The sequence below is a fragment of the Lancefieldella parvula genome (assembly GCF_963547875.1).
Lineage (GTDB): Bacteria > Actinomycetota > Coriobacteriia > Coriobacteriales > Atopobiaceae > Lancefieldella > Lancefieldella parvula_D.
Genome location: NZ_CAUUSI010000006.1, coordinates 1 through 57671, shown reverse-complemented (window position 1 = coordinate 57671; position 57671 = coordinate 1). Strand labels below are relative to the sequence as shown.

44 protein-coding genes and 4 tRNA genes (1 of these 48 running past the window's edge) are annotated in these 57671 nt (G+C 52.8%); 11 read left to right on the top strand and 37 right to left on the bottom strand.

What is annotated here, in order from left to right:
• The 4 genes from RWJ96_RS03760 to RWJ96_RS03745 form a co-directional block, all read right to left on the bottom strand.
• A protein-coding gene (locus RWJ96_RS03760; protein ID WP_314019021.1) for a PTS ascorbate transporter subunit IIC crosses the window boundary here: on the bottom strand, positions 1–1345 show its 5' portion. It extends 125 nt beyond the left edge of the window; only the first 1345 of its 1470 coding nucleotides appear in the window; the start codon lies at positions 1343–1345; its stop codon lies beyond the left edge, outside the window.
• Positions 1346–1942: 597 nt separating this feature from the next.
• A tRNA-Pro gene (locus RWJ96_RS03755) sits at positions 1943–2019 on the bottom strand.
• Positions 2020–2079: 60 nt separating this feature from the next.
• Positions 2080–3018: a 4-diphosphocytidyl-2C-methyl-D-erythritol kinase gene (locus RWJ96_RS03750; RefSeq protein WP_314019019.1), complete on the bottom strand. Its 939-nt coding sequence runs from the start codon at positions 3016–3018 to the stop codon at positions 2080–2082.
• Positions 3019–3057: 39 nt separating this feature from the next.
• The gene (locus tag RWJ96_RS03745; RefSeq protein ID WP_035435578.1) at positions 3058–3348 is read right to left on the bottom strand and encodes a Veg family protein; all 291 of its coding nucleotides are present in this window, start codon (positions 3346–3348) and stop codon (positions 3058–3060) included.
• A 336-nt stretch (positions 3349–3684) separates the two neighbouring features.
• On the opposite strand from RWJ96_RS03745, the gene RWJ96_RS03740 reads away from it, so the two are divergent.
• The gene (locus RWJ96_RS03740) at positions 3685–4422 is read left to right on the top strand and encodes a hypothetical protein (protein WP_314019018.1); all 738 of its coding nucleotides are present in this window, start codon (positions 3685–3687) and stop codon (positions 4420–4422) included.
• A gap of 164 nt (positions 4423–4586) precedes the next feature.
• On the opposite strand, the gene nagB is transcribed toward RWJ96_RS03740, so the two are convergent.
• The 8 genes from nagB to pepT form a co-directional block, all read right to left on the bottom strand.
• Positions 4587–5321 carry a glucosamine-6-phosphate deaminase gene (gene nagB / locus RWJ96_RS03735; protein WP_314019017.1) on the bottom strand — a complete coding sequence of 245 codons (735 nt, stop codon included), beginning with the start codon at positions 5319–5321 and terminating at the stop codon, positions 4587–4589.
• Positions 5322–5629: 308 nt separating this feature from the next.
• Positions 5630–6280, bottom strand: a complete 651-nt coding sequence (gene rdgB, locus RWJ96_RS03730; RefSeq protein ID WP_314019016.1) for an RdgB/HAM1 family non-canonical purine NTP pyrophosphatase — start codon at positions 6278–6280, stop codon at positions 5630–5632.
• Between the two features lie 2 nt (positions 6281–6282).
• On the bottom strand, positions 6283–7068 hold the full coding sequence (rph, locus tag RWJ96_RS03725; protein WP_314019015.1) for a ribonuclease PH: 786 nt from the start codon (positions 7066–7068) through the stop codon (positions 6283–6285).
• Positions 7069–7118: 50 nt separating this feature from the next.
• A tRNA-Val gene (locus RWJ96_RS03720) sits at positions 7119–7194 on the bottom strand.
• Between the two features lie 88 nt (positions 7195–7282).
• Positions 7283–8080 carry an HAD family hydrolase gene (locus RWJ96_RS03715; protein ID WP_314019014.1) on the bottom strand — a complete coding sequence of 266 codons (798 nt, stop codon included), beginning with the start codon at positions 8078–8080 and terminating at the stop codon, positions 7283–7285.
• Position 8081: 1 nt separating this feature from the next.
• Positions 8082–8939, bottom strand: a complete 858-nt coding sequence (locus RWJ96_RS03710; protein ID WP_314019013.1) for an HAD family hydrolase — start codon at positions 8937–8939, stop codon at positions 8082–8084.
• 122 nt (positions 8940–9061) lie between these two features.
• Positions 9062–9604, bottom strand: coding sequence for a hypothetical protein (locus RWJ96_RS03705; protein WP_314019011.1), 543 nt, complete (start codon positions 9602–9604; stop codon positions 9062–9064).
• 276 nt (positions 9605–9880) lie between these two features.
• The gene (gene pepT, locus RWJ96_RS03700) at positions 9881–11143 is read right to left on the bottom strand and encodes a peptidase T (protein WP_314019062.1); all 1263 of its coding nucleotides are present in this window, start codon (positions 11141–11143) and stop codon (positions 9881–9883) included.
• Positions 11144–11350: 207 nt separating this feature from the next.
• Here pepT and RWJ96_RS03695 point away from each other — a divergent pair, with 207 nt between their 5' ends.
• Positions 11351–12997, top strand: coding sequence for a glycoside hydrolase family 32 protein (locus RWJ96_RS03695; RefSeq protein ID WP_314019010.1), 1647 nt, complete (start codon positions 11351–11353; stop codon positions 12995–12997).
• A 526-nt stretch (positions 12998–13523) separates the two neighbouring features.
• On the opposite strand, the gene RWJ96_RS03690 is transcribed toward RWJ96_RS03695, so the two are convergent.
• From RWJ96_RS03690 to RWJ96_RS03645, 10 genes are all read right to left on the bottom strand, one after another.
• On the bottom strand, positions 13524–18278 hold the full coding sequence (locus RWJ96_RS03690; RefSeq protein WP_314019009.1) for an acyl-CoA dehydratase activase-related protein: 4755 nt from the start codon (positions 18276–18278) through the stop codon (positions 13524–13526).
• Positions 18271–18978, bottom strand: a complete 708-nt coding sequence (locus RWJ96_RS03685; protein ID WP_314019007.1) for a TetR-like C-terminal domain-containing protein — start codon at positions 18976–18978, stop codon at positions 18271–18273. The genes RWJ96_RS03690 and RWJ96_RS03685 overlap by 8 nt, the downstream gene beginning before the upstream one ends.
• Positions 18979–19709: 731 nt before the next feature.
• Entirely contained in the window at positions 19710–21035 is a 1326-nt protein-coding gene (locus RWJ96_RS03680) for a pyrimidine-nucleoside phosphorylase (protein ID WP_314019006.1), read from the bottom strand.
• Positions 21036–21217: 182 nt separating this feature from the next.
• Positions 21218–21766, bottom strand: a complete 549-nt coding sequence (locus tag RWJ96_RS03675; protein ID WP_314019005.1) for a cytidine deaminase — start codon at positions 21764–21766, stop codon at positions 21218–21220.
• Positions 21766–22689: an ABC transporter permease gene (locus tag RWJ96_RS03670; protein WP_035432466.1), complete on the bottom strand. Its 924-nt coding sequence runs from the start codon at positions 22687–22689 to the stop codon at positions 21766–21768. The genes RWJ96_RS03675 and RWJ96_RS03670 overlap by 1 nt, the downstream gene beginning before the upstream one ends.
• Positions 22679–23881 (bottom strand): ABC transporter permease, encoded by a 1203-nt coding sequence (locus tag RWJ96_RS03665; protein WP_314019004.1) that lies wholly within the window; start codon positions 23879–23881, stop codon positions 22679–22681. The genes RWJ96_RS03670 and RWJ96_RS03665 overlap by 11 nt, the downstream gene beginning before the upstream one ends.
• Positions 23878–25407 (bottom strand): ABC transporter ATP-binding protein, encoded by a 1530-nt coding sequence (locus tag RWJ96_RS03660; RefSeq protein ID WP_314019003.1) that lies wholly within the window; start codon positions 25405–25407, stop codon positions 23878–23880. The genes RWJ96_RS03665 and RWJ96_RS03660 overlap by 4 nt, the downstream gene beginning before the upstream one ends.
• A 147-nt stretch (positions 25408–25554) precedes the next feature.
• Positions 25555–26631: a BMP family ABC transporter substrate-binding protein gene (locus tag RWJ96_RS03655; protein WP_314019002.1), complete on the bottom strand. Its 1077-nt coding sequence runs from the start codon at positions 26629–26631 to the stop codon at positions 25555–25557.
• A 163-nt stretch (positions 26632–26794) separates the two neighbouring features.
• Positions 26795–27505 (bottom strand): purine-nucleoside phosphorylase, encoded by a 711-nt coding sequence (gene deoD, locus RWJ96_RS03650; protein WP_314019001.1) that lies wholly within the window; start codon positions 27503–27505, stop codon positions 26795–26797.
• Positions 27505–28695 carry a phosphopentomutase gene (locus tag RWJ96_RS03645; protein WP_313995020.1) on the bottom strand — a complete coding sequence of 397 codons (1191 nt, stop codon included), beginning with the start codon at positions 28693–28695 and terminating at the stop codon, positions 27505–27507. The genes deoD and RWJ96_RS03645 overlap by 1 nt, the downstream gene beginning before the upstream one ends.
• A 407-nt stretch (positions 28696–29102) precedes the next feature.
• Between RWJ96_RS03645 and RWJ96_RS03640 the strand changes: the two genes are divergently transcribed.
• The 5 genes from RWJ96_RS03640 (at position 29103) to RWJ96_RS03620 (ending at position 35175) form a co-directional block, all read left to right on the top strand.
• On the top strand, positions 29103–30185 hold the full coding sequence (locus RWJ96_RS03640) for a PfkB family carbohydrate kinase (protein ID WP_314019000.1): 1083 nt from the start codon (positions 29103–29105) through the stop codon (positions 30183–30185).
• Between the two features lie 68 nt (positions 30186–30253).
• A complete protein-coding gene (locus RWJ96_RS03635; RefSeq protein ID WP_035428532.1) occupies positions 30254–31180 on the top strand; it encodes a pseudouridine-5'-phosphate glycosidase in 927 nt (308 codons plus the stop codon).
• Positions 31181–31888: 708 nt separating this feature from the next.
• Positions 31889–32620 (top strand): Crp/Fnr family transcriptional regulator, encoded by a 732-nt coding sequence (locus tag RWJ96_RS03630; RefSeq protein WP_035427769.1) that lies wholly within the window; start codon positions 31889–31891, stop codon positions 32618–32620.
• A 148-nt stretch (positions 32621–32768) separates the two neighbouring features.
• Complete coding sequence (locus RWJ96_RS03625) at positions 32769–34271, top strand: YjjI family glycine radical enzyme (protein WP_314018999.1); 1503 nt, start codon at positions 32769–32771, stop codon at positions 34269–34271.
• 19 nt (positions 34272–34290) lie between these two features.
• Complete coding sequence (locus tag RWJ96_RS03620; protein ID WP_314018998.1) at positions 34291–35175, top strand: YjjW family glycine radical enzyme activase; 885 nt, start codon at positions 34291–34293, stop codon at positions 35173–35175.
• Positions 35176–35411: 236 nt separating this feature from the next.
• Here RWJ96_RS03620 and deoC read toward each other — a convergent pair whose 3' ends face one another.
• The 3 genes from deoC to RWJ96_RS03605 form a co-directional block, all read right to left on the bottom strand.
• The gene (gene deoC, locus RWJ96_RS03615; protein WP_314018997.1) at positions 35412–36053 is read right to left on the bottom strand and encodes a deoxyribose-phosphate aldolase; all 642 of its coding nucleotides are present in this window, start codon (positions 36051–36053) and stop codon (positions 35412–35414) included.
• A gap of 145 nt (positions 36054–36198) precedes the next feature.
• Positions 36199–37227, bottom strand: coding sequence for a hypothetical protein (locus tag RWJ96_RS03610; protein ID WP_314018996.1), 1029 nt, complete (start codon positions 37225–37227; stop codon positions 36199–36201).
• A gap of 536 nt (positions 37228–37763) precedes the next feature.
• On the bottom strand, positions 37764–38978 hold the full coding sequence (locus RWJ96_RS03605; RefSeq protein WP_314018995.1) for an iron-containing alcohol dehydrogenase: 1215 nt from the start codon (positions 38976–38978) through the stop codon (positions 37764–37766).
• 307 nt (positions 38979–39285) lie between these two features.
• Here RWJ96_RS03605 and RWJ96_RS03600 point away from each other — a divergent pair, with 307 nt between their 5' ends.
• The 3 genes from RWJ96_RS03600 (at position 39286) to RWJ96_RS03590 (ending at position 41641) form a co-directional block, all read left to right on the top strand.
• Positions 39286–40473, top strand: a complete 1188-nt coding sequence (locus tag RWJ96_RS03600) for a hypothetical protein (protein WP_314018994.1) — start codon at positions 39286–39288, stop codon at positions 40471–40473.
• A complete protein-coding gene (locus tag RWJ96_RS03595; RefSeq protein WP_314018993.1) occupies positions 40470–41498 on the top strand; it encodes a hypothetical protein in 1029 nt (342 codons plus the stop codon). Before RWJ96_RS03600 ends, RWJ96_RS03595 begins: the two co-directional genes overlap by 4 nt.
• Positions 41499–41566: 68 nt before the next feature.
• Positions 41567–41641, top strand: a tRNA-Glu gene (locus RWJ96_RS03590).
• A 57-nt stretch (positions 41642–41698) separates the two neighbouring features.
• On the opposite strand, the gene RWJ96_RS03585 is transcribed toward RWJ96_RS03590, so the two are convergent.
• From RWJ96_RS03585 to mfd, 8 genes are all read right to left on the bottom strand, one after another.
• Positions 41699–42778: a transketolase C-terminal domain-containing protein gene (locus RWJ96_RS03585; RefSeq protein ID WP_314018991.1), complete on the bottom strand. Its 1080-nt coding sequence runs from the start codon at positions 42776–42778 to the stop codon at positions 41699–41701.
• The gene (locus RWJ96_RS03580) at positions 42772–44511 is read right to left on the bottom strand and encodes a UTRA domain-containing protein (protein WP_314018989.1); all 1740 of its coding nucleotides are present in this window, start codon (positions 44509–44511) and stop codon (positions 42772–42774) included. The genes RWJ96_RS03585 and RWJ96_RS03580 overlap by 7 nt, the downstream gene beginning before the upstream one ends.
• Positions 44512–44992: 481 nt before the next feature.
• A tRNA-Leu gene (locus RWJ96_RS03575) sits at positions 44993–45077 on the bottom strand.
• Between the two features lie 29 nt (positions 45078–45106).
• A complete protein-coding gene (locus RWJ96_RS03570) occupies positions 45107–46177 on the bottom strand; it encodes a phosphatase (RefSeq protein ID WP_314018988.1) in 1071 nt (356 codons plus the stop codon).
• The gene (locus RWJ96_RS03565) at positions 46177–47127 is read right to left on the bottom strand and encodes a hypothetical protein (RefSeq protein WP_314018986.1); all 951 of its coding nucleotides are present in this window, start codon (positions 47125–47127) and stop codon (positions 46177–46179) included. The genes RWJ96_RS03570 and RWJ96_RS03565 overlap by 1 nt, the downstream gene beginning before the upstream one ends.
• Positions 47128–47321: 194 nt before the next feature.
• Entirely contained in the window at positions 47322–48227 is a 906-nt protein-coding gene (gene mazG, locus RWJ96_RS03560) for a nucleoside triphosphate pyrophosphohydrolase (protein WP_314018984.1), read from the bottom strand.
• 5 nt (positions 48228–48232) lie between these two features.
• On the bottom strand, positions 48233–49315 hold the full coding sequence (locus RWJ96_RS03555; RefSeq protein WP_314018983.1) for a Gfo/Idh/MocA family oxidoreductase: 1083 nt from the start codon (positions 49313–49315) through the stop codon (positions 48233–48235).
• A 2-nt stretch (positions 49316–49317) separates the two neighbouring features.
• Positions 49318–52761, bottom strand: a complete 3444-nt coding sequence (mfd, locus tag RWJ96_RS03550; RefSeq protein WP_314018981.1) for a transcription-repair coupling factor — start codon at positions 52759–52761, stop codon at positions 49318–49320.
• A 288-nt stretch (positions 52762–53049) separates the two neighbouring features.
• Between mfd and nth the strand changes: the two genes are divergently transcribed.
• Positions 53050–53721 (top strand): endonuclease III, encoded by a 672-nt coding sequence (gene nth, locus RWJ96_RS03545; protein ID WP_314018979.1) that lies wholly within the window; start codon positions 53050–53052, stop codon positions 53719–53721.
• A 777-nt stretch (positions 53722–54498) separates the two neighbouring features.
• On the opposite strand, the gene rbr is transcribed toward nth, so the two are convergent.
• The 4 genes from rbr to RWJ96_RS03525 form a co-directional block, all read right to left on the bottom strand.
• Complete coding sequence (gene rbr / locus RWJ96_RS03540; protein WP_314018978.1) at positions 54499–55044, bottom strand: rubrerythrin; 546 nt, start codon at positions 55042–55044, stop codon at positions 54499–54501.
• Between the two features lie 177 nt (positions 55045–55221).
• Positions 55222–56175 carry an adenine glycosylase gene (locus RWJ96_RS03535; protein WP_314019061.1) on the bottom strand — a complete coding sequence of 318 codons (954 nt, stop codon included), beginning with the start codon at positions 56173–56175 and terminating at the stop codon, positions 55222–55224.
• Positions 56176–56194: 19 nt separating this feature from the next.
• Positions 56195–56791, bottom strand: coding sequence for an Rrf2 family transcriptional regulator (locus RWJ96_RS03530; protein WP_314018977.1), 597 nt, complete (start codon positions 56789–56791; stop codon positions 56195–56197).
• Between the two features lie 136 nt (positions 56792–56927).
• Positions 56928–57671: HAD family hydrolase (locus tag RWJ96_RS03525; RefSeq protein ID WP_314018976.1), on the bottom strand; the 744-nt coding region annotated here is incomplete at its 5' end.

Sequence of the window (57671 nt, the reverse complement as noted above, 5' to 3'; positions counted from 1 at the left end):
AGATCAGAGCCATGATGGAGAAGTCGGCGTCAGAGAAGGTAGCGGAGGTGAAGCCCATGAGAGTGAAGACTGGCATGCATAGTGCAGGCAGGAAGGTAATGAGCAGGCCATGGACAAAGGAGCCAGCAATGCAGCCCTTGATGCCGCCCTCTGCGTTACCAAAGACACCTGCAGTTGCGCCGCAGAAGAAGTGAGGAACAACGCCTGGGAGGATCAGTGCAATAGCAGCGACCTGTGCGTTAATGACACCCAGGATAAGCAGGCCCAGGATGCCGCCAACGAAGGAGCTCAGGAAGCCGATAATAACGGCGTTTGGAGCATAGGTGAATGCGATTGGGCAGTCGATTGCTGGCTTTGCGCCAGGGACAAGCTTCTGAGCAATACCCTTGAATGCAGGAACAATCTCGCCAATGATCAGACGGACACCGGACAGAATGATGTAAACACCACCAGCGAAGGAGAGACCGCGAGTAAATGCCCAGACAATCCAGTTAGTGGTGGTCTCGGTACCAATGTTCAGCAGGTCGCCGAGGTGCTGAAGGCCCGCATACTGTGGGTTAGAAGCAAACTCTGCAGCGGTAGTTCCTGCAGGTACCAGGGTTAGAAGGCCACGGCTGACGGCAACGCCGGTGATAACCAAGAACATGATGATCATGGTCAGACCAATGGAAACGGTGTTGTCGCGCAGGAAGATGAGACGCTTGGAGAACTTGATATTCTCGGTGCTATTCTCGCGATCGGAAGCAAAGAGCTTACCGACCATACCGGCAAGCCAGTAACCAGCGCCGCCGAAGTGGCCAAGTGCAACGGAATCGCTGCCGGTAACCTTGCGCATGGTTGGCTGGCAGTATGCAGGAGACAGAACCATGATCAGAGCAAGCAGGCATGCGCCGGAGATGTAGAGCATCCAACCGGAAAGGCCGCCGACGTGCAGGATGATAGCGAGCATAGCTGCCATGTAGAGAGTGTGGTGGCCGGTGAGGAAGATGTAGTTAAAGCGAGAAAAACGTGCGAGGACAATGTTCAGGACCATGCCGATGCACATGATGATTGCGGTTGCCTGACCAAACTCGCCAAGTGCGAGAGAAACGACGGCCTCGTTGTTTGGGACGACACCCTGCATGTCAAAGGCGAAGTTGAAGATCTCGCCAAAAGCCAGGAGGGAACCGGTCTGCAAGAAACCTGCACCTGCAGAAAGAACGAGGAAGCCGACGATGGTCTTGAGGGTGCCCTTGATGAGGTCCTCAATTGGCTTTCCCTGAAGTGCCAAACCCAGCAGGGCAACAAGGCCAACTAGGATGGCTGGTGTTGATAACACGTTTACAAAAAACTCAACAACAGGCATACAAAACCCCTTTCAACAAAACGCGTGTGTGTGCAAGCGCGTAAGAACGACGGTGCGCGCGTTGCCTTAAACGTAGTGCTCTTTGTCTGATTGTAGCCTAATTGTGTTTATTTTGTGTCGATTTATTTATGTTTTTGTAGGCCTAAACGTTCACAATGTTCATTTGATAGAAAAATGAAGCTCAAAACAGTGAGGAAGTGTACTCATAGAGCTGTCATATAGATTTTTAAGGAACGGTTGATACAAGGTCCAGGCGATTATGTGTCCGCCTAACCAAAAACGTATAAACAATCTCGAATATGCAAGGAAACTAATCAAGAAATTGATATGACGGAAAGTGGTGTCTGATTTGGGTAAAAAACCCGTTTAGTTGGAGATAAATTTTCTAGTTCGGCGTTTTGGCACTTGCATTTTCCCAGTTGAGCTTTTTCATAAAAGTTTCAATCAAAATTGACCGAGAGTTTATGCTGGTAGATGATCTGCATAGAATACATGCGTTTTTGTATATTCCAACTAAACGCATTTTTTACCACTTTGACTGTCAAAACGCTTATTTAGTGGCAAAAACGGTGGAAATTCACGGATTATTAGGAAAAATGGTCGGGTTGACTGGATTTGAACCAGCGACCTCTCGGTCCCGAACCGAGCGCTCTACCAAGCTGAGCCACAACCCGTTATGTTTTGCCTTGTCCGACGGGATAAATCCATCAAACATTTGCCGCTCTATGTTACCACTACAACTTGCAGGTGGTGGAGAAGCCTCGCCAACCTTTTGCTTGAGCTGCGGCTGCGATTGCGTCGGCAGCATCGCGTGATTCGCAAAGCGCAAAAGAGCTGCTACCTGAGCCGGAAACCTGAGCACCAAGAACGCCAGGCTGTGCCTTTAGCCACTCCTCTACCTCGGCTACCTGTGGTTTTAGCGATTTTGCTGCTGGCGCAAGATTGTTGAAGAGGAGGCTTGCTACCTGCTGAATGAATTGCTTACTTGCAGCGGCATTGTCAGGGGCGGGTTCCATGCCTGCAGCACCCTGACCAGCGTTACGCAAAAGTGCGGACAAATTCTCGTAGGACTCCGGAGCAATTGGTGACTCATCAAACTGGTCGTATGCCTCTTTGGTAACAACACCTGTTTCTGCTGGTAAAACAATAGCAAGCGGAGCGTCAACAGTAGACGTATAAGTTTCTACCAGCGTATCTCCTGCACCCAGCATAAGTGATGGTCGTGGGTCTAGAAAAAACGCAACGTCTGCGCCCACAGCCTTGGCTACCTCAACTACCAGTGGATCCAGCGGGTCAACACCCCAGCGCTGAGCCAACAGATAGAGCGTCGCGGCGGCGTCGGCTGACGATCCACCCAGACCGGCCTTCTCGGGAATGTGAACCTGTACGTCAATGGAAACATCTGGGGAAACTCCCAGCTTATTGGCGAGAAGAACCGCGGCCTTCCAGGTTGTTGTGCGCTCAGGCAACACGCAGAGCTGCGGCTCATGCGTAACCGTAAGCTCCGGCGCGTCATCGACAACAACTGTGTCGTACAGCGCAACGGGAACCATGAGTGAATCTACTTTATGGTATCCTCGCTGGTCTTTCTGAGTGTGAATGCCCAGGTGAAGGTTGACCTTGCAAGGAATCTGAATGATTTGGCGTCCAAAATTGGACAACGAGGCAGCCATGAGTGTGAGCCTAGTCGAAGTAATGCGGGCGCTTCTGAACTACTCTTCAAACTCGAAGTCAAACAAACGCTCACCGGTCTCAAAATCAAAAAGCTCAACAGTACCGGTCAGAACGTCAACGTACTGGTAGGACTGACGGGCAGTGCGACCGCGGCGCTCGCCAACCTCAACGATGAAAAGAGATGGATGGGCCATAACCAGGGTACCTGTGCGCTCAACAATACGAGAACGGCCCATGTTGGCCTTGACCTTGAGTTTTTGGCCCTGAAGTGAGCTGAGCTTCTCGTGAATCTCGTCTACACGATTAACTGGTGGAATCTCGTTTTCCATCAATCCTCCAAGTCAATCAGTACGTTTGCGATGCGACACGTTGATGTGTCGGAGATTTGTACCGGTCGACAAACAATAGTCAGAATTTCCGAAACTCCACTATACGAGGTAGAAAATAAAATCTCAAGGTTTTACGACAAATGTCACGGGAACAACATCAGTCGATCGGTCAGGTTTGCGTCAAGATCGCGAGAAGATCGTGTCAGGTTCGTGTTAGATTTGCGTCAGGTTGGCATCGGACTTGCAACGACAGCGCGTCAGAACCCCAACAAATTTATGACAAATAGGGGTCCTCTGATAAAATTAGTAACTAACTTCAAAACACAAGGAGGCCCAATGACTGAGACTCTGGGATATGCCATCAGTAAGACCTGGTATATCGTGCTTATTTTTGTTGCTCTTGCTATCGGAATCGCATTCCTTTCCAAAAAGAAATCATCTAAAGCTCTTGTTGCTTTATCAGCGCTTTGCCTGGTATTTAGCGTAGGGTCGTTCGCATTTGGTGGATTGACTGTTTCTGAAGCACAGTCCAAAGGCGCTTCATCTGAACAGCTCAATTCCATGAACCTTATCGAGCTTGTCCAGGCTAACCAAGCCGCACCAGCTCAGACCTCTGTTAATGACGTCAACGAGCTCTACAACAAGATGGTTTATGTCTATCAGTACGGCTCGCCTATTTCGCAGTCGCTCGCGAGCGACAATCCTTTTGTTCATCATGATCTACCTTGGGTAGCAGCGACTCTTCCTGAACTGAAGAAGCTGCTCGACAAAAACGAAGTAGTCTACGTGTCAACAAACAGTCAGATTTTCAAACAGTTGCACATTAACCCTGGTGAAAACGCCGTCGAGCCTTTTATATTCTTTGTTACTTCGGTTAATCCAGCCGGTAGAGTTTTCCCACTTACAACTGGCGATATGTCTCGTACTGGCAAAAAAGATGGCGATAAAATCACGGTTGGTGACAATCTTGAGTTTACGCTTCGCACGGTTCATACCGATCAGGGAGACTATGTGCTTGGCCTTAACTACCAGGTCCTTTTGGCTATCAGCAGTTACTTCAAGGATTATAAGTAATTTTTGGTATTCCAATAAAGGAGTACAACTGACCATGTGTCGCTGAACGCGCAAAATAAGCCGCAACAAAAAACTCCCATTCTCGTGAATGGGAGTTTTGTTTTCTCGACAAATGCTTTTAAAGCTATTAAGAAGCCTTTTGGATGCTTTGGACCAACCAAGTTTTACTTAGCTGGGCAGAGCGAGAGGGCGGCCTCATCAGCAATAACGGTGCAGTTGGTGTGAAGCTGCAGGATAGAGGCTGGGCACTGAGGCGAAACGTTGCCGTAGCACATGTCGTAAACGGCCTTGGCCTTGTCCTCGCCGCTAGCCACAATCAGAATGCTGCGCGCGAACATAATGGTCTGCGTACCCATGGTGTAAGCCTGGCGAGGGACGTCCTCCATGCGCTCAAACAGGCGACTATTTGCCTGAATGGTGCTCTCGGTAAGGTCAACGCAGTGCGTACCCTTGGAGAAGTGGTCGTCAGGCTCGTTGAAGCCAATGTGGCCGTTGTGGCCAATACCAAGAAGCTGCAGGTCAGGATAGCCAGCCTTAGCAACAAGCTTATCGTACTCGGTGCAAGCTGCCTCGACGTCGGGATTGGAGCCGTCAGGCACGTGGGTGTTCTCAAGATCAATATTTACCAGGTCAAAGAGGTTTTTGCGCATGAAATAGTGATAGCTCTGAGGATCTTCGTGAGAAAGGCCGCGATACTCGTCAAGGTTGTACGTAGAAACCTGTGAGAAGTCCAGATCTCCCCTCTTGCACCAGTCAGCAAGCTGGGCATACGTGCCAATTGGCGTTGAACCAGTTGCCAGGCCAAGGACGCAATTTGGCTTCAAAATGATTTGTGCAGAGATGACGTTTGCAGCTTTCCTGCTCATGTCCTCGTAATCGCGAGTGCGAACAATCCTCATGTCTACCTCCAAGACAGAAGTCACAGTTACATTTAGTTTAACATTTGAAGCAAAGAAAAAAGTAACCGGTCGGCGAGAAGAACAAATATCTCGCTGACCGGTTTTGACCTGTTATATGGCGTGTTTCTGTCGCTAATCTGTCGCGATTCTGACACAAACCTGACGCGGCGGCAGTTTTCTGTCTGGAATCTGTCAGGAATCTGTCGCGATTCTGACGTGAAGCTGACATAGTGGCGGTTTTCTGTCCGGAAGCTGACGCAAACCTGACATGACCCTGGCGCAAATCTGACGCGAAACCTACGCCGTGCCTATCCCTGAATCTGCTTGGAAAGATTCTGCAGAGCGTGGAAACGATGCGATATAGCGTTCTTCTCGTTAGGCTCAAGCTCTGCCATGGTTTTACCTGGAGCATCCTCTGGCCAGAAGAGTGGATCGTAACCAAAACCGTTGTGACCCTTTGGCTCGTGGCCAATAACGCCCTCGCAGTCGCCCTCTCCTACCAGCACAGATCCGTCTCTGTAGACCAGAGCAACGGTGGAGTGGAAGCGAGCAGTGCGGTCCTCATCAGCAACGTCAGCAAGCTCAGCCAAAAGCTTCTGATTGTTTGCAGCATCATTGCCATGCTCGCCAGCATAACGAGCAGAATAGATTCCAGGAGCTCCGTCCAGAGCGTCAACGCAAATGCCGGAGTCGTCTGCAATAGCCGCTACGCAATCTACCTCGTCAAGCGCAGCCATTGCCTTAATCAGAGCATTGTCACGGAACGTCTGGCCGTTCTCTTCTGGATCAGGGAAATCGCCCAGCTGACCAAGCGCTACAAAGCTTATACCAGGCATTACCTTAGAGAGGATAGCCTCAATCTCAACAAGTTTGTGAGCGTTGCCCGTTGCAACTACCACGGTTGTATTTGGATCAAAGGTCACAGCGTTAGAATCCTGATTTTCACTGTTTTGACTCATGGTTACTCCCTAAATCCAGTCACTTGATTCTGCAGGTCAACAAGGTGAGCAATGCCAGCCTGACCAAGGTCGAGCAGCTGATTGAGTTGCTCGCGATCAAATGGGCCACCCTCGCCTGTTCCTTGTACTTCAATTATCTGTCCAATTTCTGTTCCCACAAGGTTCATATCAATGTCCGCATGAGAATCCTCGGGATAGTCAAGGTCCAGCAGCGGCTGACCGTTTACGTAACCCATAGAAATCGCAGCTACCTGACCTGTAAGAGGAAGTCTGGGCAAGAGGTCCTTCTCGACAAGTGAATAGAGTGCGTCGTGAAGCGCCACCCAAGCGCCCGTAATGCTGGCAGTTCTAGTGCCGCCGTCTGCCTGAAGGACGTCGCAGTCCAGCGTGATGGTGTACTCGCCCAGGCGGTTGAGGTCAACAACGGAGCGCAACGAGCGGCCGATTAGGCGCTCAATCTCCATGGAGCGACCCTTGCGGTTGGCGCGCTCTCGCTTGGTGCGGCGGTTAGTCGACGCAGGTAGCATGGCATATTCGGCCGTGACCCAACCCGCGCGAGAACTGCGTCGCCAGGCGGGAACGCCCTCTTCGACGGTAGCGGTGCACAGGACACGCGTGTCGCCAAACGTGACCAGGCACGATCCGTCGGCGTTCTTCATAACGTTGCGCTCAAGGGTGACGGGGCGCATCTGGTCCCACGCGCGGTCAAACGAGCGCGCGGCCTGCGCGGCAGCGTCGGCCTGCACGGGTTTCTCGCCAGAAAACGCGCTTTCTACCTGGTTATTCATTGCACTCCTAAGAAAAAACGCGACACCCGAGGGCGCCGCGTGAGGTTCCATGGTGGGCGATGAGAGATTTGAACTCCCGGCCTTGTGCGTGTAAAGCACCTGCGCTAGCCGCTGCGCCAATCGCCCGTGACTGTAGAAGTTTATCACAGCTTCCACAATTCTTCGGCGGCAATTATGAATTCTGCACCTTCATTGCACGACCTTTGCACAAACCTTACGCCAGCTCTTCCAGAATTCGACGCATTTCTTTCTGAACGCCCTGCTCGGTGTTAGGCGCAACGACCTTGGTGGCAATTGTCTTGAGCGCGTAGCGAGCGTTGTCCATAACGTACGCGGTGCCCGCATAACGCAGCATGGCGTAGTCGTTCATAGAGTCGCCAAAAACGGCAATCTGGTCGCGAGAAATGCCATAGTACCTGCGAATCTGCTCAAGTCCTGTGGCCTTGTTCACACCACGAGGCACCACGTCAATCCACGTCTCGCCGGAAGGCATGAACGAAAGCCTGTCACCCATCTCACGCTCAAGAATCATAGCCATGTCCATGGATCGAGCCCTTGAATCGCAACAAATAGCAGCCTTGATGATGCTGACGTCAGGTGAAGGCGGGTCAAACACGCGCTCGGCGTTTGGCAGGTCTTTGTCAAGCTCGCGCACAAACGCACTCTGATCGTCCAACAGATACGTATGCGTGCGGTCATAAACAACCAGGTGAATGCAGTCAAACTCGGACGTCAACTCAAACAGCTTACGAATAGAAGCTGACGAGAAAACCTCGCGGTCGATAACCTCGTTCTCTACATAGACCTGCGTGCCCAGGGAAGCCACGTAGTCAATCTTGTCCGCAACCGGCTCAAACAACCAGCGCAATGTATCGTAACGACGACCGGAACTTGCCACGAAGTGAACGCCGTGCTTGTACAGCTCTTCGATAAGCTCAAATGTCTCTGGCGGAACCTCGGAGTTCTGGTCCAGTAGCGTACCGTCCATGTCCGATGCAATGAGTCTAATCATGCTAGTTCTCCATCATAAAACGGGGAGTCTCCCCTGCTTTTGTTGCGCGTACCAGCTCAAGCAAGGCATGCGCAACGCCGTCATCTGCAGATGCACCTACGTGGTGCCTTGCTACCTGCTTGACCTCTGGAATTGCGTTTGCCACCGCCACCGAATGCGGAACTTTACTTAAAATCTCAACGTCATTCTCGCCATCTCCAAAAACAAGCACCTCTTCTGGAGAAATGCCTGTTCTTTCCAGGAGTGTCTCAAAACCAGTCAGCTTGGACACACCCTTGGGAAGCACGTCAAACCACTGAGGGACAACCGACATGGTGTACACGTCTGGACAAGCTGCGGCCACCTTTTGGCGACAGCGCTCCATGTCCTCCTCCGTGCCTGGGCACGCAATTGTTGCGGCGACAAAATCGACGTCGTCCGGGACTTGATCAACAATGCCCGAGACAAACACCAGTTTGCGCTCGTAATCGGCGAGAATGTCTTTGTCCAGCGGGCCGACAACATATGCCGGGTTAAAGAGGTTGGTCTTCTCTGGATAGCAGACCAAGAACATGTTCTTCTCGTCAGCAAGAGCATCTGCGACACCCTGCAACGTTTTGTGGTCAAAGATGGAGAGCGAGATGGTCTTGCCTTTGTACAGCACGCGCTTGCCTGTAGACATGACGCCTGTTTGCATGCACGCCTCGTCGAGGCTGAAAAGACGCATCAGCTCAACGTAATCTCGGCCGGTACAAGGGCCAAAGGCGATATCTGTTTCTTCCAGGAGCGTGTGAATAGCCTTGCGTGTGAAGTCCGACACGTGTCTATTGCCAAAAGGTACCAGCGTATTGTCCATGTCAGATAAAACAAGCTTAATCACAAACGTCCCCCGTTGCTGTACGCTGCGCAGGTTGGTGTGGACGCATGGTACGTCGCAGCTTCAAGTTGACGTAAGCAATGTGACTTAAAGCTGACACAGCTCCAAGCTGCATCTTTGTACTTCTACATATTTGAACTGTGCGCCAAAACGTCAAAGCGATCAATCTTGAGCAACACTTGGTCTAGTCCAATCATACCCGAGAGACGCACCTTTGACGCATTCGAAGTCAAAATTAGAAGATCTCTAAACCCGGAGCCCCGACGGCCGCCAACCCACTCCATGCGCTTAATGTCCTGGTAGTTGATGGAAATTTCAGAACCTACAAAGGGCACTACAACCATCTCGTCATCAAAAAGCGAGACCTTATAACGACTCAAGATGTACCACGCCATAAACATGACAACCGAGAAGGACGCAAAAAACGCCATAACAATGTCCGGGTTTGGCGTGAACACGTTAACATAGCAGAGCCAGCCGAGAATAACTGCGATTGCGCTAACAAATGCCATGTCAATAATGAGCGAACGCGTGAGCGATGCGGGAGTCACGTAGGTATCGTGGTGGCTATGGCGGCGCTCGGAGATTCCAACGTTTCCCGAGTGCTCCAAAATCGCAGCTGTAACGGGTGCCGCAACGACAACAATTCCAAATAACACTGCGAGCATTGCGACCTCCCTTTCCCCACGAAAAAAAGAACGATGACCCCTCTTAATTATGCTACGCTCCCGTCCACCATTAGTTGACAAGGGTGAACGGGAGCGTAGACGGTAGAAATCTAGCTATGAGTGGCAAAGCTGCAGGTCAAGCGGGCGCGGGCGCGGGTGCGGCGTCGGCGTGCGAGCTGCGACGGTCGGCGCGGGTGCGGGCGCTAGCCGCGAGCGCGGCACGGCGGCGCGACTCGCGGACAGCGCGCGGCGCGAGCAGCGCGGTCAGCGCAGGTGCTAGCTGCGGGCAGCAAACTTGGCGACGAGCTTCTCCAGAAGGTCAACGGTAACTTCAAGGCTTGGCACGGGGACAAACTCACGCACGGAGTGGGCGTTATATCCACCGGTAGCAATGTTGGGGCATGGCAGTCCGCGGAAGGTGAGCTGGGCACCATCGGTACCGCCACGAGCGGCAACTGGCTTAGGCTCAATACCGACCTCACGATTTGCCTCAAGCGCATAATCAATCAGGAACTCGTAGCCGTCGAACTTCTCGGCCATATTGCGATACTCCTGGTGAATCTCAACGCGGACGGTATTCTCGCCATAGCGCTTGTTCAAGAACGCGGCGATATCCTGCAGGACCTGCTGGCGGTTGGCAAAAATCTGGGCGTCGTGGTCGCGGACGATGTAGCTGAGCTTAACCTCGGACGCGGAGCCCTCGATGACGATTGGGTGGTAGAAACCTTCGTAGCCCTCGGTGTGCTCAGGACGCTCGAAAGCGGGGACCATCTGCTGGAACTCGGATGCCACAGTGATTGCGTTGATCATGACGTCCTTGGCGCTGCCGGGGTGCACCATGACACCCTTGAAGTAGACGTCAGCGTGGGCGGCGTTGAAGCATTCGTAGTTGAACTCGCCGAGAGCCTCGCCGTCGACGGTGTAGCCGTACGCTGCGCCGAGTTTGTCCAGGTCAAGCAGGCTTGCTCCGTGACCGATTTCCTCGTCGGGAACAAACGCAATCTTGAGCGTAGGGTGCGCAAGCTCGGGGTTGTCGCCCAGACGCTTGAGTAGCGCGCAGATCTCGGCCACACCGGCCTTATCGTCAGCAGAAAGCAGCGTGGAGCCGTCGGAGCAGATGATGTCCATGCCCACAAAATCCTTGAGGTCAGGGACCTGCTCCTGGGTAGTTGCGATGGTCTTGCCGTTAACGACGCCGGCGACCAGATCACCGCCCTCGTAGTGGACGACGTGCGGCTTGATGCCCGAGGCGGGCGCGTCGATGACGGAGTCCAGGTGCGAGCAAAGCATCAGCGCGGGAGCCGACTCGGCGCCCTTGGATGCGGCGAAGGTGCCGGTGACGTAGGCGTGCTCGTCGACGGTGACGTCGGTGCAGCCCAGTACCTTGAGCTCTTCGCCCAGGTAGCGAGCCATCTCGTGCTGAGCGGGCGTTGAAGGGGTGACGGTGTCGTTGTCAGGGTTGGACTGGGAGTCGACCTGCACGTAGCGCATGAAGCGCTCGGCGACATCGGGGAGCTGGTTAGTTGCGTTTTCAGACATAGGCATCCTCTCTGGTTCGGGCAAGGTCGGCGCGGTGCGGGTGGTGCGAGCGCGGGTCGTGCGGTCACGCGGGTGCGGGTCGCAGCCGGCGGCCTTGGATGTTGTATGCATTTACTGTACCGCAACTCAAAACGAATTAAACCTACCTGCACGAACTTTGCGCGCGCATGCCATAATAATTGCAAGAAATGCGAAAGGCGGAGCGCTATGACAAACGACTCTTGGACGCCACAGTTTCATCTCTTCCCACCTCAGGGTTGGATGAATGACCCAAACGGACTTTGTCAGTTTAAGTCCGTCTACCACGCGTTTTACCAGTACACTCCCGAGTGGCCTGCCAACGAGCTGCGTTACTGGGGACATGCTGTGAGCAAGGATTTGCTCTCTTGGGAGACGCTACCTATTGCGATTTCTCCAGACGCAGCTTGCGATAAGGACGGTGTGTTTTCGGGTTCGGCCTGGATTGAGACACACGACGCAGCAGGCGGCTGTGGTCACGACAGTGTGGCGGCCGGCGACTGCGGTCACGGTGACGATGCGGCGGCCGACAACGATGCGGCGGACAACAATGATGCAGCGGCCCGCGAGGTCATGCGGCTCTTCTACACCGGAAACGTTATGGACGAAACGCACCCAGAAGCCGACGGCATTGACGTTGGTCGAGAGGCCTATGAGGTGATGGTGACCTCTGAAGATGGACTGAGTTTCTCGCCAAAACGCGTTGTTTTGAAGCCGGCCGACTACCCCGGTACCTGCACAAACCACGTGCGCGACCCGAAGGTTTGGGAGCAAGACGGGGCTCTGCGCATGCTGTTAGGCGCTCGCGAGAGGGACACTGCGGCTGGTAACGCAAAAACCGCAGATGAACGCTGTGATTCGGGAGCGGTGTTGATTTACGACTCCAGTGATTGTGGCGAGTCGTGGACGCTCCACTCGGTTGTACGCGGGGCTAACGCCCAGGGTCAGCGCGAGGCGTTTGGCTACATGTGGGAATGCCCTTTTTTGGTGCAGCTAAATGACCAGGAGTTTCTATCTGTGTGTCCGCAGGGGCTAAGAGAAGGCACTGGTACGGAGCCAAGCGCCGGTACGGAGCCAAGCGCCGATGCGTTCAAGAGGAAGCGCTTGAACGATTCCGATAACTTGCAAGAGAATACTTCAAGCGAGCCTCTTGACAAGTGGCAAAACATATGGCAGTCGGGCTATTTTCCACTTCCAGAGAGCCGGAAGCTTATCAATGTTGAAACTGTTTCTACCGATAACTTTGTGCTCTGGGATCACGGTTTTGACTTTTACGCACCTCAAACATTCGTCGACGATTCTGGCCGAACCATTTTGATTGGATGGATGGGCATCATTGATCCGACTTACCATAGTTATCCTGAAGGCATTGGATTCTGCCACAACCTTACTTTGCCCCGAGAGCTTTCGCTGTCTGATGACGGTGTCATCCTGCAACATCCAGTTAAAGAGCTTGATGCAAGGCGATGCGAATGTGCGGAATTTGGCGCCGATGATCTCGTTGAAATAGGTCAACTATCTGCGGATATTAAGATTTCGGGCATCTCCGGAGATGGAACGCTTACTCTCAACGACGCACTTGTGCTTTCTTACTCCAAGGGCATTTTTACCTTGCAATTCATTGACAAAGACACCGCTGCAGGTAGAACTCAACGCTCTATTGAGCTAAAGCAGCTCTCTGACCTGCGTGTTATTGTCGACGGCTCTACCGTGGAGATTTACCTGAATGATGGTCGCGTAGTTTTCTCGACGCGATGGTTCCCTGCGTCCGAGCGTCTAGCGTTGAACAGCACTTTTGTTGCTTCTGGCTCGCGAGCATACAGCCTAATCGCGTAGCTCGGTGGATTTGCTTGGCATAGTCTGGCGCCGACACCAAAAGAATACTGTTTGTAGGCACGGATTGACGCCGTTATGCACGAAATTGCATATTTCACACGTTTTATAAGCAAAATTTTCACAGGACTTGGAAAATTGCCGTTTTTGAGACTTCAGGCGGTAAAAAATGCGTTTAGTTGGGAATGAAGGAATTTAGTTCAACTTTTTATATTCGCGTTTGCCCAGGATAAGCGAAAAAGTTTTAACTATTTCTTTTACTAATTGAGTCAAAACACCTCATTTTCAAAATGAATACTCCAACTAAACGCATTTTTTACCTTTTTGGGCCCGAAATCGTCAAAAATGAGCCCCGAACCATGGTTTGGGGCTCATTAACGTGCAAATTACAACTTTGTAGCTGGTTGCGCACCAACTTCGCAGCCGATTACGCTGGTTGCGCGACCGGTCGGCGCTGGTTGCGCGGCCGGTCGGCGCGGGATGCGCGCTCGCAGCCACGTGTCTCGGCGCACAGACCGCGTCGACCGCACTACTTGACGCCGGCCTTCTTCTTGGCGCGCTCGATAGCAGCCATCTGCTCCTCGGAAAGCCTAATGGAACCGTAATCTTTTCCGTGGTCAGGCGCGGTGCGACCAAGATCGCCCAGGTTAGCACCGGTTGCTTCCAGTGCAGACACGCGGTGCGAAGAGCAAGAGTGGCCGCCCTCACGGACAACGGAATCCAGGCCAAACTTGTCGCGGCCGGTATACGGCATAGTTGCGTCGTTGGTGACGGGGTCGTCAGCGTTTTCTAGCTTGAACTCGCCATTTACGCCATTCTTGTAGTTCTCCTTAGCAACCGAAATCATCAGCTTGATACGGTTGAGCTGGTTAACCTCGGACGCACCTGGGTCGTAGTCGACGGCAACAATGTTGGACTCGGGGTGCATCTGGCGCAGGCGCTTGATGACTGCCTTACCAACGACGTGGTTTGGCAGGCAGGCAAACGGCTGAGCGCAGACGATATTTGGTGTGCCCGTCTCAATGAGGTCGCACATCTCGGCGGTGAGCAGCCAACCCTCGCCCATCGTGTTGCAGAGCGAGAGAATCTGACCAGCCTTCTCGGCCAGTTCATCGATGTTGGGATATGGCTCAAAGCGCTCGGACTTCTCCAGCATCTTGTTGATTGGCGCGCGCAGTCCCTGGACCATCTTGATGCCCGCGATGTGCGTCATGCGGCTCTTGAACGAAGTACCAAGCTCCTTGTGTGTGTTGATCGCGTTGGAGAGGCCAAACAGGAAGAAGTCGACCAGACCCGGAACGTTAGCCTCGCAGCCTTCGGACTCGATGACCTTGACCAGCTCATTGTTGGCCGTTGGGTGGAACTTAACCAGAATCTCGCCGACGACGCCGACGCGTGGCTTCTGGCGGTCATTGACCACGGGCAGGCTGTCAAACAGCTCGATGGTACGCTGGCACTGCTTGTAGAATTCCTTGCGAGAAATTCCGTTGATCTTGGAGCGTGTATCGGCCATGAGCTGGTCATACAGCTCATTTGCGGAACCCTTGACTGCCTCGTAGGGACGAACACGATACAGCAGCTGCATAATCAGGTCGCCGTATAGCAGCGCGTAAACTGCCTTGATGAGCAAATCGGGCTTGAACAGCTTGAATCCTGGGTTGTCCTCGTCAAGGCCGGAAGCGGCGGAGACGGAAATGACCGGAATCTCTGGATGACCTGCGTCTTTGAGCGCCTTACGAATCAGTGCAATATAGTTGGTTGCACGGCAGCCACCGCCGGTCTGCGAAATCAGAACTGCGGTCTTGGTCAGATCGTACTTGCCGGAAAGCACTGCCTCCATAATCTGACCCGTGACCAGGATGGATGGGTAGCAGATGTCGTTGTTGACGTAGCGAAGGCCCATGTCAACGGCACCCTGGTCAACCGAAGGCAGCAGCACAACGTTGTAGCCCGCACCCTTCAGCAGCTCCTCTACCAGCTCAAAGTGGATCGGCGCCATCTGCGGAGCCAGGATGGTATAGCCCGCTTCCTGCATCTCCTTGGTGTAGCGAACCTTCTCGTAAGCTGCGGATTCTGCCTCGCGGTACACGGGCGCACGGCGAGAAGAACTAGCGCTCCTGGCCTTTTCCAGAGAGCCGTCGGCCATGCGAACGCCCTGAGGAACAGCCTCGGTAACAAGACCAGCAGCTGCAAGTCGCTCCAGCTCTGCCTGCTGCTCGTTTAAAGCAGCCATCAGCGAGCGGATACGAATACGCGCAGCGCCCAAGTTGGAGACCTGGTCGACCTTGAGCATGGTGTAGATCTTGCCCGAAGCCTCAAGAATCTCCTGGACCTGGTCGGTAGTCAGTGCGTCAAGGCCACAACCAAACGAGAAGAGCTGGATGAGGTCCAGGTCGTTTCGGGACGCAACAAAGCGAGCCGCACGGTACAGACGCGAGTGATACATCCACTGGTCAACAATACGGATGGGGCGCTCAGGCATCATCTTATGGGCAATGGAATCCTCGGTGAGCACGGCAAAGCCAAAAGAAGAGACCAGCTCAGGGATGGCGTGATTAATCTCTGGGTCGTTGTGGTATGGGCGACCTGCAAGAACAATACCGTGAGCGTCGTGCTCTTCAATCCACGCAAGAGCCTCGTCACCTGCGCGGTGCATCTGGTCCTTGACGTTGATGTCTTCCTGCCAAGCAGCCTCAACAGCGGCGTCAATTTCGGCGCGCGTGATGTGCTCGCCGCGGAAGCGACCCTTGCCTACCTGGGCGTCCTTCTCGCGCTGTTCACTGATGAGCTCGTACAAACGACGCTTGAGCTCGTTTTTCTTGTCGTACGGAATGAACGGAGCCATGTACTGGATGGACGGATCAGAGAGTTCGTCCACGTTGAGGCCCAGCGCCTGAGGGTAGCTCATAACAATTGGGCAGTTGTAGTGGTTGGTTGCGGAGTCGTCCTCCTTGCGCTCCCAACGAATGCATGGCATCCAAATGAAGTCCGGGTCCTTGGCCAGCAAGTTCATGATGTGGCCGTGGGAAAGCTTCGCGGGATAGCAGGCGGACTCAGAAGGCATGGATTCGATACCTGCGTCGTACGTCTTTGCGGTGGTCTGGTCGGACAAAATGACCGAGAAGCCCAGCTTAGTGAAAAACGTGTGCCAGAACGGATAGTTCTCGTACATGTTCAGCGCGCGAGGAATACCCACGGTGCCGCGTGGAGCCTCGTCTACAGGAAGCGACTCGCGATCAAACAGCAGCTTGTTCTTGAACGCAAAAACGTTTGGTGCCTCGTTCTTCTTAGCGCCACGCTTCTTACCTGCGCCTTTCTCGCAACGGTTACCGGTGATAAACCTGTGGCCGCTGCCAAAATCGTTAATGGTAAGCATGCAGCTGTTAGGGCAGATGCGGCAGTGTGTGTTGGTAAGCTTGACCTGCAGATTATCGATGGACTCGCGGTCAAGCAGAGTGGATACGCCATCAATACCTGCGCGGTCGCGGGCGAGAAGAGCGGCGCCGTAGGCACCCATGACACCTGCAATATCAGGACGGATGACATCTCTGCCGGTGAGCAGCTCAAAAGCACGGAGCGTTGCGTCGGACATAAAGGTACCGCCCTGAACAATGCAGTGCTCGCCAATCTCGCTGAAGTCGCGGAGCTTAATGACCTTGAACAGGGCATTCTTGATGACGGAGTATGAAAGACCAGCAGCAACGTCGCCGATGGTTGCACCCTCCTTCTGCGCCTGCTTGACGCGGGAGTTCATGAAGACGGTACAGCGGGATCCCAGGTCAACAGGGAGTGTTGCCTTGGTTGCAGCGGTTGCAAACTCGCGGACGTCCATCTTCATGGAGTCGGCAAAAGATGCAATAAAGGAGCCGCAGCCTGCAGAGCAAGCTTCGTTCAGCATAATGTGCTCAATGACGCCGTCTTTGACCTGCAGACACTTCATGTCCTGGCCGCCAATATCAAGAATGAAATCAACGTCTGGGACAAATGCCTTAGCGCCACGCAGGTGAGCAACGGTCTCAATCTCGCCCGAGTCTGCACGCAGAGCCTCAATCAGGATGCCCTCACCATAACCGGTGGTTGTGACATGGCCAATAATGCAGTCGGAAGGCATCTCGTCGTAGATGGAGTCCATGATTTTGCGAGCGGTACCCAGGATATCGCCGTTGTTATTGTCGTACCAGGTGTAAAGAAGCTCGCCCTTCTCGCCAACAACAGCAGCCTTCATAGTGGTAGAACCTGCGTCGATGCCAATGAACACGCGGCCGTGGTAGTTGGCCAGCTGGCCTTTGGGGACTACCTCTTGATCGTGGCGGGCCTTGAAGTCGTCAAAGTCCTGTTGAGTAGCAAAGAGTGGGTCCAGACGAGCAACCTCGGAGCCCTGGATGTCCTTGAGGTTGTCCAGCGCCTCCATGACCTGCGTAAAGGTGATTGGTCGGTCGGACTCGCCCGCCAGAGCAGCGCCCGTTGCAACAAAGAGGTGAGCGTTCTTTGGCAAGACGATGTGCTCGTCGTCCAGGTTAAGCGTGATGTAGAAGCGACGGCGCAGTTCAGAGAGGTACTGCAGCGGGCCGCCGAGAAACGCGACGTGGCCGCGGATAGGGTGACCACAGGCCAAGCCAGAGACAGTCTGATTTGCAACGGCCTGGAAGATGGAAGCAGCGATGTCGGCAGGAGCGGCACCCTCGTTGAGCAGCGGCTGAACGTCGGACTTAGCAAAAACGCCGCAGCGAGATGCAATTGGGTAGATCTGCTTGACGTCTTTTGCCAGCTCGTTGAGGCCAGTTGCGTCGGTCTTGAGGAGAGATGCCATCTGGTCGATAAACGCACCGGTACCACCAGCGCAGGTACCGTTCATGCGCTGCTCAATGCCGTTATCAAAGTAGATGATCTTTGCATCCTCGCCGCCCAGCTCAATAGCAACGTCGGTCTGAGGGATCAGCGTCTCAACAGCGCGCTTGGAAGCGATGACCTCCTGGACAAACTCCAGGTCAAGCCATTGTGCCAGCAGCATTCCGCCGGAACCGGTGATTGCGGCGTACATGGATGTCTCGCCAATGTGCTTCTGAGCTTTAACAAACAGGGAACGAGCCGTTGCGCGAACGTCGGTGTGGTGGCGCTCGTAGTTTGCGTAGACCAGCGTGCCGTCCTCGTCGATGACGGACAGCTTTACAGTTGTGGAACCAACGTCAATGCCCAGCATAAGGTGGGCCTGAGACAGGTCAAGTGGGACGTTTGGTGCAAGCTCTGCACCGTTCTCTACCAGCTCAAACTTTGGACTAATCATTGTTTTCCTCTCCGAGAACAAGAGTTGCAAGCGCAAATCGTGGAACATCTAGCTTGATTGGCTTGCCGTACAGATCGCCAGGCGCAACAAACATCAAGCCGGTCATAAGGCCTGCCATCTGCTCGTCGCTCTCGCGCATGCCGCCGATTAACCAGCGGATAAGGACGCCGACCTCGGCAGAAATTGCGAAGGTCAGATAGTAGTCAAAGAAGGGACCAAGTGCGCGCGGATCAAGATCGTGCAGGGCGCGCTGGGCGATAACCTCGTGTACCAGGTGCTTTAGTTTGTCCTGAAACGCGGGATCGCCGCCGTTACCCAGCAAGGGGCGCAGGTAGAAGCCGTGCTTGCGAATGCTTCGAAGCATCTCCGTTGCGCCGGGGCATGGCTTGTAGGAGTCAATGGCCTTCTTGAGCTCGACAAGGTTCACGCGAGCGAGCTGCTCAACAGCAGGTCGGAGCTCTGCTAGCGCTTCCTTTTCGATGTGGAGCACCAGGTCAGGGATGTCTTTGTAGTGAGAATAAAAGGTTCGACGCGTGAGGCCAGCGCGCTCCGTTACGCCCGTGACGGTCACGGAAGTAAGGTCGCCGGTAGCGTCTATCTCTTCTGCCAGGGCTTTTCTGAGCGCCGCACGAGTTCTTGCGGTGCGTCGATCAAGCTTGCAAGCTGAAAAAACAGCAGGTACAGACAATGTTTGCGTCATACGTTTCTGAAGCCTCTCCTGGTTGCAGGTACGCGAGCGCGCATCGGGTGAGCTGAGGGTGCTAGCGCGACAGCACAACAACACCGTAGCACCCGACTTATTGCACATACTGAGTATTATTACACACCCTGTGTAATAACTGCAACCTCGAGAAGATCGATTTTCTCGCCAGACTTACTTTGACCGCTAGGGTTCTATTTGACCTGCTAGCGCGCCTGATTTCTGCAAAGAATCTGTAACTTTTGCCTAAATACTTCAAAGAGTCTGTGGATTTGCCTGATTTCATCAAAGAATCGGTGTCCAAAATACAGAATCTTTGCACTTTTCAGGCGGGGTTTAAAGCGTGTCCGAGCTCACCCCTCCAGGGAGCCTGATGTTATTGTCATGTCTGAACAATTTGCCGAAAAAGTGCACCATATCTGAGCTATTTGCCGGCTTTTTTCGCCATGTCTGAGTTAATTTACTCAGACATGATGAGCTTTTCAGGCTCGAAGACCGCAAACTGTCTGCAGCAGCGCCTGGCGAGAAACCCCGTGCACTCCCCGCCGGCGCTTCGCGCGTCCGACCTGCAAGTTTGTCCGCACACGACGCTGTGACCGTACAAAAAACCGGTGTCCACCTGCGTGAACACCGGTCTGACCTGCATGTTATGTGGAGCTTCCAGCTTGCACGCTCTCACCTGCATGTTATGTGGAGCTCGGAACCCCGCGCGCCGTGGCCGCTACCTGCGCTTACGCGAAGCGCTCGACGCCGTCCTTGGAGACGCGCGCGAAGAACAGCGGTTCCAGCTCGGGAGCGTTTTCGCCAAAGACCAGAGCCTCGCGGAAGATGCGCTCGCCCTCATCAAGACGGCTTTCGTCACCGGTCAGAAGCGTTGCAATCACATCGCCCTTCTCGACATAATCACCGGTCTTGCGCTCAAGGATAATACCAGCTGCTGGGTCGATTGGATCGCCCTTCTTCTCGCGGCCAGCGCCCAGAGCAACGGAGGAAATGCCCACCAGCTCAGCGTTCATGGACGTAATATATCCGCTGGTTTCGGCCACAATATCGCGACGGAATGGCGCGGCCTCAAACTTGGTGGTATCGAAGATGACCTCGTCGGTGCCGCCCTGGGCCTTGACCATCTGGGCCAGCTTAGCCAAGCCCTCGCCGTTTGCAATCTGCTGACGGGCCAACTCGCGGCAGTCCTCAACGCTTCCCTTACCTGCGAGGTTAAGCATGTTTGCAGCAAGTTCAACGCAGACATCGGTCAGATCATCAGGACCTTCACCCTTAAGCGTGGCCACTGCCTCAATGACCTCGAGGGAATTGCCCACGTTTTTGCCAAGAGGGCGATCCATGCCAGTAATCAGTGCTGCGGTGGTGCGGCCGACGTGCTCGCCAATGGAAACCATGGCATCTGCCAGCTCAATTGCGGAATCGACGTCCTTCATGAAGGCGCCGGAACCACACTTGACGTCCAACAAAATGCAGTCGGAACCGGAAGCAATCTTCTTGCTCATGATGCTCGACGCAATCAGAGGCACCGAGTCAACTGTTGCGGTAACGTCGCGCAGCGCATAGAGCTTTTTATCAGCTGGAACAAGATTGCCCGTCTGACCTGCAACGGCAACGCCAATCTCGGAGACCTGCTTGAAGAAGTCAGGCTCGGAAATCTCAATGGAAAGTCCTGGAATTGCCTCAAGTTTGTCCAGCGTACCGCCCGTGTGACCCAGGCCACGGCCGCTCATCTTGGCAACCTTTACGCCTAAAGACGCAACAAGAGGGGCCACTACCAGCGTGGTCTTATCGCCAACGCCACCAGTGGAGTGCTTGTCAATCTTAATACCAGGGATTGCCGAGAGGTCCATCATGTCGCCGGACTCGGCCATTGCCATGGTCAGGTGAGCCGTCTCGTGCGCAGTCATACCCTTGTAGAAAATGGCCATCGCCAGCGCTGAGGCCTGATAATCGGGAATATCCCCAGCTACATAGCCCGAGACAAAGTAATCAATCTCGGCGTCGGTAAGCTCGCCGCCGTCGCGCTTCTTTTCAATCACGTCGTACATGCGCATAGTTGAACCTCTTTCCGCTGTTCGCGTTCGTTGCCGTTCGCGGCGCCGTCAGGCGCGTTCGTTGCCGTTCGCGTTAACTCTCTAGTAAAAGAGCCGGTAGCGAGAAACTCTACCGGCTCGCAATTTCATGCAACCTACCAGGTTATCTGCACCCGCAAGCGCAGGCTGCTTGATACCGCAGCTTACTGGTTTCTCTTGCCGTGCTCGCTGCACCCGCAGCCACAACCGTGCTCGTGGCCACCGTCGGCACCCTTCACGGCGTCGTCACCCGATGCGCCAGCAGGACTGGACCCACCCAGATCCTCGGGACCAAATCCCATAGGCAAGATGTCCTGGAGCAGATACTCACGAGGAGCTGCATCTGCCTTGCCCAGCACAATACGGAACGTTGCAGGATCGCACCACTCGCGAATAACCTGCCTGCATACACCACAAGGAGTGCACCAAGCTGTTGGAGCCTCTCCCTCAGGACCACCAACAACCGCAATGGCCACAAAATCCCTGCGACCCTCAAACACTGCGCGGAAAAACGCCGTACGCTCGGCGCAGTTAGAAGGCGTGTACGCAGCGTTTTCTAGATTGGCACCGCCGTACACCGTGCCGTCGGAGCACAACAGTGCAGCTCCAACAGCATAGTGAGAGTACGGTACATAGGCATGGTTACGTGCCTCAATGGCAAGCTGAACAAGAGCCTCGTTAGAAACGTGGCAAGAACCCTCTACCCCGGCCATTATGCGCGACTTCCCTTGATGTATGGCACACCGTCTGCCTTAGGAGCAACGGACTTACCAACAAAGAGGACCAGCGTAATGATGGTGATGAAGTATGGAAGCATTGCAATAATCTGGCTTGGAATTGGAGTTGCTCCGCCGCCAAGCAGAATTGCCAGTGCCTGAGTAAAACCAAAGAGCAGGCAAGCTGCATAGGTGTTCAGAGGCTTCCACTTACCAAAGATAACCGCAGCCAGTGCAATAAAGCCCTGACCAGAAATAGCGGTCTGAGTGAACTGAGAAATAATTGCCAGCGTTACAGAAGCGCCGCCAAATCCTGCAAGAACACCAGAAACAATAACGCAGAGGTAGCGAGTCTTACGAACGCTAATGCCCAGCGTCTCGGATGCGTGTGGATGCTCGCCAACGGAGCGAATACGCAGGCCCCACTTGGTGCGGTAAAGCACAAACCAGACGAGAAGAGCGGTTAAAAGTGCAAGTACCACGGTAATGTCTACGTTCAAGCTGGAATAAGGTGTGTCGTTAAAGGCACCCTCACCAAAGAGCTTTGGGAGCTTGGTGACTGCTGGAGACATTGCAGCGCCATCAAACAAAAGACGGCAGGCAAACAGAGCAATGCCAGGTGCCAGCAGGTTAATTGCAACACCAGAAACTGTCTGGTCAGCGTTAAACGTAATAGATGCCATGGCGTGCAAAAGCGCAATAAGACCGCCTGCAATACCTGCACAAAGGAAGCCAATCCAAGGGTTTCCGGTGAGGTAGCTGCCTGCAACACCCGCAAAGGCGCCAACGCCCATCATGCCCTCAATACCAATGTTGACAACACCGGAGCGCTCGGAGACAACGCCGCCCAGAGCACCAAAAATAAGAGGTGTCGAGTACATGAGGGTAACGGAAACAAGAAGAATCAGGTTAGTGAGCATTGTTTGCCTCCTCCTGAGATGGGTTGGACGCATCACTCACTTGAGCAGCAAGCTTTGCCTCTTCTTCCTTAGCCTTCTGGGCACGCTTGTGATCAAGACGATCGGCAAGCATTGGAATAACGCCACCCAGAGCCATGAAGAACACGATGGTACCAATAACAATGTTGATAATCTCGGAAGGTGCACCAACCGTCTGCTGAACAGTCTGGCCACCATAAAGAAGACCAGCAAACAGGAAGGATGCAGGAATACATGCCACAGGGTTGCAGTTGGCGATAAACGCAACGGACAGACCGTTAAAGCCGTTGTTCTCAAATGCTGCCAGCGTTGCGATACTGTGAGGAGCAATACCGGTAATGGTCAGAGCACCTGCAAGTCCGCAGAGTGCACCAGAAATAGCCATGCAGAGCGTAAGGTTTTTCTTAACGTTGATGCCGGTAAACTGTGCAGCGTCGCGGTTAAAACCAACAGCGCGCATCTCATAACCAACCTTGGTGCGCATAAGCAGCCACCCAATAAAGATAGCTGCGATAATAGCAACAAAAATACCAATGTTTACATCGGTACGCATAATAGCGTCGCCAATAACAGGAATATTGCGAATTGCCTCAGCACCGTCCTCGGAATTCTTCATGCCATAGAACAGTGTGGTGTAGCCGGACTCGTTAATGGAGTACGAAGATGTTGAGTTTGGCTGGTGGAACTGTGGAAGAGAAACCACAAAGTTGCAGAGGTAGAGGCTGATCCAGTTAAACATAATGCTGGTAATAACCTCGTTGATGCCAAACTGAGCTTTAAGCCATCCAATGATGGCGCCAATACCTGCTCCGCCTGCGGTGCCTACCAAAACAACTACAGGAATCTGCAGCACAGGAGGAAGGTCAAGGCTGTAGCCAACAATAACAGCCAGGATAGTACCAACAATGTACTGACCCTCAGCACCAATGTTAAAGAGGCCAACGCGGAATGCAAAGGCAACGGCAATACCCGTAAAGAGCAGAGGTGTTGCCTTAATAATGACGTTAGAAATGTATTTTGGCTTACCTACCATGCCGCCAATAAGAGCCTCAAACGAGCTGATAGGGTCATAACCTGCAACAACCAAAATAATAGAAGCAACCAACAGGCCAACAAAAATAGCAACAATTGCTGACGTAATTGGCTTTCTCATTATCTTTGTAAGCGTACTCACTCGGCGTCACCTCCTGCCATCAGCAGGCCAGCCTGCTCTTCAGTGATAGTACCTTGGTCAAACTCGCCAACATTCTTGCCGGCGTAAATAATTGCCATCTTATCGGCAACGTCCATAATCTCGTCCAGCTCAAAGGAAATCAGCAAAATTGCTGCTCCACGGTCCCTCTCGCGAATAAGCGCTTTGTGGACAAACTCAATAGCACCAACGTCAAGACCGCGGGTTGGCTGGATGGCAATGAGGACATCTGGGTTGGAAGAAACCTCACGGGCAATAATAACCTTCTGCTGATTGCCGCCAGAAAGTCCCACTGCTTGATGATCTGCGCACTCTGCAGGACGAATATCAAACTCGTCAATCAGCTTCTGAGAGAATTCTTTGATCTTTGCCAAGTCAAGTGCAATGCCTTTACCAAAGGTCTCCTCGTTGTGGCGCTCAAGCACCATGTTCTCGGCAACCGTAAAAGGCAGAACCAAGCCCCAACGGTGACGGTCTGAAGGAATAGTTGCAACTGCGTGGTCAATGACCGTTTTAGGGGTTGTGCCCTGAATCTCTTCACCTTTAACGGTAATGGTGCCCGACTCAGGTTTGACCAGCGCGTTTATGGCATCGGCAAGTTCTTTCTGGCCGTTGCCGTCAATGCCTGCAAGACCAACAATCTCACCGGCACGAATATCCAAATTAAAGCCATTTACCTGCTCAATGCCGCGCTCGTCCTTGACGTGGAGGTCCTTAATAGAAAGAACAACCTCGCCAGGAGTTGCTGGCTTCTTTTCTACATGCAGGTTAACGTTTCTACCCACCATAAGTGTTGCAAGCTCGGTCTCGGATGTCTTGGAGACATCAACGGTGCTCATGTACTTACCGCGACGAATAATAGTGCACTCGTCAGCAGAAGACATAATCTCTTTAAGCTTGTGAGTAATAACAATAATGGTTTTACCTTTGCTTACCAGGTCATGCATGATCTGAATAAGCTTCTCAATTTCCTGCGGTGTAAGAACTGCCGTAGGCTCATCAAGAATCAGCGTATCAGCACCGCGATACAGGGCCTTTAAGATCTCAACGCGCTGCTGCATACCAACAGAAATGTCTTCGATCTTAGCGTCAGGATCTACGTCAAAGCCGTATTCCTCAACAATTTCAAGGACCTTCTCGCGAGCTCGCTTTGGATCAAGGACGCCACCGGCCTTGGTGACCTCGTTGCCCAAAACAATATTTTCTGTAACAGTAAAGTTCTCGACCAGCATAAAGTGCTGGTGAACCATACCAATACCGTGAGCGATAGCATCGTTTGGGCCAGAAATGGATACACGCTCTCCGTTGAGGTAAACCTCGCCCTCATCAGCAGAATACAGGCCATACAGTACGTTCATGAGCGTACTTTTACCTGCGCCGTTCTCTCCTAAAATGGCGTGGACAGTTTGCTTGCGCACGTTAAGGTCTACGGCGTCAAGAGCTTTAAACGATCCAAAAACTTTGGTAATGCCATGCATCTGAACAGCGTAATCCGAACTGACTTCCACGAGCCACCTCCTTTACACACTTGCTAGAGGTGAGGAGTGCCAAAGAGCACTCCTCACCAGCAAATCCAAACTCATCAGCCTTTGGGCCTGTCAGACGGCAAAACCATCTGGCGAGAAACCCCAGGGCTCAAAAAACTAAGTCAGAGCTTAGCTCAAAGACTTGACGTACTTGTCCAGGTCATCCTTGCTTGCAGGAGGAACAACGGAGCCAGCCTTGATCTTGTCGAGAAGGTCAGTAGCTGCCTTGTAGGTGTCCTCGCCCATGAGGTGGTGATCCTCAGCAATTCCGACAGCGTCCTCGGAAGCGCCCAGGGAAACAGTAGTGCCGCCCTTCTGGCCGTCCTTCAGGATCTTCTCGGAAATCTCAACGATAGCAACGTTGACGCGCTTAAGAGCGGAGGTCAGAACGTTCTCTGGAGCAAGATATGCCTGGTCACGGTCAACGCCGATAGCAAGCTTGTTTGCGTCCTTAGCTGCCTCAATAACGCCAGTTCCTACGCCGCCTGCAGCGTGGAAGACAACGTCGCAACCATCGGAGTACATGGAGTTAGCAATAGCCTTACCCTTTGCAGCATCGGAGAAGGACTCTGCATACTGTGCAGAAACCTCAACGTTGGTGCCCTTTTCCTTGTTTGCATAAGCAACGCCGCCGCGGTAACCATACTCAAACTGGTCGATAAGTGCGGAAGAAATGCCGCCAACAAAGCCAACCTTGCCAGTCTTTGTGGTGCGAGCAGCAATGTAGCCAACAACAAAGGAAGGCTCCTGAGCACGGAACATTACGCCAGTGAAGTTGGAAACCTCAGACTCGTTGCCGTTGTCGATAATGGCAAACTGGGTGTTTGGATTGTCCTTAGCAGCCTTAAGGGTTGCGTCTGCCATAGCAAAGCCAACGCCCCAAACAAGATCGGACTCTGCGTCAACAGCCTTATCAAGGTTGGTTGCGTAATCGGAATCCTGCTTGGACTCAAGGTAGCTGACATCCCAGCCGTTCTTGTCCTTAAGCTCGGTCATGCCCTCCCAAGCGGACTGGTTAAAGGACTGGTCGTTAACACCACCAGTATCGGTAACCATGGTGAGCTTCTTTTTCTTCTCACCTGATGCCTTCTGGCCGCCGTCGTCCTTCTTGGAGTTGTTGCAGCCTGCAAGACCTGCAAGTGCTGCAAATGCGCCAGCGCCGGTTGCGCCGGTCACAAAACTACGACGAGAAACGTTCTTGTTCATTCCGTGCTCTCCTTACCTCATGTGGCGGGAACGTCCAGCTTTTGTGCTGGATCTTTATGAGAAGTTGACCAAACTTCCCTAACTTAAGCGGAAAATCCGCATGGTTCCAAAACAAACAGCAATGGTAAGCTGCTGACCTGTGATGCTTTGTGCAACAAGCGCTTTAAGCAACAACAGAAAGAGCAACCTCCATCATCTGCGTGAAACTAGTCTGACGCTCTTCAGCAGTAAGTGCTTCTCCTGTAAGAGGCAAATCAGAGATAGTTAGCAGCGTAAGCGCATGCTTATGAGCGTACATGGCGTTGAGATACAGGGCTGCCGACTCCATCTCAACGGCAAGAACATCCATGTTTGCCCATTTGGTAAGCGAGTTGTCTACGGTATAGAACACGTCGCTTGCCAGAATATTACCAACGCGAACGGGATAACCCAGCTTTTCTGCACCAGCAACAGCCTTACTCAACAGGCCAAAGTCTGCGGTAGGTGCAATAGTTCCAGGCATTCCGTACTGTGATGGATAATTAGAATCAGTGCTGGAAGACATGCCAATAACAATGTCTCTAAGCTTTACCTCAGGAGCAAGGCCGCCAGCGCTACCAATGCGGAGAATGTTGTCAACTCCGTAGAAATTAAAGAGCTCGTAAGAATAAATGCCAATGGAAGGCATACCCATACCAGAACCCATAACGGAGACTGGCTGTCCCTTGTAGGTGCCGGTGTAGCCAAACATATTGCGAACGGTGTTGAACTGCTCAACGTTCTCCAGGTACGTGTCTGCAAGAAGCTTTGCGCGCAGAGGATCGCCTGGCATGAGGACAGTCTTAGCAATCTGGCCCTCAACAGCAGCGTTATGGGGAGTTGGGGTAGTAGCCATTAGTTCTCCTTAAGAATCTCTGACAGGTGAGAAGTTCCAACACCAAGTTGCTCAACGCCAAAATAATCAAGAATTGTCTCGGCCATGTCGGCAAATGTGGCGGTTGTACCAAGGTTGGTGTTTGGCTTAACCTTTGGACCCGTGATAAGCAGTGGCACGTACTCACGAGAGTGATCAGTAGATGGTGTTACCGGGTCACAGCCATGATCTGCGGTGATAATGAACAGGTCATCCTCACGAAGGCCCTCAATAATTTGAGGAATGCGCTCATCAAAATAAGAAAGAGCGTTGGAGTATCCCACAGGATCGTTGCGGTGACCGTAAATCATGTCGGTATCAACAAGGTTGGTGAAGCACAGACCGTTGAAGTCTTTGCTGGTAGCCTCAATAGTCTTCTGAATTCCGTCTGCGTTGCAGGTAGTAAACTCAAACTCTGTCATACCACGGTGAGCAAAGATGTCATAAATCTTGCCAATAGAAAGAACGTCAAAGCCGTTCTCTTTAAGACGATCAAGCATGGTTGGGCCCGTTGGCTCAAGCGAGAAGTCATGACGGCGAGAAGTGCGCTGGTATGGCCACTCTCCCTCAAAAGGACGAGCAATAACGCGAGCAACACCGTGCTCACCCTGAAGAATCTCGCGCGCAATGCGGCAATACTCATAGAGTTTCTCGGGACTTACCACGTCCTCATGAGCAGCAATCTGGAAAACAGAATCTGCTGAGGTATAGACAATCAGAGCACCAGTCTCTACGTGCTCTTTACCAAAGTCTCTAATAACATCGGTTCCGGAGTAAGGTTTGTTGCACAAAACCTTGCGGCCCGTCTTCTGCTCAAACTCCTCAATGACCTCCTGTGGGAAGCCATCAGGATAGGTTGGGAACTTCTTTGGAGAAATGACACCTGCCATCTCCCAGTGGCCAACCGTAGTATCTTTACCAGCGGATTTCTCCTGCATGCGAGCATATGCGCCCTCAGGAGACTCAATTGGCTTCAAATCAACGTCATACACGGTATCAAGCGCGCCATCAATATTAAGAAGGCCCAACTTTGTCATATTTGGGATGTTAAGAACGCCACTTGTTGCGCAGGCACAAAGGGTATTGCTACCCTCATCTCCATATGCCGCTGCATCAGGCTCTTCGCCGATGCCAAAACTATCAAGAACAACTACAAAAACACGTTTAGGCATGCTACCTCCTAAAACGCCCGAAACAAGCATTTGCGCACGATACATGCGCGAACTAACTTATGTGGACGAGTCATTACTATTCATTAAATATATTATTACAGTTGCATAATGCCGACGCCCAAGTTAGAGAGATTTTCACGATACAACCGTTTGCAGATACTAAAATTCTGTAAACGGTACGCAGCAAATGCTTAGAAAAATCAAGCAGGTAAAACCAATGTGGCGAGAAAATCTTTGAGCTCACCAGGAAAAAATTTAATGAATTCATTCTTTACAGACTCTAGCTGCTGTCTTATCGTTGTCCAAAGCAGATTTAAGCATTGGCTTAAACAAGATAAGCACCTGTTTAGAAGTTTTTATATAAGCACCTGTTTAGTCGGATTCTATTTTAGCTGCTAGGAGGACTGATGCTCACCAATCGAGAACAGATGATTTTCAACTGGATTAAAGAGCAGCCTTCCATTACTCAGAAGGAAATTGCAGAGCGTGCAGGTATCTCGCGTTCTTCTGTTTCGGTTCACATCTCCAACCTTACCGCAAAGGGCGCAATTTTGGGCCGCCGCTACATTTTGAGCGAGCGTCCCTACTTTATTGTGATTGGCGCTGCCAACATGGATATTGCTGGCCGCCCAGACACTTCCCTTGTGGCTGGAGATTCAAACCCTGGCAAGGTTACCATGTCCTTTGGTGGCGTTGGCAGAAATGTTGCCCACAACCTTGCCCTTCTCGACAGCGACGTTCGTCTGCTCACCGCTTTTGGCGAGGACTATCGTGCGCGCGAGCTCAAAGAGGGCTGCCTGGACTGCGGCATTGACATCGACGCTTCTATTACCGTGCCAGGCGCTTCCACTTCCACCTACCTCTTCATCATGGACGAGCACGGTGAGATGCAGGAAGCCATCAATGACATGCAGATTTACGAGTATGTCACCCCCGAGCGCATCGAGGAGCGCCTGGATGTTATCCAGCACGCCGCAGCTTGCGTGATTGATACCAACCTGCCTCAGCAGACCATCGAGTTCATTGCCAAGAACGTGACCTGCCCCATCTTCTGCGATCCCGTTTCTTCCATTAAGGCACAGAAGCTCAAGAGGGTCCTGGGCAAGATTCACACACTCAAGCCAAATCGCCTTGAGGCCGAGATGCTCTCGGGCATCAAGATCACTGACGATACCTCCCTTGAAGCCGCAGCTCACGAGCTGCTTGCAACAGGACTGAAGCGCGTGTTTATCTCCCTTAGCGAGAAGGGCCTTCTTTGTGCTGATCACGAGAAGACCGTTCGCTTGCCACTGCTTCCCGCAAAGCTTGTCAACATGACCGGTGCGGGCGATGCCATGATGGCAGGAATTACCTGGGCGTATACTCAGGGCATGACGCTTGAGCAGACCGGCCTGATAGGCATGGCTGCTTCCAGCATGGCCATTGAGGGTGAGGACACCATCAACGGTGAACTCAACGTTGAAGAGGTCATCAAGCGCGCAGGTCTTTAGCGCGTCTGCACAGCGCATCTGCACGGCACTACTTTCGGTTCCATTAGTCGTTTACGATTGGAGTATATATGTCTAACCTGAAGGATTTTCTCGTTGTATCTGATGAGGTCAAAGAGGCTCTTGAGCAGAACAAGCCTGTTGTAGCTCTGGAGTCCACCATCATTTCTCACGGTATGCCTTACCCACAGAACGTCGAGACCGCTCTGAAGGTTGAGCAGATTATCCGCGACAACGGTGCAATTCCTGCAACTATTGCAATTATTAACGGCCAGATGCGTGCCGGCCTCTCCGCTGACGAGATTGACTACCTGGGCAAGAAGGGCCGCGAGGTTGCTAAGGTCAGCCGCCGCGACCTCCCTGTTATCATCGCTGAGAAGAAGGACGGCGCAACTACCGTCACTACTACCATGATGATTGCTCACATGGCAGGCATCGACGTCTTTGCAACCGGCGGCATCGGCGGCGTTCACCGTGGCGCTGAGACCACCATGGACATCTCCGCTGACCTCGAGGAGCTTGCACAGACTCCTGTTATGGTCATTTGCGCTGGCGCAAAGTCCATTCTTGACCTTGGCCTTACCCTTGAGTACCTGGAGACTAAGGGCGTTCCTGTACTTGGTTACCAGACCGAGGAGCTTCCTGCGTTCTACACCCGCAAGAGCGGCTTTAGCGTTGACTACCGCGTTGACTCCCCTGCTGAGCTGGCAGAGATCTTCACTACCCAGCAGCAGATTGGCATGAACAGCGGTCTCCTGGTCACCAACCCAATTCCTGAGCAGTACGCAATGGATAAGGACACCATCGACGCAGCTATCGAGAAGGCCCTTGCAGAGGCAGAGGCAAACGGCATCCACGGCAAGGAGTCCACACCATTCCTGCTGGCAAAGGTTGCTGAGATTACTGGCAACAACTCCCTTGAGTCAAACATTCAGCTGGTCTTCAACAACGTTGCTCTTGGCGCAAAGGTTGCTGCAGAGGTTTGCAACCGCAAGTAAGTGCACGCACGTGCTCAAACGTGCAAGCGCACAAAGTACACGTGCAAGTTCCGCGTTAGCATCGCATTTCTTTTGGCCCCTACGTCGTTTGACGTGGGGGCTTTTTCTGTCTTGCAGCAGCTTTGGTAGGTTCTGCCGAAGAATCGACATGTTCTTAATCAAGATAGTCAGGCAGCTAGGCGGTCGCACTACCTGATATACATCTCTATGCATAAACTTCATGTAATATGCTAGAAAATGAATAGCGTCATATAAAAGATTTAACTATAGGTAAATTCCGCACCTAAGGAACACACTTAAGTCAGATATTCTGCTCAATTGCGGGCATTTTACACACCTAATGAAGATATTCTGCACGTTTGAGGTATTTTCAGCGTCATGTATACGTCTTTTTGACAGATTATCCGACTTAGGTGTGTTTTGAACTGCCTCCTATTTTTTCGTGTCCAAGAAATGGGAGGCAGTTCATTTGACGTGGGGGCTTTTTCTATCTTGCGGCAGCTTGACCGTGGGCTGACCGCTGGTTGGCCACTGGTTGGCCGCAACCTAATCGCAACCTAATCGCAGCCCAATACCGTTCAAGAAAATTATCTCAAAAAGTGGACAAAAGTCCTTATTTTTATTTTAGGGAGCAGGTACAATTACTCAAACTTAAGCCAAAACTGTCCTGTAATGAGGACTCACGAAGCAAGAACAGCGAGGTCTCGTGTGAACGTTCTAACCTACCTTGACAGTCTTGATTCTGATGTTCGGAAGAAGATCATCAAATGGGCTTCTCGCGTTCCCGCTAATCGTCTTTCTCATTGTAGGCAGATTCGTCTTAATTCCGGACAGACCCTTGTCCACATGCTGGACCGCGTTGATAACGTGTACATTCTGTGCCGCGGTACCGTGCGCACCACGTCGCATAATTCCGCAGGTAGCACGTATGTTATTGACGAGTATCGTGCGCCCGTTGCTTTTGGTGAGATGGAAGTTATCAGCGAGAGCCCGTTTTACCTGGGATCGCTCACCGCAACTTCCGGCTGCGAGTTTATTTCGGTTCCACGCGAGGACTACCTGCAGTGGATTCGTTCGGACCCTGAGGCACTTCTTACCCGCTCACGCTGGATTATCAAGAATCTGACACGTCAGTCTGGCTACGAGCGCAGCTTGCTGACCTGGAGCGGAACCAAGCGCCTGATGTACATGCTTAGCGAGCTAACGCGCGATCAGATTCACCGCGGCGTTGTTGAGTGGCCGTTCACGGTACGCCTGACCAGGCAAGAGCTGGCAGACAAGATTGGTACCAGCACAAAAACTGTTGCCCGCGGCATCGACGAGCTTAAAGAGAGGGGAATGGTTTCTGTTCAGCACGGCAAGATTGTCATTACCGAGAGGCAATTCCAGCGCCTCGACGATGCAATGAAACACGAGGGAGAATCCCACCTTCTGGACTAACCTCTGTACCTGGCACAACGCTTGGGCAAGACCGATCTTCTCGCCCCAGGCAGCGCGCCGCGCAACGCGGTGCACCATAACTTGGAACGACCGACGTACCCGTCGCAATCACAAACCTGTTTTTGCAGGATAAACGTAAGGAGCACTAATGAGCGAGTTCATGGACATCATCACTTCCGACAACCTCTCGTACAAGCAGAAGGTTCTGCACCTGGCTCAGGCTGCCGAGAATTCCGAGCATCCTATCAAGACAACTGCTGAGTTTGATCGTCTTTTTGCAGCTCACGCTCTTGACGACATGTGTGAGGGCAACGCTCCTTACCGCCCTCGCTACATCTGCCCTGACTATCAGGTGTTTGCTCAGAACGGTTCCGAATTTTTGCGCTTTGACAAGCCAGAGACCCTTGATGACCTGCTCTGGGGCCTTGCCGCTCTCTACGACAACGTTCCTTCCGTAACCAGCCGCCCTGTCTATGTTGGCCAGCTGGACAAGATTATCGATCCATTCCTGGAGGGCATGACTGACGCAGAGATTAAGCCTCGTCTGCGCCGCTTCCTGAACCACATCGACCGCACCGTTGCGAGCGGTTACTGCCACGCAAACATTGGTCCAGAGGACACTCGTGCAGGTAGACTGCTGCTTGAGGTTGACCGCGAGCTCATGAACGCCGTTCCAAACTTCACTCTCAAGTACGATCCAGAGGTCACATCCGACGAGTTCATGCGCCTGGCCGTCAAGACCACCATGGTCTGCTCTAACCCTGCTTTTGCTAACCACCGCATCCACAAAGAGACCTACCCTGGCGAGTACACCGTCGTAAGCTGCTACAACGTTCTTCCTATGGGCGGCGGCGCTTACACCTTGAGCCGCGTGCTTCTCCCTGGCCTCGCAAAGCTTGCAACCAACGTTGACGACTTCATGAACAACCTGCTGCCAACCGCAACTGGCGAGGTTCTGAACTTCATGAACGAGCGCGTCCGCTTCATTGTTGAAGATTCCAACTTCTTTGAGACCAGCTTCCTGGCTAAGGAAGGCCTCATTTCTCGCGAGCGCTTCTGCGGCATGTTTGGTGTTGCCGGCATGAGCGAGTGCGTCGCTGAGCTGCTACACCTTGATAGCAGCCGCACCTACGGCAAGGATGATGAGGCAAACGAGCTGGCCGACAAGATCATGGTCAAGATTGCCGACCAGGTCAACAGCTTTGACGCCGTCTACTCCGAGGTCTTTGGCGGTCGCTTCACCCTGCACGCACAGGCTGGCTTCTCCGACCAGCAGGGCGTTACCCCAGGTGTCCGCATCAAGGTTGGCGACGAGCCTGCAAACCTCTACGACCACATTCGCCACAGCGCACGCATGCACCGCTTCTTCAACAGCGGCGTCTCCGACATCTTCCCAGCTGAGCCAACTGCTGAGCGCAACCCAGACGCTGTCGTTGACGTGGTCAAGGCCGCATTCTCCATCGACGACAAGTACCTCTCATTCTACAGCTCCGAGGGTGACCTGGTCCGCATTACCGGCTTCCTGGCTAAGCGCTCCGAGATGAAGAAGTTCCAGTCCGGCGACGTTGTTCTTCAGGACACCGCTCACGACGGCCTGGGCAACTTCACCGCTAACCACCTTGCCGACCGCAAGGTTCGTATGAGCGACTAGCGAGAAGAGCTGCGCAATCGTGACCTTCACTGCAACAGAAACAACTTTGGGAGCAACACATCCAACTGGGTGCGTTGCTCCTGTCAACAAGATCATTCCCTTCTCGCTGGTAGATGGCCCAGGAAGCCGAACCGCCGTCTTCTTGCAGGGCTGCAACATTCGCTGCGCCTACTGCCACAACCCCGAGACCCAGGTGGAATGCATCTCCTGCCAGGCGTGCGTCAAACCATGCCCAGCTCACGCCCTGTCCGTGGCTGACGGCAAGGTTGTGTGGGACAACTCCATTTGCATCAACTGCGACAACTGCATCAAGGTTTGCCAGCATAAATCCACGCCAAAGATTGAGCTGCTCAGCGCACGCGAGGTGGCCGACCGCTGCATTTCTAACATGCCGTTCATCCGCGGAATCACCACATCAGGCGGCGAATGCATGCTCCGTCCCGACTTCCTCTACGAGCTCTTCACCTACTGCAACGCAGCTGGTCTGAACTGTCTCATCGACTCAAACGGCACCATCGACTTCACCGAGTACCGCGACCTGCTGAATCTCTCAAGCGGCGTCATGCTTGACGTTAAGGCTTGGGACGATCAGTGGTTTGAGCACCTGACCGGCGAGAATGGCGTCACAGTCCGCAAAAATCTTGCGTTTTTGGCCGAGCAAAACAAGCTGGAAGAGGTCCGCGTCATCGTGACCGAAGGCTGGAACGACGCCGAAGCCGCAGTTGACGGCATTGCCGCTACCCTTGGCGAGAAGGTCGGTCAGACACGCATTCGTCTCATGAAGTTCAGGCGTTTTGGCGTGCGCGGACCGATGGAGAACTCCCCTTCTCCAAGCGACGAGCGTATGCAAGCGATTGAGCTGCAAGCCCGCAGTCTGGGCTTTGGCGAGGTTGTCGTCAGCTAGTTGGCGCGACGGGTGCGCGGTGCCAGCCGCGGCAGACGCGGCGTGAACCGCGATACCAGCAGCGCACGGCATCCGGGTGGCGCAAGCCGCAGCTCGCATAGTTTTCTCGACGCTCCGGCGGGTTTCTCGCCACCCCACTATTCCATAACAAAGAACGACCTCGCAGCACATGCTACGGGGTCGTTTTCATTTACCTATCAGTGAAGTGTCGGTCCGGTAAACTCCTGATCAGCGAGCTACTCGGTGACGATAGCGATTCCACTGGAGCAGCCCAGACGATCAGCGCCAGCCGCAACCATTGCCTCAGCGTCAGCCTTATTGTGGATGCCGCCAGCAGCCTTAACCTTACAAGTGTCACCGACAGTCTGCTTCATCAGAGCGACATCATGAACAGTTGCGCCGCCGGTGCTGAAGCCGGTGCTTGTCTTGACGAACGCGGCTCCAGCAGCCATGCAATCCTTGCAAGCACGAACGATCTGCTCGTCATCAAGCAGGCAGCACTCCAGGATTACCTTAACGGGCACGGTGCCAGCGGCCTCAACAACAGCCTTGATATCAGCGATAACGTAGTCGTCTTCGCCAGCGACCAGGTGGCCACCGTTGATGACCATGTCAATCTCGGTAGTGCCGTCGGCAACGCTCTGCTTGGCCTCGGCCACCTTAGCTGCAGTCGAAGCGGCGCCCAGAGGGAAACCGATGCAGGAAGTAATGCCAACTCCAGAGCCCTCGAGCTCGGCGTGAGCCAGGGAAACCCAACAAGAATTGATTGCGACGGTGGCAAACTTATACTGCTTTGCCTCGGCGCAAAGTTTCTTGATGTCCTCAGCGGTTGCGTTTTGCTTCAAATTTGTATGGTCGATAAGGCCGTTGACTTCCACGATTTTCTCCTTCTGGCTATGCGATTATGAACGATTTGTGCCCCTCTATTGTACGGCAAGCACAACGTAAAAGATGCGGCTACCTGGTTTTTGCTATCCAGCATAACTGTCTGGCTTAGCTGTCTGGCATAACTATCTGGCTTAACTACCTGGCTTTGAATAGCCGCATCCACAGCGCTCGTTGACGATCTTCAAGATCAGAAATAGTTGTGTCACGTGCGACTATTCCTGTAGACTCGCGAATCTGACGGACCAAACCTTGAACGCTTGAGAAACTTTTTAACATCTCTCCAGAAACCGAAAAATGTGGGCATTGCATGCCCGTTACCAGCTCGTTTTCTCTGTCCAAGTCTCGCATGACTCTTTGGTCGCCAGCATGCGTTACCGCTGGATCATAATCTAGCAGCACCGTCGCATGCTTCTTTCTTTTATCCTTGAGCTGAATGGTTAAGTCAGGAATTCGAGTGATTTTCTCGCCATATCGATTTTCCAGCTCAATTGGCCTATTGAGCTCGACAGTTCCTAGGTTAAAGCCACCAAGGTTATACGGAAGGCACAAAAGAAGGGCAAGCGAAGCTTCTCGGGGTGACCGAGCTTTCTCTACGATATGCTGAAGCGCTCGTTTAGCTGAGATGATGCCGCGCTTTCTTCCTTGCGTGGAAAGAAACTTTGCGATTGCAGCACGATTTGTCAGAGGGCCATTTTGGCGTTGCGAAACTCCACCGCGGCCATCCTGATTCAAAAAATAATCGGAACACAGGGCACTACCTGCAAGGATTGTTCCAATAAAATCAAGCTTTGAAGCAACCTGTAAATAAGTGAATTCCGGAGAAGTAATAAATCCTTTTAAGTCAGCACCTATGGGCAAGAGCGACGATGGCGGAACCATTGAATTACAGATATGAAGCGAAACGTTTTCTCTTGTAGACGCAGAATTCAGGTCACGAATTAGCAGGTCAACCTTACTATTAAGCTCCTGATGGAGACGCACGCCTTGTATTTCTGGCAGATGTCCATAGTAGACGGCAAGCTCTCGCTCCATGGCTGCACCAGGTGTAGACTCGGGAACAACAGGGACTCTGACCATAGTATTTGCTGCCGACGACGAATCAAATGGCCTAGAGGAACTCATCAATAAATTAAACGCTGAAAAGTACGAAAGACAGTAATCCATAGCACTCCTTCGCGAAAAAGTATGAATTCCATACCCGGAAATGGCGCAAGTAATCTGACCGATTTGAAATCACATAGGAAATCTGTGCAAGATTTGTTGTTCTGACGTCCTTCCGTAGGCTTGCCGTGCAATTTCACTGTCCTATTTCAAAATTCTGCATATTTGTACTATTAAATACATTTCTATGAATACGTAATTTTTGAGCTCAAAGTTATGTGCCGAAAAAGGTAAAAAACGCGTTTAGTTGGAAATGAAAATTGAAAATTAGTCGTTTCATCTCCAACTAAGACGATTTTTTACCGCACCAAAAACTTTTATGTGGGCAAACGTTGTATGCAGAAAAATGAAACTTCCAACTAAACGGATTTTTTACCACTTTGGCGTAACTCAAAGCACTTTTGGCACCAGCACGTTCGCGACCACGCCCATCCTCACACGTCCGCCCTATCCGCCTGCGCTCACACCGGTGCGCACAAAAAAGCCTGGTAGCAGAACGCTACCAGGCTTTTAGCGAAGCTAAGTGTCTAAGCTAGATCTTAGAACTCGACAGGAAGGTCGAAGTAGACGCACTTAAGCAGCTGCTCCATCTCCTCCTGGGTAGGCTTGCGTGGGTTGGAGAGGGTGCAAGCGTCCTCGATAGCAAGGCGAGCAACCTCTGGAGCCTTCTCGAAGAACTCCTTCTCGTCGATGATGGAGGTCTCGGACTTGGTTCCACCCTCGCCGTAGTTCTTGATGCCCTGTGGGATGTTAAGAGCGTCGTTGATGTCACGAATCTTCTGAACAAGTGCCTCTATCAGCTCGTCCTCAGTGTTGCCCTCGAGGTGCAGGATCTCCTTAGCAATGAATGCATAGCGAGTCTTTGCGCGCTCGTCGCGAGCGTTGAACTGGATGACTTTGCCCAGGTACATAGCGTTTGCGCAACCGTGGATGATGTGTCCACCGGAGAATGCAGCACCAGTCTTGTGAGCCATGGAGTGAACGATGCCCAGAAGGCCAGAGGAGAATGCGATACCAGCAAGGCACTGTGCGTCATGCATGTGCTGACGTCCCTCTTTGTCGCCTGCGTAGGACTTTGGCAGCCACTCGACAATCTCGCGGATTGCGTGCAGAGCGTCGCCGTCGGTGTACATAGAAGCAACAGTAGAAACGTATGCCTCGATAGCGTGGGTCAGTGCGTCCATACCAGTGTGAGCAACAAGCTTAACAGGCATGCCGTAAGTGAGCTCAGGGTCAACAATTGCGACGTCAGGGGTAATCTGGAAGTCAGCCAGTGGGTACTTAACACCCTTCTGGTAATCGGTAATGATAGAGAATGCGGTTACCTCAGTTGCGGTACCGGAAGTAGAAGAAATTGCGCAGAAGTGAGCCTTGGTGCGGAGCTCAGGAAGACCAAAGACCTTGCACATGTCCTCAAAAGTGGTCTCTGGGTACTCGTACTTAATCCACATAGCCTTAGCTGCATCGATTGGGGAGCCGCCGCCGATAGCAATGATCCAGTCTGGCTGGAACTCGCTCATCTTAGCAGCACCGCTCATAACAGTCTCGACGGAAGGATCGGACTCGACACCCTCAATGTGAGCAACCTCAAAACCTGCGGACTTGAGGTCATTCTCGATGTCATCAAGGAAGCCGCCACGACGCATGGAGCTGCCGCCGGAAACGATAACTGCCCTCTTACCCTTGAGGTTCTTAACCTCGTGACGAGCGCCCTCGCCAAAATACAGATCGCGTGGATTTGTAAAACGTCCCATAAAACCTCTCCTTAACTATGTGCCGCTTCCCTAAGCGGCTAGCGAAGCCATTCTTCGCAATTACTTCTTCTCAACATTTCTATTCTAGCTCATTTTGGACACCTGACCAAAATGAAAGTGTCATTTTATGCAATATCGTTGAAAATTTATGCAGTCCTCTGACAAGATACTGACGCCCTTCTGGCGAGAAACCCGTCCACTCCAAACGTTTCCGTCTGCCGTTCACAATCTTCTTACGACGCTCGCGGAGTTGCGCTGCACACCTCAATAACCTGCGATATCATTACCTAAGAGAGAAAGGAATCCTGTGGCGTTTGACCCGGTAAAAGAAGACTACCAGCGGCTTATCCTCCGCTTTGCTCGCACGCAAGTCGGCGACGAGGACAGCATTGCTACGCTAATGAAGGACTTCAACTGGCGATTCTCCAACGACCGCAATTCCCTCCCTCAAACCGACGAAGACCGCGCGTTCAATCTAGTTGCGCAAGCGGCCGAGATTGTTGATTACCGCCTGCCGTTTGTCGAAGAATCTCAGGCGCAGGCCCTTATCGACCAGGGAAAACGCCTCCTCAATCAGGCCATTCAGCTGGACCCCAATTGTTTTGATGCCCAGCGCATGCTCCACGCCTCAAATAGCAGGCTTTTTGACGCCTACTACCAGTTCCTTGTTGAGAAGCTCCCCCAGGTTGAGGCCGTGTGCTACCAGAAGGCGCAAGAGTCCTCGCAAGGGCTTCCCGCCGAGCAGGCAGAACTTGCCCAGCGCCTGGCCATCAACCCCTATAAGCGCTGGTTAGCCACGCTTTCTTCTCGCGCGCTTATCTGCGGCCGCAACAAAGACGCCATTGCATATGGCGAGAAACTCCTGGAGCTTGACGCTGCAGACGCAGCCGATGCTCGTTTTACGCTTGCGCTCGCATACGCAAAACTCGAGGACGAAGACGCCCTCGACAACCTCATGGATCAGTACCGCAAGCTTGATCCGCCTCGCGGGGCAGATGACCCGTGGATTTTGCTGGCTCGCCTGGCCATACACTTCAAGAAGCGTGAGTTGGTTGAGGCGGAGCACTACCTTGACCTGCTGATTGAGCGCTATCCGGAGGCAACACTTTGTTGTTTCGTACAGAAGGATTTGCCTGAGGGAGAATTCTCTCGTCTCAACGTACTTCCCTATTCTGAGGACGAGCTCATCATTGCCATTGCAGAGGCAACTGTATTGCTGCAAGAAGGAAATGACCTGATAGGACGCGGTGTTCTTGGTCGTTGGCTTGCAGATCAAGTTAGGGCGAGAGACCCAAAGACCGTTGAGCTGGCAGAAAAAGAACTTCAAATGCAGGCAAATGCCTTGTTCGCTTCAGCCGATTCGTTCCCTGGTGGATTCGACTTTCCCGACGGCCCAGCTGGCCCCGACTTCCCCGGAGGTCCCGCTGGCCCGCGACCAAGCGGACCGCATATTGATGGGCCAAATAATCCATGCTCGGGCGGTGATGCAAAGTGATTAAGCATTCCGCTAACGATATGGTCAGTGAACAGGTAGACCGCCTAGTAACCAAGCATGCGCAAGAAAAGAACATCGTATCTGAGGCAGCTCTCTATGAGTTGAAACTTGCGGTAGAAGCTTCGCCTGAAGACTTCATTGCCGATGAAGAAGAAAAGGCTTTTGCTCAATACGTCAATGTCATTGGCAAGTATCAGGATGGAATTACTAAAGAAATTGATTCCGATGCTGACTTCTTTGCAAGTCGGATGGATCTGCTTAACTTCTTGCATAATCAAATGACAAATATCATTGAAAACCCAGCTCTTGCTAACACAAGCATTAATCTTGAAGCACAGCGAATTCTTGCACAGATTTCCAACAATCATCCTGCAGCAATCCTCAACGACCTACTTGACCTGCAAAAAGAATTTGACTCTATCTTTAGACCAAAACTAGAGCAAGCAAAGCAAACTCACGGCGACGCTTGGACCTGCGCTGAAGCTCGACCACTTTTGCGCCTCTATGCGCAGATTGCCCATGTAGCAACAGATTGCGCCTGCTTCAAGCTCTCCAAAAAAGCCTGTGAAGACCTCTTGTTTTTCTCGCCAACAGATTTACTGGGTGCACGTTTTACCTTGGCATATGTTCTTGCTCGCCTGGAAGACGAGGAAGGACTCCACAAGCTTGACGAGAGTTGCGGGTATCAGTCAAATGCCTGGATGCGTCTGGCGTTTACGCTGCTGTTCTTCAAGTTGAATCGCATGCCCGCGGCAAAGCGCGCGCTGAAAGGCTTTGTCAACCTCGGCGAGGGAGCGGCATATGCGCTGCTCAGGCCATCTTTTGTTGATCTCTACATTCCGTGCAGAATCAACTTTACGCCCGACACGTTTGCCGAAAACGTTATCGCAGTTCACGAGGCCGAAGCGATTATCGCCGACGTACCGGAATTTATTTCGTGGGCAGAGTCGGTGCCCGGCGTGACTCAGAGCGCTCGCGACTACGCGTTTAAGGCCGGACTCGACTGGTGGGAAAACGAAGAATAGATGAAAGCCCAAAATCGCGCCGTTTAGCCCTAGAAATCTGCAGCATCTTTGCTATACTTTTTCTTCGCGTCCCCATCGTCTAACGGTTAGGACATCGCCCTTTCAAGGCGGCAATACGGGTTCGATTCCCGTTGGGGGCACCATAGAACGCAAATCCCAAGGCAGCGCGTGCTCCCTTGGGTTTTTGTTTTTAAGCCTTATTAACAGTTGGCGAGAAAAACCTCTTGTAGACTCTCAACCGATAGTCCTGCACGCGCAAGAATGTTGTGGTGAACGTCCGCCTCAAGGTATTTATCGGGCATACCTACACGAATTACCTGCGGGCATGCACCTGAAGCGCTGAGGTGCTCGACAACTGCGCTGCCAAACCCACCCAAAACGCTGTGTTCCTCAACGGTAATAATTACGTCAGAATTCTGACAGATTTTCGTCAGAGAGGCGTCAAGCGGCTTGAGGATCGATACACCGTAGACCTCGATATTTGTTCGGACGGGAGCGGCAATCTGCTCTGCAACTCTCTGTGCTGCATCGACAACTCGGCTGGTTATCGCACCTGTTGCTAGGACGATTACGCGCTTCGGCTGAGTGACGGTTGTGGTTTCGGATGCCGCAGCTTCGGTGACCGACACGCCGTCTGCGCTTGCCGTGTCCACCGCGCAAGCTGACTCAAAGAGTTTCTCGACACCTGAGGCATCAAAAACGTAACCATCTGGATGCAGATTAACACCATCGCACGAGGTCATACGCACGTAAGCTGGTCGTGGATGCTTTGCAAGCTCCATGAGCGTGGCCGCAAGCTGGGCATTATCGATCGGATTGAGCACGGAAAGCCCCGGGATGGTCCTGGTAATCGCAATGTCCTCCACAGCCATGTGAGATGGGCCTGTAGCTGCGGATTCGCAGCCAGCGGCAACACCCACAAGCACCACGGGCGACTTCATCATGCCAAGGTTGACTCGAATCTGGTCCAGCGTTCGCGAGGTCACAAACGTGGCGTAGCACGGCGCAAAGACGTGAAAACCTTCATTTGCGCAGGCAGACGCCACTTCAATAAGGTTCTGCTCTGCAATTCCGCACTGGATGTAGCCGTCTGGTCTAAGCTCACGGAACCGGTCCAAGTTCAAACGACGACCATAGTCGGCAACAGCAACGGTTAGCAGCTCGTCATCTTTAGCGAGCTTACCCATTACCCAACCAAATACCTCTTTTGTATTCATACCTGCAAGCATCTGCGACTCTTCAGCCGAAATGCACGCTGGCTGCAAAGATGTGCCTAGCATGAGCATGCCTCCTCTGCAACTTTCAGATCAGACAATGCCTGTTCATAGAGGTCGTCCGTCACGCACGCGTCGTGGAACGAGACGTTATTCTCGGCAAACGAGAGTCCTTTGCCCTTGATGGTGTGCGCAATAATCGCGCGAGGCCTTAAAGTTTGCTGCTTTAATGCGTCGTACAGTGCAAGCACATCATGTCCGTCTACCTCGACAGACTCAAAACCAAACGCATCAAACTTTCTTGCAATTGAACCGGTGTCTAAAATGGACGCGCAAGGGCCGTCCAGCTGCATGCGGTTCTGGTCAACAATGACCGTGACATTGGAGAGCTGGTTGTGGCCGATAAACGCGGCACTCTCCCAAATGGAACCCTCGTCGCACTCGCCGTCGCCCAAAATACAAAAAACGCGAGAAGGGAGATCTTTTCTACGAAGGCTTAACCCCAGGCCAGCGGCATAGCCCAAGCCCATGCCAAGGCTGCCACCAGAAATTTCAAAGCCACGCTGAGGGTCTCGCAGTGGATGCTTAAAGAGTACGGCATCGGGTCCAAAGACCCCGCGGTCAATATCCTCTTGAGAGATCATTTCTGCACGTAGAAGAGCTGGGAACAAAGCCAGTGATGTGTGAGCCTTAGAGAGAATCAAGCGGTCTCTGAGTTCCCACTCGCAATCCCTGTGGCCTACCTGCATAACCTTGCTCAAAAGCACGGAGACTATGTCTGCTACAGAACACGCGCCGCCAATGTGAAATGGCGTTGAGCTGTAGCGATGTGCCAGCTCGATAATGCCTCGACGCACTGCCAGCGCCTCGTGACGCAAATCAAGTTCAAGCTGTTTGCGCTGATCAGAGTCTATTTCTGCAGAAGTCAGCGATGCACCCACGTGCTCTGACTGACGAACAGAAGAGATGTCCAGAGGTCCAATAGAGCCATCTACCTGCTCAGATACGCCAACAACACTCTGATGCGGGGCAAGCCAAGTCTGGCTCCACTCAATGCAATTGCCGTCGGACAGCTCGATTACCTGCTCAAGTACAAGCAAAGCCTCATTTGGAGAACACTGCAGGTAGTCGGCATGGTCTTTACCTGCAATTTGTGACTGATAGCGCATGCGAGAGCGCGCAATCTCTTTTTGAGATGTTCTTTCAACCGCGTCAAAGAGCGACTCATTCTCAAAGTCTGCCTCTTCAAGCTGAGGACAAACAAGCAGGTTGGACCATGATTCCTGGCACACTACAGGTCTATCCGAGACGCTCCTGACACGACGCAAAAAGAGTACGTCAGAGCCAACGGGAATCTCCAGGTGCTCGGCAACGGCTTGATCTGCAGGAACCACCTGCTTAAACAGGACTTCAGTTTGATACTCAAAGCCGCCATCTCTGAGCGCGGCCGCAAATGAAAGCACAGTATTTCCCGCCGCATGACGAACGGTGTTAGAGATAACCTGCGTTGCTCGACCCTTTTGAGTAAGCAGTAACCCCTCTTTAACCAGGGACTGAATAGCTTTTCTGATGGTTCCTCTGCTCACGCCGTACTGCGCCATAAATTCGGCCTCAGACGGAATGTACGTTCCCGCCTTCCAGTCTTCTGACAGAATTTTGACGCGCATCAAATCTGACAACTGAACATGAAGAGGTGTAGCGGACGACGAATTGAGTCCTCCTCTGACCTGGGGAGAAAATGACTCAGTAGCCGCATCTTCAGAAACTAAAACCGGAAAAACACCTGTCTCAAATGACATAGGTCCTCCGAAGTGAGTTAGAAATTAGTTATGCATACGTTAGGTACAAGACAAGTAGTATACAAGTTTCTGAAAGAGAACAGAATAGGAGTTATCTGACTTTTTATCTGTTATAACACCTCTTGAATTTGAGAGTTCTATTTGCTGATCAATAGAAAGAAAAGGCTTTTTCATAGCTTCTTCTTATGAAAAAAGCGGTTACACGATGGCAGCCGCTTTTTGGTCTCGGTTCCGTAGAATGTCAGCGAGACGTATCATTGCCAATAATCCTAACATTGCACAGACCTCTGTAAAGCGAAATATCAAAACTCAACAACGCGCTCTTTGTTCTAAATTATGTCCCATTTTTGTCCCATGAGCTGAATGTCGAGTTAAGTTTTACCAGGTCAAGAGCTATGTACTCTTCGCGCTCAAAAACGACTAATACTTGAATATTTTCTAAAAATACACAGCTAAAACGCTATTTATTCTGCAACAAAAATGGTAGGGGCGGCGGGACTCGAACCCGCAAGACCGAAGTCGAGGGATTTTAAGTCCCCTGCGTCTGCCAATTCCGCCACGCCCCCGGATATGTCTAGCTATTATGCCACTACTTTTAATTCAGCGCGCGCAAAATTGGCTGCCAAATCACAGGCGACTGCTTTCCCTGGTGAACGGCAGCTGCAGTTACCACCAGGCCAAAGAGCAGGTCACTCTCGCTTACTACCAGGTGTTTGAAGCCTGAATTCTTCATCAATTCTGCAAGCAAAATAGTTCCCGCAAGCATGACAGGCGCACGTTTTGCCTGCAATCCCGTTATGTCTTCTCGCTCCTTTAGCGTTTTGCCGGCGAGAAGCCCCTCTATCTGCAACACCTCGTCAAGCGAGATGTGGTTGAGGTGCACCTTTGACGGATCGTACGGATCAAGGTGATCCCTGATGGCAATGAGACTGGTTGCGGTTCCTCCAACACCAACCAGAAGCTCAGGCGCTGCACACTGCTGTTGAGCTCGCCCAATAGCCTCAGACATCATCTGAGCTGCCATTTTGTGAGCCCCATCAATATCCTCAGCTGATGGGTGATCCGATGACAGATTAAATCGCTCGGTCAAGCGTCTGCAGCCAAGCTCAACGGACTCGACGAAGTTAATGTCAAGCTGCTGCCCTCCAAGCTGCTGCCCTGCGTACTGATCGACCGACTGAGCCTCAGACTGACCTGCACTCTGACCTGCGCCCTGAACCACAGGCTGGCCTGCCAGCGTGCCAACGACCAGCTCAGTTGAGCCACCGCCGCTGTCGGCAACAAGAATGCGATGATTCTCAAAATCATGAGAGACACCCAGAAATGTGAGCGCGCCTTCAATTTCACCTGGAATAATCATGGGCTCAAGTCCCAGTGATGCTAGACCCATTCCCAGGTCAGGAGCATTTTCTGCATCGCGAGCAGCACTTGTGAGCGTACAAACAACCGCCTCAGCGCCCTCTTTTCTCGCGTGATCAACATAAGAAGAAACGCAACCAACGCAACGGTGAATTGCCTCAGGTAGCAGGCGCTTTGCCGTATCAACACCCTCGCCCAAATTAACAATCTCGGTGTATTTGGCCATGCGAATGACGCAATCGTCCTCTACCTGCGCAAGCGCAAGTCGAGCAGTTACGGTTCCAATATCAATCGCAGCTAGAAGCATTAGTGTGAGTTTCCACTATCAGACTTTGAATTGTCGGCGCCGGACCCCTCAGAAGATCCGCCTTCTCCGGAGTTCTTCTGCTCGTGAGACTCTTCAGGAGCTGGCACAGAGGTAGAATCGTCAGAGTTTGCGCTCTTAGGAGCCTCAGTATTGCCGGAATCGCCTGGTGTAAATCCAAAAACAAAGTCTCCCACCTTGATGTACCAAGGATAATCAGGGTGCTGAACGGTATTCTCGTCCTTCTTTTTATCAAGGCCCTCTACCCGCGCAGATTCCTCGCCGCCAGAAACCAAGCCCTGCTTATGGGCCTCATCTATGATGCCCTCTTTTGTCTGCAGACCCTGAACCTCGGACTCAAGTCGTTTTTGATCTTCCTCGAGCTTCTGCTGATTTAGCAGCAACTCATCATGCTCGCGAACAGCGTGGTAGTAGCCACGAATTGGCGGATACAGGCCCACAAGCAAAAAGATTACAACGCCGAGAAAAACGACAAGCTTGGTATGATTACGCGCGAAGTCAAGTGCGTTGTCTTTAAGCTCTACCAGAGAAGCTACGCTGAACTGCGGTTTATTGGTTCTTTCAGTCTTCTGTCCGCGCTCGGACTTCTGACCTCTTTCGGACCTCTGAGTCCTATCAATCCTCTGAACAGGAGCAGTTCTTTTAGACTTGGTGTCCTTGGAACTCTCCTGGGAAGATGCTTGTTTTGATGGCGTCGTGCCCTCTGACGACGCTGTGTCTTTTGGAGCCGCCACAGATTTCTTTGCCACGGCCGACTTCTGATCAGGTTGAGATTTCTCAGTTACCTGGGGTTTCTCGGCCTTTTTAGTTGAAAATATTTTGAGAGCACCAGCGGCGTGCTCCGCGGTAGTCTCTTTAAGAGGCTCAACGGAACGCTTGGTGGGCGTTGTTTTTCTTTTTGTACCACTCTTTTTAGTGGTGTCTTGACTCATCACGGATCTCATTTCTGGTTTGTTTGGTGATGCGTCGCAACAAATTGCAACATCTTTATTATGGCAGAGGCAGCGCCGATAGCCTTGCCTCAGTTTGGAATTTCATCGTTTCACCGAATAGAAGTCGTCACTCCACGGCAAGTCGTAAGCTTTGCGGTAAGTAGCACGTCCTCGTTGAGATTTACGCAACTCGTTTACGCATCAAGATGACGTTTTGCCTCTTGCCACAAATCTTCTTGTAGCTCGGGTTTCTCGTCAAGCGAGAAGCCTCTCTCAGCAGCGGCTTTCTCCATGTACGACCAGCGAGAGCGGAACTTCCTGCAGGCGCTCATCAGCGCTTCTTCCGCATCAACGCCTTCCCAGCGAGCAACGTTTATCAGCGCAAACAATATGTCGCCGAACTCGTCCGTTTTCTGCTGCGTACCTGGGGCTTCAGCGTCAAACTCCGCGCGCTCCTCGGCAACCTTGTCCCACACGTCATCGACAGACGCCCACTCAAAACCCATCTTTGCGGCGCGCTTTGAAATCTTCTGCGCTTGCATGAGCGCAGGTAGAGACTGTGGAACCGAGTCGAGAAGACCCTCGGTGTGCACGGTATCTTCTGCACTGGCGCGCTCCTCAGCCTTGACGCTCTCCCACACATCCAAGACGGCCGCGGCCGACGACGTTGAGCCAGCTTCTGGCCCAAATACGTGCGGATGTCTCCGTACCAGCTTCTGGTTGAGCGCTCGACATACGTCGTCGATGTCGAAGCCCGCTGCGCGATCGCGCACCCCACTGCCTGCACTGGTACCGCTGTCCGCCTCAATCTGCGAGTGAAGAACTACCTGTTCAAGCACGTCGCCAAGTTCCTCCTCAAGGTGCTCGGGAGAGCCCTCAGCAATAGCCTCGACCGCCTCGTAGGCCTCCTCAATCATATTCTTTGAGATAGACTGATGCGTCTGTTCCTTATCCCAAGGACAGCCGTCCTCCTGACGAAGTCGCCAGATGGTTCTGATCAGGCGGTCAAACTCCGGGTGTGCCTGCGGTGCTCCGGGACGAGCTTTTGTTTCTTCATCAACTGCGGCAGCTAGCTGGGCGATCTTCTCGTCAGATGTCATAGAACTTACTGCTCCTCAGGGTACAGGAAATTCCAGTCATTGCGCAGGCCGGTCATGAGCTCCATAACGTCCTTTGAGACCTCAAGCTGCGCCTGAGCAGAAGCGTCTCCTGAAACAGCGGACTCCAGATCTGCCAGCACGTATGCCAGCGCGTCAGCCGTGCGTCCTACCTGGACTTTCTCCTGCTTGCCGTCGTCAGTCCACGTAATTGTAGCAACGTCGGCACGTGGGTACTCCTTAATCTCAATGAAGGCTTTATCAGCGGAAATCATAGCGCGTTTTGGCTGCTTGGAGTGAAGCGTCAACGCCAGGACAACCATCTGACCCTCGGCGTTTCTGAGCAAAATGCCGTCCGTCTGATCAACGCCGGTAGGGGCCGGATTCATCATGGAGAGCACGTCATGAGGCTGACTCTTCAAAAAAAGACGCGCCAGCGTCAGCGAATAGACGCCAATGTCCAGCAGAGCGCCGCCCGCAAGTTTGGGATTGAAGAAGCGATTCTCCATGTCAAACTCTTTGTAACTGCCAAAATTCTCCTGAATCAGGTTGACTGGACCAAACTCGCCAGCCTCCACGCGGCTAACCAGCTCTTTGTAGAGAGGCATGTGCAAAATGGTGCAGGCGTCCATGAGCTGAACGCCGTTTTGACGAGCAAGTTCTTCGGCCTCAAGCAGCTCAGCCGAGTTGAGCGTAATGGACTTCTCGCACAGAACGTGCTTGCCCGCCTGAAGTGCTTTGCGCAGGTAAATGATGTGCGTGTTGTGAGGCGTGGTCAGGTACACCGCGTCAATCTCGTCGCTGGCGAGAAGATCGTCGATGCTGTCATACACGCGCTTGACGTGGTGTTTTTGTGCAAACGCGACGGCCTTCTCCTGTGTCCTATTGGCCACGCCGTCAATGGTTCTACCAACCGAAGCCAACGCCTCTGCCATCTGATTTGCAATGACTCCGCAGCCAATAACACCCCACCTGAGGTGTGGTGCGGCAAAGATCGTGTCCACGGCGCTCGCAGCATCCTGCGCGGTGCACGCGACGTTCTGTGCGGCGCTCGCGGCGTTCTGCGACGTCTGACCTGCTGTTTGGCTCATATTTACTCCTCAATCTCGTCGTCGCCACCAAGCTCTTCAAGAACTCCTAAGGCGGCGGGCATCAGCTGCTCTTCATTGCGGTGGAACGGATACGCCAGTTTATGCGTCTTTGGATACACAATAGCACCGCGACCCTTCAACTTGAGGGCTTGTTCGCGAGGAATTTCTACACCCAGATATACCAGACGACCATTTGTCAGACTCACTGACGTTGCACCCAAACGCTGCGCGCGGATGCGTACGCGGGCACGATCAAACAAGTTCTTACCTGCAAGAGGCAGAGCACCAAAGCTATTCTCGGTATCTTGTTGAAGCGCATCAACATCGGAAAGCTCTGTAGCTGCGGCAAGGCGACGATACACCAGAACGCGTCGGTCAACCTCTGGCAGATAGTCCTCATCAAGATAGAAATCTGCAGGTAGATTGATGGTAACTTCAGCTTGTTCCAGCTCTGCCGACTCACCGCGAGCCTCAGCAACTGCCTCGCCCAGCATCTGCGTAAAGAGGTCAAAGCCAACGCTGGAGAGGTTTCCGTGCTGCTCAGCGCCCATAAGGGAGCCAGCACCTCTAATCTCCAGGTCACGCATGGCAATGCGCATGCCGCTGCCCAGATCTTGGAACTCATTGATTGCCGTCAAGCGCTCGGTAGCCTCTTCTGTGAGCGGCAACTCCGCCGGGAACATAAAGTACGCGTACGCCTGCTGCCTACCGCGACCAACACGACCCTTGAGCTGATACAACTGAGCCAGTCCCAAGCGCTGTGAGTCCTCGATAATCAGCGTGTTAGTATGCGAGTTGTCAATGCCGGACTCAATGATGGTGGTGGCCACTAAAACGTCAATCTCGTGCTCCTGGAAGGCGAGCATGACGTTTTCTACCTCGCGAGCACTCATCTGACCGTGAGCCACGCCCACGCGAGCCTCCGGCGCGGCTTCCTCCACGCGAGCCACCGCCTCATCAATAGTGGTCACGCGGTTGGACACGTAGTACACCTGTCCTTCTCGCTCCAGCTCACTTCTAATAGCTGCGGAAACAAGATCCGGGTTGTACTCGCCCACCATTACCTGAACAGGCTTTCTGCCAGGTGGCGGCGTCAAAATCAGGCTCATGTCGCGCACGCCGCTCATGGCCATCTGCATGGTGCGCGGAATGGGCGTTGCCGAGAGCGTCAGCACGTCTACCTGCTCGCGCATGTTTTTGAGCTGCTCTTTGTGCTGAACGCCAAAGCGCTGCTCTTCGTCGATGATAACCAAGCCTAAGTCGTGCGGATTGACGTCAGCTGAGAGCAACCTATGGGTTCCTACCAGCACATCTACGGTTCCGTCTGCAAATCCCTCAAGCGCTTTTTTCTGCTGAGCAGGCGTAACAAAACGCGAAAGCACGCTTACCTTCAAATCAAACGGAGCAAATCGCGAGAAAAACGTCTCATAGTGCTGCTGAGCCAAGATGGTAGTTGGGCACAAAATCATAACCTGACGAGCATCTTGGCACGCCTTAAATGCAGCTCTCAGCGCCACCTCTGTCTTGCCAAAGCCCACGTCGCCGCAAAGCAGACGGTCCATTGGCTTGCGCGCTTCCATGTCCAGCTTAATGTCTGCAACAGCACTTTCTTGGTCTGGTGTCAGCTGATACGGGAAGCTGGATTCCATCTCCTCCTGAGCGGGAGTGTCCAGCGAGAACGCATAACCCGGCACTGAAGCGCGACGCGTATAGAGGTCTACTAGGTCAAATGCCAATTTCTTGGCAGACTTTCTTGCCTTGTTAGTGGCGCGCGACCAATCTGCCGTATTAAGCCTGGTCAGGCGTGGATTATTGCCGTCAGGTCCTACATAGCGCGTAATGCGGTCAACCTGCTCCAGGGGCACATAGAGTTTATCGTCATTGGCATACTCAAGCAGGAAGTAATCACGCTCTCTACCTGCAACTTCTTGACGCACAATAGCGGTAAAGTGCGCAATACCGTGCGTTGCATGGACAACGTAGTCGCCCGGCTTAAACGGGAACGTCACCGTTGTGGGGTCAATACGTTTGGAGTGCTTCTTGTTGCGCGCGCTCCTGGCCGTCAAGTCCGAGACAGAAAGCACTGCTAGATTAGCTGTAGGGATAATGATTCCGGCGGGAACAGGTGCGTCGGTAAACGTGACGCGGCCACGCTTGAGTGGCGCGTAAGCACCGTTTTGATCAGGCTCGTTTTCAAGCGCCGTACCCAGCGACTCTTCAAACGGAATGGACTCATCCGAGAAAAGCAACTTGAGGTGCTCTCGAGCGGCACGGTCTGGAACCGCAAATACCACGGCATCGCGGTCTTGCACCAGCTGCCTCACGCGACCCAAAAGCTTTGTGTCTGAACCCGCAATAGATGGCTGCACCACAGAGAGCTCCGACGTTACCGCAGCTCCCGTACGCAGAAGCGACGAGAAGGACAAGCGCTGCTGCGAGCCAAAGTCCATGGCCTTGGGATCTGTATACAGACCATCTAGTTTCACTTTTGATGCTGTTGCGGATGCAGTAATTTCGTCAAAGGCGCGCTGGCAGTCGTCAAATAGCGAGCGTGGCTCCGCAAGGACTACCAGTGTCTTCGAAGAGATGTGCTCAAGCGGGCTGGCAGAGCCTCCGTACAACACGGGAAGATAGCGCTCAAGTGCAGGAGCCTGAGCTCCGCGCTGAATGAGCTCCAGGTCAGCAGCGAGTGCAGAGTTTTCTTGCGCGCGCGTGTAGAGCGCCTCTTCTGCGCGGCGAACGGTCTCTTTGGTAAACGCAAGCTCTCTAGCTGGGGCAACGGTAACCTCATCAATGGCACCGATAGTCTGTCCGGTTGCTGCCACCATGCGCCTGATGCGGTCAATCTCGTCTCCGAAAAACTCAATGCGCACAGGACTTGTAGCTTGGGTTGGGAAGATATCAACCGTATCGCCGTGAATGTGGAAGGTGCCAGGAGCATCTACCTCGCCTGTATCGGCGTATCCCATGCCCACGAGCAGCGAGGCCACGTCCTCAAAGGGGACGTCGTCGCCAACGGTAAACGTTGCAGGAAGAAAATAACCCGAACCAACAGGGGGAACTTTGCGCATCAGCGCATGAGCGCTTGCAACTACAATGACCTTCTCGCCAGCGGAAAGCTTGGCGATGGCACGGCACCTAGCTCCAATAAGGGCGTCGTCTGGCGTGGTATCCGACCAGGGACGATCCTTGCGGTTGGGATAGCGCAGCACGGCGTCGTTTCCCAGCCACGCTGCAAGTGAGCGTGCCGTGCGGTCCGCGGCGTCCTCACCCGCAACGACTAGCAGGCATGGGCGGGGATTTTGCGCCCAAAGTGCAGCTAGCATCAGCGGACGAGCGCTTTGCGAAAGGGACAGCGTGGCGTCTGATCCACGCGAAAGCTCTCGCTTCAGCTTCTCTAGCTCGGGCGCGCTCAGTAGTTGAGCAGCAACTCTATTGATAAACACACAGTCTCCCGCCATGCCGCTAAACCCACATGCAAACGCATGCGGGTTACACCAAACCTTACTGGACGCTGCTGCGTCTGGCGCGCAGGCGCGTATGCCGTTACGGCTGACCGTACAGACATCAACCAGCGGCGTCCGCCGCGCGTGCCCGCGACGTCCCACGAACAGGTTTGATAACTTTTCAATTGGGCTGTTATTGTAGCTGTTATGCAGCTATTTTGCTATTCTCGCCTCACGTGATAACGTAACTACATACTGGGTACACATAGAATGAATTGAGGAGAGGTTATGCCCAGAGAATCAAAGAAAGTCAAGGTAGAACGCGGTATTGAGCTGTGCCGACGCATGCACGAGCTCTATCCAAGCGTCCAGAGCGCGCTGGATTACCACGATGCATTTACCCTGCTCATCAGCGTTATGCTTTCGGCGCAGACCACTGACGCCGCGGTAAATAAAGTTACGCCCGAGCTGTTTCGCCGCTGGCCAGACGCGCCTTCCATGGCGGCGGCCAATGCCGTCGAGGTCGGAGAGGTCATCCAGACCATCGGTTTCTGGCGCGCAAAGGCTAAGCATTGCGTGGAAACCGCACAGATTCTGCTGACGGAGTATGGCGGAGAAGTTCCATGCACCATGGAAGACCTGGTCACGCTCCCGGGCGTTGGTCGAAAGACCGCAAACATCGTGCTCAACAAGATGTTTGACGTGGTCGACGGCATCGCGGTGGACACACACGTGTACAGAATCTCCAAGCGCATGCGCCTAAGCTCAGCTTCCACGCCACTAGCTGCCGAGAAAGATCTGCTTGAGCTTCTCCCCCATGAGCTCTGGAAAGACGTCAACGAGGAGTGGATTCACTTTGGGCGAGAAACCTGCACTGCTCGCAACCCCAAGTGTGTTGGCTGTCCCATGAGCGACATTTGCCCCTCCTACGAACAGCCCAACCGCTGGTTCAAGGGGTAAGCACGGAGCCCGGCACGCTGGCCCGGCGCTGAGCTGCGAGCGCACGGGCGCCACGAGACGCCTCGAGTGCGCGGGTTTCTCGCCAGGAGCGCATGCTACGAGCGCACGGGTTTCTCGCCAGGTGCGCCATAACAGCATGCGCGCCATAACAGCACGCGCGCCTAAAAAGTGCAAAGAATCTGTATTTTGAATACAGATTCTTTGACAAAATCAGGCAAATCCACAGTATCTTTTACATTTTTAGGCAATATTTACAGATTCTTTGCAGAAATCAGGCGCGTGAAAGATAGACTACGTGGCCCTAAATTTTGAGCCTGAAAACTGCATCATGTCTGAGTAAATTTACTCAGACATGGTGAGAAAAACCGGCAAATAGCTCAGATTTGGCGTACTTTTCCGGCAAATCACTCAGACATGGTGAGAAAATCAGGCTCCATGAAAGGGCGAACTCGGACACGCTTTAAACCCCGCCTGAAAAGTGCAAAGAATCTGTGTTTGAGACACAGATTCTTTGATGAAATCAGGCAAATCCACCGATTCTTTAACGTTCTCAGGCAAAAGTTACAGATTCTTTGATGAAATCAGGCGCGCACCGGGCAGATTAGCTGGCGACATACAAAAATTCCACCAGGCGCGCAACGAGCATATAGCGAGAAGCCCGCCCTACAGCAACATCCACGCACAAAAAACCCGCCAACAAGCCGATGACCTGCTGGCGGGTACATGTAACGCACTAAAACTTTATGCTGCGACTTCGCAACTCAGAGCATCTACAACTTAGTAGTTAAGGGACTGCTCCTCAAAGTATGCCTGTGGGTGACCGCAGACTGGGCAGACCTTTGGTGCAGATGCGCCGACGTGCAGGTGACCACACTTGAGGCACTTCCAAACCTTGACACCCTCGCGCTCAAAGACCTCACCGGACTCAACGCGCTCAAGAAGCTTCTGATAGCGCTCCTCGTGAGCCTTCTCGATGTTGCCGACAAGACGGAACTTAGCAGCGATCTCTGCGAAGCCCTCCTCCTCAGCTACCTTAGCGAAGTCAGCGTACATAGTGGTCCACTCGTAGTTCTCGCCAGCTGCTGCGTCCTTGAGGTTCTCTGCAGTCTCTGGAATCTTGCCGCCATGGAGATACTTGAACCAAAGCTTAGCGTGAACGCGCTCGTTGCCAGAAGTCTCGGTGAAAATGTTGGAAATCTGCTGATAACCATCTTTTGCAGCCTGGGAAGCATAGTAGCTGTACTTGTTGGTAGCCTGGGACTCACCAGCAAAAGCTGCCTCGAGGTTCTTCTTTGTCTGAGAATTCTCAAAATCTACTGCCATTTTTTCTCCTCTCCCGCGCTAACGAGTGGCACGTCAACGCATGTCAAAGCGCTTGTGAGCGCGATGTTAAGCGCCTGGGTAGCGCCGTGTTACCTGTGGTGAACAAATGCAAATGATAATCATTAGCACTTATGCTCATATACTGACCCCTTCGTCAGCACTATGAATTATAACCATTTAAGGCATCCAGTATTCATCATTTTTCTGACAAAAGCCTTCCTTCGCAAGTTCTTCAAGTAAGCCAAGGGTAACCTGCTCATCAAGGGTTTCTCGCCCCGCATTGACCTCAATCTGGCAAAGCTCCTGGTGAAGCGTATCAAACTCCGCTCCTCCCTCGTCTTTATGGGCGAGAAGAACACGCAAGAGCTCGGCTCGCTTCTGCCGATGAGATCCCTCAAAGCGTGACTGTTTGACGTGACTTTTTGACCTTCGCGAAGGGTTGGGAATGGTTTTCTTCAGGTACGCACCATAGTCGAGAAGGGCGTAGTACCAGCTACGTGGCGTGAGCTCCGCTGTGGCATCGTTCGCGGTGCCGTCGGCGTCCGCGACGTTCGCAGCGCCGTCGGCGTTCGCAGCGTCCGTAGCACTCGCAGGGCACGTTAGCTCTACCAGCGGGACAAGCTCGGAGTCTGGTACGCCCTCTGCCTGCGGATACAGCTCGTGCAGGAAGACCGTACGCACGTTAGTCTCCAGGTAAACACCGTGCAGATTAAACGCAAACGCACGAATACCCGCAGCAGTGGCCGGACCAATGCCTGGAAGCTTTACCAGCTCCTTTGAATCTTGTGGAAAGATGCCGCCAGCCTCAGAAATTGCCTGAGCAGCTCGATGTACGGACAAAGCGCGACGGTTGTAGCCCAGGCCTTGCCATTCTTCAAGCACATCCGAAGGCGCTGCGGCGGCTAGCGCATCGACCGTTGGGAAGCGCTCCAGCCATCTCTGCCAGCGGCCATCTACACGACTGACCTGCGTTTGCTGAAGCATAACCTCAGAAATCCAGATAGCATACGGGTCATACGTGCGACGCCAAGGCAAATCACGGTACAACTCGCGTCCTTTCTTGGCCACAAACTCGACAAATGCGCGCAGTTCCGGCGTGAGTTCTGATGCGGGTTCCACTTCGCCACTCATTTTTGTATGTGAGATTTTCTTATCGACCAATGTTGAACTCGTAAGGCTTTTTCTCAGCAGAAATAACCTCACCATCAAGCAAGTTATCGAAGGTACCTGCAGTGATCTCAGCCTCAATAGCTGCAGTGGCGTTCTGGATAATTTGCTCGTTACGCTGGGCATTCTCATTCTTTACCAGCTGGAACTCGCCCACCATCTCTGGCATAAGACCCTCTACAACAACTTGATGCAGAGTCACGGACGCAAAGAAATTACGCAAGGTTTTCTCGGCGCTGCACCAAAGGGGTCCAAAATAGCAGGAATTACGGCGAGGGCATGGCTCGTTATTAGGACCAGCCCACTCACAACTAGAAATAAAAACAGGTCCCTGAACTGCCTCGACAATGTCAAGAACGCTCACCTCAGTTGGATCAATGGCCAGCATCATGCCGCCGTGAGCGCCACGCGTGCTGACAATTACGCCTGCCATGACCAGGTCATGCTGGATTGAGCGAGCAAAGGAGTATGGAATATCGTTTTCTTCTGCGGCGTCGCGAACAGAAAGAAGCTTCTTTGGGCTTCTCACCAGCGAAGAAAGCATGCGAATTGCATAGTCAGTTTTGCGTGAAATTTCCATCGGTTCTCCAAGTACCCCCTCTTGTTGTCCACGCGAGGGACTGCTTTACTTACGTATCTGGCTTGTGACCAGGCCAATCATTGTTACAGGTTGATTCTTGCTATCGGTTCAGGTGCTGCTTTTAGTTCAGTCGTTGCTACCAGTTCAAAATTTTCCAGCCGCGCTTGTTTGCAAGCCTGGAAAGCGTTGGACCAGGGCAAACGGCACACGGCGTTTGGGCTGCCGCTAAAAGCGTTGCGTCCGAGTAGTGATCGCCGTACGCGTACGCAATCTCCCAGTTGCCCTCGCCAAAGCGTTGGTTGCACCACTCGGTTGCCGAGACCAGTTTCTGAGCACCCTCGATCACGGGGCCGTCAACCTTGCTAGTGTAGTGTCCGTCTGCTCCCACCTGCATCTTTGTGGCGAGAAACACGTCCACTCCCAGCTTCTGGGCGGCCAATTCCGCGATAGGTTCAAACGTTGCTGAAACCAACAGCACGCAGCAACCCTCTGCCTGCCGACGACGTACCTCTTCCAGCGCCTGAGGGCGATACATCCCCTCAATTACCTCGCGGTGAAAATCGTGCATGACGGCATTTGCAAACTCAACGCTATACTGCGTAAGCGCGCCAACAACCAGCTCACGAGCCTCTTCCTGCCTTTGAGGAAGATGCAGCTTGTAGCGGGTTCCCCACCACAAAAGCTTCAACGTACGTGAAATTGAAGACAAGTGACGGCGGAGCAAATACGCAGAGAACAAGAGTCCTGACTGTCCAGAAATGACGGTTCCGTCAAAATCAAAAACAGCAATTTTCTTGATTGAATCTGAAGTGTGTTCTGTGTTAGCAGATTCTGCGGATATGGAATTTGCACTATCGCATTGCGACAGCGCATCCAAAGT

Excerpts from the sequence above, each read along its gene's own strand:
- RWJ96_RS03750 (WP_314019019.1), bottom strand. The coding sequence starts at position 3,018 with ATGGCTGCCTCGTTGTCCAATTTTGGACGCCAAATCATTCAGATTCCT.
- RWJ96_RS03745 (WP_035435578.1), bottom strand. The coding sequence starts at position 3,348 with ATGGAAAACGAGATTCCACCAGTTAATCGTGTAGACGAGATTCACGAG.
- RWJ96_RS03740 (WP_314019018.1), top strand. The coding sequence starts at position 3,685 with ATGACTGAGACTCTGGGATATGCCATCAGTAAGACCTGGTATATCGTG.
- nagB (WP_314019017.1), bottom strand. The coding sequence starts at position 5,321 with ATGAGGATTGTTCGCACTCGCGATTACGAGGACATGAGCAGGAAAGCT.
- rdgB (WP_314019016.1), bottom strand. The coding sequence starts at position 6,280 with ATGAGTCAAAACAGTGAAAATCAGGATTCTAACGCTGTGACCTTTGAT.
- rph (WP_314019015.1), bottom strand. The coding sequence starts at position 7,068 with ATGAATAACCAGGTAGAAAGCGCGTTTTCTGGCGAGAAACCCGTGCAG.
- RWJ96_RS03715 (WP_314019014.1), bottom strand. The coding sequence starts at position 8,080 with ATGATTAGACTCATTGCATCGGACATGGACGGTACGCTACTGGACCAG.
- RWJ96_RS03705 (WP_314019011.1), bottom strand. The coding sequence starts at position 9,604 with ATGCTCGCAGTGTTATTTGGAATTGTTGTCGTTGCGGCACCCGTTACA.
- pepT (WP_314019062.1), bottom strand. The coding sequence starts at position 11,143 with ATGTCTGAAAACGCAACTAACCAGCTCCCCGATGTCGCCGAGCGCTTC.
- RWJ96_RS03695 (WP_314019010.1), top strand. The coding sequence starts at position 11,351 with ATGACAAACGACTCTTGGACGCCACAGTTTCATCTCTTCCCACCTCAG.
- RWJ96_RS03690 (WP_314019009.1), bottom strand. The coding sequence starts at position 18,278 with ATGATTAGTCCAAAGTTTGAGCTGGTAGAGAACGGTGCAGAGCTTGCA.
- RWJ96_RS03685 (WP_314019007.1), bottom strand. The coding sequence starts at position 18,978 with ATGACGCAAACATTGTCTGTACCTGCTGTTTTTTCAGCTTGCAAGCTT.
- RWJ96_RS03680 (WP_314019006.1), bottom strand. The coding sequence starts at position 21,035 with ATGCGCATGTACGACGTGATTGAAAAGAAGCGCGACGGCGGCGAGCTT.
- RWJ96_RS03675 (WP_314019005.1), bottom strand. The coding sequence starts at position 21,766 with ATGGCCGGGGTAGAGGGTTCTTGCCACGTTTCTAACGAGGCTCTTGTT.
- RWJ96_RS03670 (WP_035432466.1), bottom strand. The coding sequence starts at position 22,689 with ATGCTCACTAACCTGATTCTTCTTGTTTCCGTTACCCTCATGTACTCG.
- RWJ96_RS03655 (WP_314019002.1), bottom strand. The coding sequence starts at position 26,631 with ATGAACAAGAACGTTTCTCGTCGTAGTTTTGTGACCGGCGCAACCGGC.
- deoD (WP_314019001.1), bottom strand. The coding sequence starts at position 27,505 with ATGGCTACTACCCCAACTCCCCATAACGCTGCTGTTGAGGGCCAGATT.
- RWJ96_RS03645 (WP_313995020.1), bottom strand. The coding sequence starts at position 28,695 with ATGCCTAAACGTGTTTTTGTAGTTGTTCTTGATAGTTTTGGCATCGGC.
- RWJ96_RS03640 (WP_314019000.1), top strand. The coding sequence starts at position 29,103 with ATGCTCACCAATCGAGAACAGATGATTTTCAACTGGATTAAAGAGCAG.
- RWJ96_RS03635 (WP_035428532.1), top strand. The coding sequence starts at position 30,254 with ATGTCTAACCTGAAGGATTTTCTCGTTGTATCTGATGAGGTCAAAGAG.
- RWJ96_RS03625 (WP_314018999.1), top strand. The coding sequence starts at position 32,769 with ATGAGCGAGTTCATGGACATCATCACTTCCGACAACCTCTCGTACAAG.
- RWJ96_RS03610 (WP_314018996.1), bottom strand. The coding sequence starts at position 37,227 with ATGGATTACTGTCTTTCGTACTTTTCAGCGTTTAATTTATTGATGAGT.
- RWJ96_RS03605 (WP_314018995.1), bottom strand. The coding sequence starts at position 38,978 with ATGGGACGTTTTACAAATCCACGCGATCTGTATTTTGGCGAGGGCGCT.
- RWJ96_RS03585 (WP_314018991.1), bottom strand. The coding sequence starts at position 42,778 with ATGCTAGGCACATCTTTGCAGCCAGCGTGCATTTCGGCTGAAGAGTCG.
- RWJ96_RS03580 (WP_314018989.1), bottom strand. The coding sequence starts at position 44,511 with ATGTCATTTGAGACAGGTGTTTTTCCGGTTTTAGTTTCTGAAGATGCG.
- RWJ96_RS03570 (WP_314018988.1), bottom strand. The coding sequence starts at position 46,177 with ATGCTTCTAGCTGCGATTGATATTGGAACCGTAACTGCTCGACTTGCG.
- RWJ96_RS03565 (WP_314018986.1), bottom strand. The coding sequence starts at position 47,127 with ATGAGTCAAGACACCACTAAAAAGAGTGGTACAAAAAGAAAAACAACG.
- mazG (WP_314018984.1), bottom strand. The coding sequence starts at position 48,227 with ATGACATCTGACGAGAAGATCGCCCAGCTAGCTGCCGCAGTTGATGAA.
- RWJ96_RS03555 (WP_314018983.1), bottom strand. The coding sequence starts at position 49,315 with ATGAGCCAAACAGCAGGTCAGACGTCGCAGAACGCCGCGAGCGCCGCA.
- nth (WP_314018979.1), top strand. The coding sequence starts at position 53,050 with ATGCCCAGAGAATCAAAGAAAGTCAAGGTAGAACGCGGTATTGAGCTG.
- rbr (WP_314018978.1), bottom strand. The coding sequence starts at position 55,044 with ATGGCAGTAGATTTTGAGAATTCTCAGACAAAGAAGAACCTCGAGGCA.
- RWJ96_RS03535 (WP_314019061.1), bottom strand. The coding sequence starts at position 56,175 with ATGAGTGGCGAAGTGGAACCCGCATCAGAACTCACGCCGGAACTGCGC.
- RWJ96_RS03530 (WP_314018977.1), bottom strand. The coding sequence starts at position 56,791 with ATGGAAATTTCACGCAAAACTGACTATGCAATTCGCATGCTTTCTTCG.